Below are 56699 nucleotides of genomic sequence, written 5' to 3'. Positions count from 1 at the left end.
AGGCAGCGATGAGCCCGTCGGAACGCCCGTCGGAAACGAGCCCGTCGGAATCGCTCACCCCTGCGGGGCGTCGGGTGCTCGGCGTCGCCTCAGGGCTCTTCTACAGCGAGGGCATCCACGCCGTAGGGGTCGAGGCGATCGCCGCCGCGGCCGGTGTCACGAAGAAGACGCTCTACGCCTGCTTCGGCTCCAAGGACCGGCTCGTGGCCGCCTACCTGCGGGAGAGGGATCTCCGCTGGCGCGGCTGGCTGACCGAATGGGTCGACGGGCATGCCGAGTCGCCTCGGGACCGGCTGCTGGCCACCTTCGACGCCATGGGTGAGTGGATCGAGCGGGAGGACCCGCGCGGCTGCGGTTTCGTCAATGCCCTCGCCGAACTCCCCGCGGCCGAACATCCCGGGCACGCCATCGTCGTCGAGCAGAAGACGTGGCTTCTCGGCTACCTCACCGACCTGGCCACCGCGACGGGCGCCCCGGAGCCGCAGCACCTCGGCAGGACGCTGATGCTGCTCCACGAGGGAGTCGCCGTCTCCGCCGCCACCCGCTGCATACCGGAAGCCGCCCGCCAGGCCCGCCGCGCCGCCGCCGCGCTCGTCCCGGCTGCTGCTTAGCTTTCCTGGTTGCGTCAGACGTCCTCGTCCGCGAGGAGCGCGCTCGCGTCCACGATGCGGTACGCGTACCCCTGCTCGGCCAGGAACCGCTGGCGGTGGGCCGCGAAGTCCTGGTCGATGGTGTCGCGCGCGACCACCGAGTAGAAGACCGCCGGATGGCCGTCGGCCTTCGGGCGCAGCACCCGGCCGAGGCGCTGGGCCTCCTCCTGGCGGGAGCCGAAGGTGCCGGAGACCTGGATGGCGACGGTGGCCTCGGGGAGGTCGATGGAGAAGTTGGCGACCTTCGAGACGACGAGGACGGACAGCTCGCCCTCCCGGAAGGCGTTGAACAGCTTCTCGCGCTGCGCGTTCGTCGTCTCGCCCTTGATGACGGGCGCGTCCAGATGGTCGCCCAGTTCGTCGAGCTGGTCGATGTACTGGCCGATGACCAGCGTCTGCTGCCCCTTGTGCTTGGCCACCAGCGCCTCGGTGATCCGCTGCTTGGACGCGGTGGTGGCGCAGTAGCGGTACTTCTCCTCGGTCTCGGCGGTCGCGTACGCCAGCCGCTCGGTCTCGGTGAGGTTGACGCGGACCTCGACGCAGTCGGCGGGCGCGATGTAGCCCTGCGCCTCGATCTCCTTCCAGGGCGCGTCGAAGCGCTTGGGGCCGATGAGCGAGAAGACGTCGGACTCGCGGCCGTCCTCCCGTACGAGCGTGGCGGTCAGGCCGAGGCGGCGCCGCGCCTGGAGGTCGGCCGTGAACTTGAAGACCGGCGCGGGCAGCAGATGCACCTCGTCGTAGATGATCAGCCCCCAGTCGCGGGAGTCGAACAGCTCCAGATGCGGGTAGATGCCCTTCCGCTTGGTGGTGAGCACCTGGTACGTGGCGATGGTGACCGGGCGGATCTCCTTGCGCGTACCGCTGTACTCGCCGATCTCCTCCTCGGTGAGGGAGGTGCGGCGCACCAGCTCGTGCTTCCACTGGCGGGCCGAGACGGTGTTGGTGACCAGGATCAGCGTGGTCGACTTGGCGGTGGCCATCGCACCCGCCCCGACCAGCGTCTTTCCGGCGCCGCAGGGCAGGACGACGACGCCCGAGCCGCCGTGCCAGAACCCCTCGACGGCCTGTTGCTGGTACGGGCGCAGCGCCCAGCCGTCCTCGTGGAGGTCGATGGCGTGCGCCTCGCCGTCCACGTAACCGGCCAGGTCCTCGGCGGGCCAGCCCAGCTTGAGCAGCGTCTGCTTGATCTGACCGCGCTCGGAGGGGTGGACGACGACCGTGTCCGGGTCGATACGGGCCCCGACCAGCGGCTGGACCCGCTTCGATCGCAGGATCTCCTCCAGCACCGGGCGGTCGCTGGTCTCCAGGACCAGGCCGTGGGTGGGGTGCTTGAGGAGGCGCAGCCGCCCGTAGCGGGCCATCGTCTCGGCGACGTCGACGAGCAGGGCGTGCGGTACGGGGTAGCGGGAGTACTCCACGAGCGCGTTCACGACCTGCTCGGCGTCGTGCCCGGCAGCGCGGGCGTTCCACAGGCCGAGCGGGGTCAGCCGATAGGTGTGGATGTGCTCCGGCGCGCGCTCCAGCTCGGCGAACGGCGCGATGGCGCGGCGGCACGCTTGTGCCTGCTCGTGGTCGACCTCCAGCAGGAGCGTCTTGTCGCTCTGGACGATGAGCGGTCCGTTCACGCGCCTGAGTCCTTCCGTGTCGCCGGGGGCCACTGGTGCTGCCGGTGAACCGGCCGCCGGGGGCCAAAGCCCCAGTGTCCCTCATCGGCCGGGCCGGGCGGAGGGTCACAGGGATACTCCGCATGGCTAGGGGCAACCGCGTGCACAGGAGGGCCAGAACGACAGTGGGAGGTCGGTCCCTGTGGTCAGCGTCGCTTGGTGGGAGAGCTGGCGGAGTGCGACGGGTGTGAAGCCGAAGAGTGCGGCGAAGCCGAAGAGCGCGGCGCCGAAGGGGGCAGGGAAGGGCGGGGCGAAGAGTACGGCCAAGCCCAAGGCCATGGCTAAGCCCAAGGCCACGGCTAAGCCCAAGGCCACGGCTAAGCCCAAGCCCAAGGCCGTCCCGAAGGGCGGGGCCAAGGGCGGGGCGAAGAGCGTCCCCCGCAAGAAGGTGCCCAAGGCGCCCGCGGCGCCGTTGCAGCGTGATTCGTTCGGGTCCCGTGTGGCCCGCACGCTGGTGATGTTGCTGGCGTTCGTCTGCATGGTCGGGTTCGCGGCGGCGCTCGCCAAGGCCACGCTCGTGCCGTCGCCGGGGTCCAGCGACCTCGTGCACACCAATCTGCGGCCGGGCGATTCGCTGCGTGCCTACCTCGACCAGCCCGCCATCCGGGACACGGTGAAGCAGATCGGCGGCAACGTGCTGCTCGGCGCGCCCTTCGGCGTGCTGCTGCCGATGCTCGTGCCGAAGGCGCGGGGCGCGGTGCGGGTGGTGCTGGTGACGTCGCTGGTGATGGTGCTGGTCGAGATCGCTCAGGGCGCGATCGTCGAGGGCCGGGCCTTCGACATCGACGACGTCATCCTGAACACGTCGGGCGCGCTGCTCGGCTACTTCCTGATCGGCCGCCGCCTCGGTCACGCCCTCCACCCGCGCCGCCGCCACTGGTGGCAGCGGGGGCGCTCTGCCTAGCTTGGTTCGTCGGCCAGTTCCGCGACGCCCGTGATGCGGTGGAGGGGGTACGTACGGACCTCGTCGGCGGTGTGGTCGTACGCGGTGACGTAGCCGCCCTCGACCCGGACCGGGGCGATGACGCGCTGGCTGGCGGCGCCGTCCGCGTTGACGTAGCCGATCCAGACGGCGGAGCCGGTGAGGGCCGCGGCCTGCATGGTGGCGAGGGTGTCGGCGGAGGTGGTGCGGGGGAGGCGGCCGGACGTTTCTTCGGCAGCGGTGACCGGGGGCTTGTGGGGTGCGGTCGCGGCGAGGTCTCCGGCGCGGATGGCGCGTACCGCCGCGCCCAGCAGGGTGGTGTCGGGGACGGGCGGACCGTCCGGCACCGGGGCGGGGGCCGTGCGGGGCGGGGTGCGCTGGGCCTCGGCGCGGGTGACCAGGACGTCGCCCTCGGCGGATTCGGCGGCCGGTGCGTAGCCCATGGCGCGCAGGCCCTCCAGCAGCGCGTCCGGCGGCGCCTGGGCGGCCAGCACGGTGGGGGCGAGACGGCGCAGCCGCAGGCCTGCGGAGCGGCGGTCGGCGAGGATCTCGGCGAGCAGCGCCTCGTCGTCGCAGCGCAGATAGGCGGAGGCCGCGCCGATGCGGAGGTGGCCGTGCTTACGGGCGACGTCGTCGATCAGGTACGAGAGGGGCTGCGGCACCGGGGTGCGGGAGTGCGCGGCGAGGAAGGTGTGCAGGTCGTCGGCGGCCTGCCCGGCGTCGAGCGCGCGGCGTACGGAGGCGGGGGTGAACCGGTAGACGGTCGCGCCGCCCTTGGACTCGACCTCGGCGAGGATGCCGAGCGCGTCGGCGAGCGGCCGCTCCAGCGGGCCGGGCGCGACGGCGGTCAGGTCGGCCTGGAGGAGTACGTGGTCGAGGGGCTCGGGGAGGAGCGGGGCGAGCAGCCGGGCCGCCTGGGCGGCGAGTGCGGCGGCCTCGGCGGGGGTGGTGGCGGGTGCCCCGGGGGTGGCGTCGGCGGGTGGCTCCGCGCTGAGGGCCCCGGGCGCGGTGGCCCCGGCGGTGGGCGTGGCGGGCGGCCCGGTGGGCGCTTCGGCGGCCGGGCCCAGGAGCGCGCGGCCGTGGGCCGAGAGCGCGGCGCGGCCCGTGACGCCGAGCATCTCGGCCTCGCTGAGGGTCCAGCGGGCCAGCCGCGACCGTAGATCGTCCCGGGTGGTGGGGGAGGGGGCGGCCGGTTCTGCCGCTCCGGCGGCGCTCCAGCTCCCGGCGCTCCAGGTCCCGGCGCTCCAGGTCCCGGTGGCTCCCGTAACCCCGGCGCCCCTGGCGCCCGCAGAGCCCGCAGCAGTTCCCGTGGTGACGGAGGCCGTTCCGGCGGCCCCGGCGGCCCCGGCGGCCCAGGTCCCGGTGGCTCCCGTAACCCCGTCGGCTGCGGCACCCGATCCGGCGCGCCCCGCAGCTCCCGCGCCCCTGGCGCCCGCAGAGCCCGTTGCCCCCGTACCCCCGGCGGGCCTGGCCCCCGCCGGGCTCGCCGCGCCCACTGGGCCTCGGTGGGCCGGGCGTTCCCACCGCAGGCGGGTCAGCAGCGCGTCCGGGTCGGGGGCGGCGCCGGGCGGGAGGGCGGCGAGGAGTCCGAGGACCCGGCGGCGGACCTCGGGGGCCGGGGAACGGTCCAGGTCGGCGCCGAGGGCGGAGAGCGTACGGCCTCTGGCGTCACGGCCGCCGACCAGGCCCGGCGTACGGGTCGCGGCGAGCCAGGCGGTGGCGAGGGCGGCCCAGCGTTCCTCGGCGGGCAGCCGCAGCCAGTCGTCGTACGCGGGGGTGGGCGCGTACCGCTCGTCGGTCTCGCCGTCCGAGGCCAGCAGCCCGGCCGCGTACGCCAGCTCGATCCAGAAGGCGGCCACCGGCTCGGAGACGTCGAGCGCGACGGCGGTCCGCTTGAGTTCGCGCACGCTCAGCCCGCCCGCGCGCAGCACGGGCGGACCGGCGCTCTCCCATTCGCCGAGCAGCTCCTCGATGGTGGCCAGGGCGGTGAACGCCTGACCCGCCGCGGCTTTGTCCACAGCCTGTGGATCGTGCTGCGCGGCGGACGCCAGCGGCGGGGCCACCGGCTCGGGCGCGCGGTGGGCGCGGCCGCCGCGCAGATGCAGGGCGACCTCGCGGGGGAGGACGACGTTGCGCGGCCCGGACGGGAGCAGCAGCCCGCGATCCAGCAGCCAGGCGACGGGCGGCGTGGGGGAGGCGACGGACACCTCGCCGTACGGAGGGCCCCAGGTCAGCTTGGCGAGCACGGCGGCCGCGTCGTCGGGTGCCCCGGCGAGCAGGGCGGCCATCCGGTCGCGGTCGTTGAACAGCTCGGTCAACGCGGCGACGGCCGTCACCGGATCGTGGGTGGCCGCCAGCCCGGCCGCCGCGAGCAGCTCCTGCAACCGTCCCGGCGACATCCCCGCCGTGGCCTCGTGCACGGTGGGCCCGAGCCCGGTCGGCGACGGCGAGGCGGGCGAGGGCGCCAGCAGCTCCCGCGCGGTACGGACGAGCCGCAACCGGTCGTCCCCACCCCAGACCAGCGCCTGCGCCCGCAACGTGGCGACGGCCCGCGGCAGCTCGGCGGCGATGCGGTCGCGGAGCGCGGCGGCGGTGTCCTCGCGCTCCGGGGTGGGGTCGCCCGTCATCAGGGCGTGCAGGGTTTCGTACGGGCAGGGGTCCGGGGCTACGGCCAGGGCCTCGGCTGTCTGGAGGGCGAAGCGGTCGAGGCGTTCCACCGCTCGTACGACCGAGGCGCGGGTGCCCGCTCGGGTGGCGAGTTGGGTGAGGTCGCCCGGGACCGGGGACAGCAGGTCGGGGCGGGCGCGCAGCAGGGCGGCCAGCGCCTCGTCGGGGCGCGTGCGCAGCTCCTCGGCCAGGGTGCGGGGCGCCGCGCGGCCGCTGGCGTCTGGGCCGGTCCCTGCGGTCACGCATGCCTCCCGATTACGCGAGCTGCTCATTCGATCCACAGTACCCGGGGGGTGCCGGGCGTCGGGGGTGCGGCGGAATCCAGCCTCCGCACGGTACCGTCGGAGCCGTCTGGCAGGCCGACCGTGCGCATTCTCAGGGGTCTTGGTGGGGATCGAGAGCGAAAAGCTCGTCTACGACTATCTGAGCCGTGTCGGGGACCTGGCTCAGCAGCAGGGGCTGCCGTCCGGTGAACGGATGCGGCTGGTCTCCGGGCTGCGGGCCGATATCGATCACCGGCGGTCGACGGGCGGTTCGGACAGCGCGGCCGGGGTGAAGCGGATTCTGTCCAAGCTGGGCACGCCCGCCGAGGTGGTCGCCGCCGCGGGCGGGCGGCCGTCCGGCGGGGAGGGTGCCAGCGGTGCCCCGGGCGGGGACGGCGGCGAATCGGTCGGCGGAGGTACGCGTACCTCGGGCGCGGCGCGGGCCGCCCGCGACAAGCTGGCCGGGCTCGCCGAGCGCACCGGGCTCAGCAACAAGGTCCCCTCGCCGCGCGAGCCGAACCGCTCGGACGGTACGCAGGACACTCCTGTTTCCTTCGCCAAGCACACGCCCGTCACGCCCGTCACGCCCGACACCCCCGAAGCGCCCCCGGCCCCCCGCCGTTGGTCCGGGCCCCACCTGGCGGGCCAGGACGAGTTGGGCCCGCGCGAGTCCAACCCCGACTGGTGGCACGTGGAGCCGGGTCCGTTCGCCCAGCCCGAGCATCAGGACGGCCAGTTCGGCTTCGTCGAGGGCTTCGTCGGCGGCATCGAGCTGCCCGAACTGCTCGGCAACGGCAAGACGGTCGAGCAGGAGCAGCAGGAACAGCGGGAGAAGAGGGAGAAGGAGGAGGCCGAGAAGCGGGCGGCGGAGGAGGAGGCGGCCGAGGCGGAAGAGGCCGCCGAAGCGGAGAAGGGGAAGGGGAAGGGGCCTCGGCGGCGCGGACTGATGCGTCGCGCCCTGCTCGGCCCCGGCAAGTCCGCCGCCGCTGAGGGCGACACCGGCAAGGCGGCCCGGGCCGGTTGGGCGGCGGGGCTCAGCCCGGTGCTGCTGCTCGCGATCGTGCTGCTCATCGCGGGTGCCGTGATGGGCAACGTCGTCGTGCTCGCCTTCGGCTGGGTGCTCACGTACGCCACCGGCAAGCTGTCCCGCGCCGAGGCCAAGTGGGCGGTGATGGGCATGCCCGGCCTGGTGGCGGCCGGGGCGATGGTCTGGCTGTGGGGCCGGGCCAGCGGCAAGTGGGGCGACCGGATCCCGGAGGACGGGATGAAGGACGTGCTCACCGAGACGTGGCCGGTGGTCGTGCGCGGCGCGGCTGTCGCCACGGTGCTGTTCCTGGTGTGGCGGGCCCGCCGTAGAGGCTGAGCGGTCAGCCGGTCCGGCGGTCAGCCCGCCCGCGAGCCCGCGAGTCCGGCGGTCAGCCTGGTCACCCGGCCGCCAGCGCCTGCCTGCCAGCGCGGTCGTCAGCCTGGCCGCCTGGGGCTGTCAGCGCGGCCGTGAGCCCGTCAGCCTGGCCGTGAGTCCGCCCGCCCGGCCGTGAGCCCGGCCGTCCGGCCGTGAGCCCGGCCGTGAGCCCGCCTGCCTGCCAGCCCGGTCGCCAGCTTGGCCGCCTGGGGCTGTCAGCGCGTCCGTGAGCCCGCCCGCCCGGCCGTGAGCCCGGCCGTCCGGCCGCCAGCCCGGTGGCCAGCCCGTGAGTCCGGCGGTCGGCCTGGCTGTGAGCCCGCCCGCCCGGCCGTGAGCCCGGCCGTCCGGCCGCCAGCCCGGCTGTGAGCCCGCCCGCCCGGTCGTGAGCCCGCCCGGCCGCGAGCCCGGCCTCCCAGCTCGCCCGCCCGGCCGCGAGCCCGGCCGTCAGCCTGTGAGACCGTCCGCGAGACCGCCAGACCGCCCGCCCTGCCGTCAGCCGTGTTCCGCCTTGGTCGGCGCGTCCGCCACGGCGTCATCCGCCGCCCGCCATGGTGCGCCCGGGACGACCAGGGGGCTGCCCGTCACCGGGTCCGGTACGACGACCGACTCCAGCCCGAACACCTCCCGCACCAGCTCCGCCGTGACCACCTCCGACGGGCGCCCGCGCGCGACGACGCGCCCCGCCTTCATCGCGATCAGGTGGTCCGCGTACCGCGCCGCCTGGTTGAGGTCGTGCAGTACGGCCACCACCGTGCGGCCACGCTCGTGGTTGAGCTGGCGGACCAGGTCCAGCACCTCCACCTGGTGGGAGATGTCCAGGTACGTCGTCGGCTCGTCCAGCAGCAGCAGACCCGTCTCCTGCGCGAGCGCCATCGCGATCCAGACGCGCTGCCGCTGGCCGCCGGACAGCTCGTCCACCAGCCGGTCGGCGAGCGCCGCCACGTCCGTACGCTCCATCGCGTCGCCGACCGCGCGCTCGTCCTCGTCCGACCACTGCTGCCACCAGTGCTGATGCGGCTGGCGGCCGCGTGAGACGAGGTCGGCGACGGTGATCGCGTCGGGTGCGACCGGGGTCTGCGGGAGGAGCCCCACGGACTGGGCGATCTTCTTGGTGGGGATGCGGGCGAGGTCCGTCCCGTCGAGGAGCACGGCGCCGCCGCGCGGCTTGAGGAGGCGGCCGAGGGCGCGCAGCAGGGTGGACTTGCCGCAGGCGTTGGGGCCGACGATGACCGTGACCTCGCCGTCGGGTATCACCAGGTCGAGGCCGTCCACGACGGTCCGGTCCTCGTAGGCGAGGGTCAGTTCGCGGGCGGCGAGCCTGCCGGACGCGAAGGGTGTTGCGGTCATGCCGTGGTGCCTCCGTTGCGGCCGCTGCGGCGCCGTCCGCCGGACGTCAGCAGCAGGTAGATCAGATACGGGGCGCCGACCGCGGCGGTCAGCACCCCCACCGGCAGTTCGGTCGGCGCGAACGCCTTGCGCGCCAGCAGATCGGCGGCGACGACGATGAACGCGCCGGTCAGCGCCGAGCAGAGCAGCGGGATCTGCGCGGTACGGGTCATCCGGCGGGCGATCTGCGGGGCGAGCAGCGCCACGAAGTCGACCGGGCCCGCCGCGCCCGTCGCCATCGCGGCGAGGACGATGCCGAGGGTGGCGAGCCCGAGCCGGACCCGCCCGAGCCGTACGCCCAGCGCGGTCGCCGTGTCGTCGTCCATCGAGACGGTGCGCTGCGCACGCGCCGCCCACAGGACGGCGGGCAGCAGGAACAGCAGCGCCCAGCCCAGCGGGGTGGCCACGTCCCAGCCGCGCCCGTTGAGGGAACCGGTCATCCACACCTTGGCCTGCTGCGCGACGAGATAGTCGCCCTTGGTGAGGAACAGCTGCGTGATGGAGCGGAGCGCGACGGCGACGCCGATGCCGATGAGGACGAAGCGGGTGGCCTGGAGGCCGCCGCGCCAGGCGAAGACGTAGACGAGGGCGGCGGCGGCCAGGCCGCCCGCGACGGAGACGTACGGCAGCACGCCGAAGGCGGTCACCCCGTACGTCATCGCCCCGACCGTGACCGCGCTCGCGCCCTGCGTGACGCCGATGATGTCGGGGCTGGCGAGCGGGTTGCGGGCCACGGTCTGGATGAGCGCGCCCGCGATGCCGAAGGCCGCGCCGACCAGCAGGCCGAGGGTCATACGGGGGAGGCGGAGGGTGCCGACGACGAGGTCGTTCGGGGTGGGCTGGCCGATGCCGTACTGGGTGTGCAGGACGGCCCGCACGGCGTCGCCGGGGGCGATGAAGCTCTCGCCGAGGCACAGGTACGCGACGCATACGGCCGCCGTGGCGGCGGCCAGCGCGAGCGCGACGACGGCCGCGCGGCGGTGCAGCAGGAACGAGGCGCGGGGGCCGGTGCGGAGGAGGCCGTAGCCGGGGGGACGGGTGCTGGTGCTCTCAGCCGCGCTCATGCCGTCACCGTCCTGCGCCGCACCAGCGTGACCAGGAACGGGACGCCGATCAGGGCCGTCATCACACCCGCCGGGACCTCGCTGGGCGGGAAGACGAGCCGCCCCACCACGTCCGATATCAGCAGCATCACCGGGCCGATCAGGGCCGCCATCGGCAGCACCCAGCGGTGGTCCGTCCCCACCATCGCGCGCGCGATGTGCGGTACGGCGAGGCCGACGAAGGCGATCGGGCCCGCGGCGGCGACGCCGACGCCGGTGAGGACCGTCGCGCCGAGGGCCGCGAGGACGCGGACGACCGCGATGTTCTGGCCGAGCCCCTTCGCCACGTCCTCGCCGAGCGCGAGCGCGTCCAGGCCGCGGGCGACCGAGGCCACCAGCACCGTGCCCACCAGCAGGAACGGCCAGATCTGGCCGAGAATGTCGGCGTCGCGCCCGGCGAGGGAGCCGATCTGCCAGAACCGGAACTCGTCCAGCGCTGCCGCCTTCGTCGTCAGCACGCCCGAGGTGACGGACACCAGCAAGGCATTCACGGCGGCCCCGGCCAGCGCGAGCTTGACCGGGCTCGCGCCGCCCCGCCCGCCCGCGGCGATGGCGTAGACGGCGACGGAGGCGAGGCCCGCGCCCGCGAAGGCGAACCACACGTACCCGGAGAGCGTGTGCACCCCCGCGAAGGCGATCGCCAGCACGACCCCCACCGACGCGCCCTGGCTGGTGCCGAGCACGCCGGGGTCGGCGATCGGGTTGCGGGTGACGCCCTGCATCACGGTGCCCGCCATGGCGAGGGCGGCGCCGACCATCAGGCCGACGACGGTACGGGGCAGCCGCAGCGACCGGACGATGTCGGCGGCGTCGCTCGTACCCCCGTGCAGCAGCGCGTCCACGACCTGGCTCGGCGCGATCGGGCGGCTGCCGAGCGCGAGGCTGAGCAGCACCGCGAAGAGGAGGGCGACGACGGCCGCGGCAGTCCAGCCGACGCGGCGCCGGACCAACGCGGCTCGGGGACTTCGGCTGCTGGCCCGGTCGGCAGACATCGGTTCCGTTCGGTCCGTTCGTTCGCTAGTTCGTTCGTTCGGTTCTCACGCGTGAGATCGGCGCAGGTAAGGCGACGCTTAGTGTATGCAAGGGGCAGGCACAATGACGGGCATGGCTGTATCGAGCACTCCCGCCCCGACCGCCCTGACCGTCGGCTTCGACCTCGACATGACGCTCATCGACTCGCGCCCCGGCATCAAGGCCGCCTACGAGGAACTGTCCGCCCGGACCGGGACCTACATCGACGCCGACCTCACGATCACCCGGCTCGGCCCGCCGCTGGAACAGGAGCTGGCGCACTGGTTCCCGGACGAGCGGATCGAGGAGATGGGCGAGCTGTACCGGTCGCTCTACCCGGACTTCGCGATCGCCCCGACCCTCGCCATGCGCGGCGCCCGCGAGGCGATAGCGGCGGTGCAGGAGGCGGGCGGGCGCGCCATCGTCGTCACGGCGAAGCACGAGCCGAACGCCAAGCTGCACCTGACCCACCTGGGCATCGAGGCGGACGCGGTCGTCGGCTGGCTGTGGGCGGAGGCCAAGGCGGAGGCGCTGCGCGAGTACGGGGCGTCGGTGTACGTCGGGGACCACACCGGTGACGTACGGGGCGCGCGGACGGCGGAGGCGCTGTCGGTGGCGGTCGCCACGGGGCCGTGCGCCGCGGCGGAACTGCGCGCGGCGGGGGCGGACGTCGTGCTCGACGACCTGACCGCGTTCCCGGCGTGGCTGGCGGGCCACACCGCGAAGTAGTACCTCTGACTACTGCTGGGCCGCGCGGTTGACCCGTGCGGACTCCCGCCGCTGCGCCGCGATCGACTTCAGCATCCCGGCCGCCGCGAGGGCGAAGCCGACGCCCATCAGCATGCAGACGAAGTACGCCACCGACGGCAGCGGATCGGCGCCCAGGAACAGGGGCGCGACGGTCGCGAGGGTGGCGATCGCGCCGATGGCGAAGACGATCACGCCGATGCGGACGAGCCGGTCGCCGGGGGCATTGTCGGTGGTTCCGGGGCGCGGGGTTTCGTTGCTCACCGCACCAGGGTAGATCGGTGCCAGAGCGCGCATACCAACTACCCGGAACCACCCGGGTACGTCTTGTCACCAGGCTCGGGACCATTAGCCTTGGTGGTGGCGGGTCTTACGACCCGCTGTAGTGCTATCCAGAGCTGTTTTCCGTGTTTTCCGACGAGCGACGAGGACGAGGACAGACGTGCCTACCGGCAAGGTCAAGTGGTTCAACAGTGAGAAGGGCTTTGGCTTTCTCTCCCGCGATGACGGCGGCGACGTCTTCGTGCACTCGTCGGTGCTTCCGGAAGGCGTGGAAGCGCTGAAGCCGGGGCAGCGCGTTGAATTCGGTGTTGTCGCGGGAAACCGCGGTGACCAGGCGCTTTCGGTAACGCTTCTCGATCCGACACCGTCCGTCGCGGCCGCCCAGCGGCGCAAGCCGGATGAGCTGGCGTCGATCGTCCAGGATTTGACCACGCTGCTGGAGAACGTGACGCAGCAACTGGAGCGCGGCCGTTATCCCGACAAGACACACGGCCACAAGATCGCGGGGATGCTGCGGGCGGTGGCGGACCAGCTCGACGTATGAGGCGTATGAGCCGTAAGCGTCACCGCATCCGCTGAGCGACGTAAAAACGAACGTAGAAGCGAACGCGGCGGCGAGCGTAGCGGCGAACGGAATTACGCGAATTCCAGCGCGTCCGGGCCGAGGGGCGGTACGAGTCCCTCGGCCGCCGCGCGGGTGAGCAGTCCGCGCACCGCCGCGTAGCCGTCCTCGCCGAGGTCCGCGGTGAACTCGTTCACGTACAGCCCGATGTGCTGGTCCGCGACGGCCGGGTCCATCTCCTGGGCGTGCTCCAGGACATACGGACGCGACGCCTCCGGGTCGTCCCAGGCCATCCGGACCGAGGTACGGATCGTCTCGGCCAGCTCCCGCAGCCGCTCCGCGCCCAGCGAGCGCTTGGCGATGATCGCGCCGAGCGGGATGGGCAGCCCGGTGGTCAGCTCCCAGTGCTCGCCCATGTCGGCGAGGCGGTGCAGACCGTAGTTCTGATAGGTGAACCGGGCTTCGTGGATGACGAGTCCGGCGTCGACCAGACCGTCCCGTACCGCGGGCATGATCTCGTGGAACGGCAGCACCCGGATCTCCCCGACCCCGCCCGGCACCTCGGCGGCGGCCCACAGCCGGAAGAGCAGATACGCGGTCGAGCGCTCGCTCGGCACGGCGACCGTCTTCCCCGCGAGGTCCTTCGCCGCACCCGGTTCCCGGGTGAGCACCAGCGGACCGCAGCCGCGCCCGAGCGCGCCGCCGCACGGCAGCAGCGCGTACTCGTCCAGCACCCAGGGGAGCACCGCGTACGACACCTTCAGCAGGTCGGACTCGCCGCGCTCGGCCATCCCGTTGGTGATGTCGATGTCGGCGAACGTGACGTCCGGCGAGGGCGCGCCCGGGACGCGGCCGTGGGCCCAGGCGTCGAAGACGAACGTGTCGTTCGGGCAGGGCGAGTAGGCGATCGAGAGCGGTTGTGCTGCCGACTGGGGGGTCACTGCTGGGTTCCTTCCACGTGCGACGGGGTGCGGAGGGCGGTGGCGAGCGCGGGTACGGCACGCGTGAACGTCTCCGCCAGGGCGTCGAGCGCGTCGCCGATGCGCCAGGCCGCCCGGTCGCGCGGGCCGACCGCGTTGGAGACGGCCCGTACCTCCAGTACGGGGACGGACTGGGCGGCGGCCGCCTCGGCCACCCCGAAGCCCTCCATCGCCTCGGCGGCGGCGAGCGGATGGCGCCGCAGCAGCGCGGCGGCGCGCTCGGCGGTGCCGGTCACGGTCGAGACGGTGAGCACGGTGCCGCGTACGGCTCCGGCCCCGGCCCCGGTCGCTGTGGCGACGGCGGCGACGAGCGCGGGCGGTGGCCGGTGTTCGACGGCCCCGAAGCCCAGGTCGGTGACGGCGGCGAAGCCGTCGGGGGTCTCGGCCCCCAGGTCGGCGGCGACGATGGCGTCGGCGACCACGACCGAGCCCAGCGGGGCGTGGGGCGCGAAGCCGCCGCCGATACCGGCCGATACGGCGAGGTCGTACGGCGTCCCCTGGACGGCCGCGACGGTCAGCGCGGTGGCGGTCCCCGCCGCCGAGGCGGCCGGGCCGACCCCGGCGGCCAGCACGTCGACGGTGAGCGGCGGCCCGCCGGGGCCGCCCGCCCGCAGCCGGTGCAGCACCCCGCCGGGCACGGGTGCTTCAGCCGCTTCGGCCGCTTCAGCCGCCTGGTCCGCCGCACCGCATCCGCGCACCACGGCGTCCCGTTCGGCGGGGACGGCGGTGACGATCAGTACGCGCATCAGCGCCTCCCGGCTGTCGTGCCGATGCCGCGGAGACCTCAGCTGTCCCGTTCGAGCTTGAAGCGCCAGATGCCCTTCACGCTCTGGCTGCCGCCGCCGAGCTGGGCGACCGTGATGGTCACGCTCTTCGACATGGTGGTCTGCCCGGTCTGCGGGTTCTGCTGCGCGAAGAGCTGGTCGCTGTCGAAGCTGCGGTACGTCTCCTTGCTCGCCTCGGCCATGACCGGGCTGTTGGCGATCAGACCCCAGCTGGATTCGGCGATCTCCGGGTCCACCCCGAGCCGCACCTTGTCCCCGGCGCCCACCTTGACGGTGTGGGCGGGCTTGGCGGTCAGGCACTTCTTGAACGTGGCCTGAGAGAGGTTCTCGCCGTCGCCGAAGCAGCCCTTGCTGGCCTCCGCCGTCACGGTGCTGGAACCGACCGTCACCGTCGCCAGCGGCGTCGGCTTGTCGCAGGCGGAGAGGGCGATGAGCCCGAGGGCAACGGCGCAGGCGGCGGTGGTGGCCCGGCGGCCCTTGCCCCTGGAAAACAGCGCAGCGGTCATGCGGGCAGGTTATCGGGCCCGCCCGGCCGCGCGGCGCCGGGGTGGCGGATCGGCGGCGTAGGCCCACCCCGCCCCGGGGCGTCATGCCACCCGGGGGTGCGCGGTGGTGTGCCGGGCGGCGGACAGCAGTCCCCGGACGCTCAGAGCGACGCCCAGGGCGATCATCGTCGCGGCCGCCGCCATGCCCACCACCCCGCTCAGCGGCAGCGAGATGCCCACCGCGCCCCCGGCCACCCACGCCATCTGCAGGGTGGTCTCGGAGCGGGAGAACGCCGACGTACGGACCTCCTCGGGGACGTCCCGCTGGATCAGCGCGTCCAGCGACAGCTTGCCCAGCGCCATCGAGACGCCCGCGGTGGCGGCCACCGCGGTGACCGTCACCACGCCGTACAGCACGGCCGAGAAGATGATCACGAGGAGGGCCGAGGTCAGCACCACCGCGATGATCCGCTCGGGGCCGCGCTCCCGCAGCCAGGCGCCGATCACCGTGCCCAGCGCGTTGCCGCCGCCCGCCGCGACGACGACCAGGCCGAGCGAGAACTCGGGGGACAGCCCGCCCACCGGATGCTCGCGGAGCAGGAAGGCGAGGAAGAGGGTGAGGAATCCGGACAGCGCCTTGAGCGAGGCGCAGGCCTGGAGGGCGTGCAGGACGGACGGGCCGACGGTCCGGAGCCCCGGCTTCCGGGCGCCGCGCCCGCCGAACGCCCCGCTGAACCACCGGCTGAACCGCCCCCTGTCCTCACCTGGATTCGGGTTCGGGTTCGGGGCGGCGACCGTCACCACGCCGGGCACCGGTTTCGGCCGCGCCGCCCGGTGCCCGCCCGCCCGGTGCCCGCCCCCTCGGTGTCCGAAGTGGTGGTGCTCGCCCGAGGTCAGCCGCGCCTTGGCCTCGCCCTTCGACGAATCCACCTTGTGCGGCAGCGTGAACGACAGGAACGCCCCGCCCATGAAGACCACGAACGCCCCGTACAGCGGCCAGCCCGGCCCCAGCTGATGCAGCCCGGCGCCCACCGGGGCCGCCACGCCGGTCGCCAGCAGCCCGGCCAGGGTCACCCGGGAGTTCGCCTTGACCAGCGAGAAGCGGGGTGGCAGCAGTCGCGGTACGACGGCCGATCTGACGACCCCGTACGCCTTGGACGCCACCAGCACGCCCAGCGCCGCCGGATACAGTTCCAGGTCGCCGTCCGCCACCGCGCCCGCCATGGTCAGCGCCAGCAGCGCGCGGGTCAGCATCGAGCCCGCCATCGCCGCGCGGCGGCCGTGCGGGACGCGGTCCAGCAGCGGGCCGACCACGGGCGCGAGGACGGCGAACGGGGCGAGGGTGATCGCCAGGTAGAGGGCGACCCGGCCGCGTGCCTCGTCCGTCGGGACGGAGAAGAAGACCGTCGAGGCGAGGGCGACCGTGATCATCATGTCACCGGCCGAGTTGACCGCGTGCAGCTCGATCAGCTTGCCGAGCCCGGACTCGCCCGCGCCGTGCGCGTGCGTCGCCCGCCGGATGCCGCGGCCGGTCGCGGTGAACGGCAAGTGGAGCGCGCGGCCGAGCAGGCGGCCCGATCGTCTGATCGGACCGCCATCGTGGAACCGCGTTCCTGCCACCCGACCATGGTGCCGCCAAGCTGCCCGCAACGTGAGACCTACGACGGCTTTCCGGCCAAGGCGTCCTCTTCTCTCACCCGCGCATCCCCCTTCTGGCCAGCGAAAACGACCTTCAGGCGGGTGTTTCCACGAACGCCGGACATGAGACGGGGGTGGGGGCGGCGCGGCCGGACAAGGTAGCGTGCTTTACGCGCCACCCACGGTCGTTCCTGGCCATGCGCCGAGTCGCTGTCCCGCAGAATGGGACGTACAAGGTGCGCCCGAGGCCGGATCGGGTGTGGACGTCGACGCGGTCCTACGGTCCGCTCCGTCCGCAGTCCCGCCGTCCGGCCGTACGGCTGGCGCACTCGTCAAACGACGGCTGAGACGGCGTGGAAGAGAGAATCGATCCTGTGAGTGCTGCGATGCGGAGCCGTACCCCCGACCGCCTGTGCGCCGAGGCGGTCGAACTCGCCCGCGAGGCGGCGGCGGAAGCGGCCCACCCCGGAACGGTCGGCGCGTACGTGGAGGCGGTCGCCGAGGGCGACCGCGTCGTCACGCATTTCTTCGAGAGCGCCGAACCCGGCTATCGCGGCTGGCGCTGGGCGGTCACCGTCACCCGCGCCTCCCGCGCGAAGATCGTCACCCTGGCCGAGACGGTGCTGCTGCCCGGCTCCGACGCGCTGCTCGCCCCGGAGTGGGTGCCGTGGAGCGAGCGGCTCCGCCCCGGCGACATGGGCCCCGGCGATCTGCTCCCCACCGAGGCCGAGGATCTGCGCCTGGAGCCCGGCTACACGGGCGAGGACACCCCGCCGCCCAACTCCGCCGTCTCCGAGGAGATGCAGCAGCTCGCGGCGGTGGAGGAGGCCGACGTGACGGCCGGTCCGCCGTCCGCCGAACCGGCCGCGCCCGTCACCGGCACCATCGCGGCCCTCGCCGAGGAGCTGGGCATGCGCCGCGCCCGGGTGCTCTCCCGCTACGGCCTGCACGTCGCCGCCGACCGCTGGGACGAGGCGTACGGCGCCAAGGCCCCGATGGCGCAGGCAGCCCCCGGCACGTGCGTGACCTGCGGCTTCCTGATGCCGCTCGCGGGCTCGCTGCGGCAGGCGTTCGGCGTGTGCGCCAACGAGTTCAGCCCGGCGGACGGCCGGGTGGTCTCCCTGGCCTACGGCTGCGGCGCCCACTCCGAGGCGGCCGTCATGCCCAAGCCCCCGCGCCCGGCCGAGCCGGTGATCGACGAGACCCTGGTCGAGCCCATGCCCCTCCACCCGGACCGCACAGGCGGCTCGGTGGAACCGGACGCCCCGGCGGAGGAACTGGGCCACTCCTGAGCCCCGGACCCGGCGCCCTCCGGGCCGCCCGGGCACCTCGCCTCCCGCGTCTCCCGGGCGCCCGGTTTCCCGGCCCGGGGCCGCCTCGGCCTCTCTCGGCCGCCTGACTCCCGGAGTTCCTGGTCGGCCCCGGCTCCCCGGCTCCCCGGCCCCCGGCGAGCCGGTCGCGTAGCCCGTACCGCGGTGCCCATCGGCCCGCTGCGGGCGCGGGGCAACGGGCATAGTGGCGCCCACGCCCGCCGTCCCGTTGGCGTCCCGCCGCGCTGAGCCCCCGGCCGACCCGGCCGACCCGGCCGACCCGGCTGCCCACCGGCCCCGTGACGCCCGGCGCCCGCGCCCGCCCCGGGTGCGGGGCAGCGGACGTAGCGCCGTCCGCGTCCACCGTGCTGAGCCCTCGGCCGACCCGGCCATGCCCGGTTACCGGCGCGCCGCCGCGAACCGCCCCAGCGTGTCCGCAAGGCGCGCGCGCCCCGCGCCCGGGGCGCGCGCTTGCCGTGGGGCCGGGGCCCAACCGCCGTCCCGCCGCGCTGAGCCCCCGGCCGACCCGGCCGACCCGGCCGCCCACCGGCCCCGTGACGCCCGGCGCCCGCGCCCGCCCCGGGCGCGGGGCAGCGGACGTAGCGCCGTCCGCGTCCACCGCGCTGAGCCCCCGGCCGACCCGGCCGACCACCGGCTTGCCGCCTGCCCCGGCGCGTGCCCGGGGGCCGCAACTGCCGGGCTGCTCGCGTCCGCTGGGCCGGGGGCTCGGCCGTCCCGGTGGCGTCTGCCCCACGGCGTACCCGCCAGCGCCCGCCGCGCGGGGTCGTGGACCAGCACTCGGCGCGTGTCCGGAGAGTGGCGCCCGGCCGAGCCCGGGGGCGCGGCCGTCGCGCGTGTGCCCGCCCTCCCGGGGAGGGCGGGACGCGTGCGGGGGGTGGATGGGGGTACGTTCGCGGTCTAGCAATGTGGAATGTGGCGGCACCCACAGGACCCGGAGGCGATACGTGAGCAGCACGGCGATGGTGCGGGGCGCGACCGAGGACGCGGATCCCTTCGGGACCGCGCGGCTGCGGCGCGGCGTGCTGGACGCCTGGGCCGCGTCGCCCGCCCGGTTCCGGGAGGACGCCAACGCCGAGGAGGACCTGGCGCTCGGCGGGCACCGGGACCGGCTGGTCGTGGAGCTGGCGCAGAACGCGGCCGACGCCGCCGCCCGGCTCGGCGTGCCCGGGCGGCTGCGGCTGACGCTGCGTCCGGCGACCGACGGGGAACCGGCCGTGCTGGTCGCCGCCAACACCGGGGCCCCGCTGGACGCCGCCGGGGCCGAGTCGCTGTCCACGCTGCGCGCGTCGGCCAAGCGGGACGAGGACCCCGGGCGGGCCGTGGGCCGGTTCGGCGTCGGGTTCGCGGCGGTGCTCGCGGTGAGCGACGAGCCCGCGGTGGTGGGCCGTTCCGGCGGGGTGCGCTGGTCGCTGGCGGAGGCCCGCGAGCTGGCCCACAAGGCGGCGCTGCGCAGCCCCGGCCTCGCCGATGAGCTGCGCCGCCGCGATGGTCACGTACCGCTGCTGCGGCTGCCGCTGCCCGCCGAGGGCTCCGCGCCGGAGGGGTACGACACGGTCGTGGTGCTGCCGCTGCGCGACGGCGCCGCGCTGGACGTGGCGGAACGGCTGCTGGCGGCGGTCGACGACGCGCTGCTGCTGACCCTGCCGGGGCTGGCGGAGGTCGTGGTCGAGACGGTCGAGGGCGTACGGACGCTGCGGCGCGGCGAGGAGGGCCCGTACGCGGTCATTGAGGATCAGAACGGCACGGAGCGGCGTACTACGCGCTGGCGCACCGAGCGCGCCAGCGGGCAGCTCGACCCGGAACTGCTCGCCGACCGCCCGGTGGAGGAGCGGCTGCGCCCGGTGTGGTCGGTGACCTGGGCGGTGCCGGTGGACGCCGAGGGCGCGCCGGTGCGGCCCGCGACCGCCCCGGTCGTGCACGCGCCGACGCCGACCGACGAGCCGCTGGGGCTGCCCGCGCTGCTGATCGCCTCGTTCCCGCTGGAGCCCACCCGCCGTCACACCGCGCCCGGTCCGCTCACCGCGTTCCTGGTGGAGCGCGCGGCCGAGGCGTACGCGACGCTGCTGCGCGACTGGCATCCGGTGGGGACGGGCACGATCGGCCTGGTCCCGGGCCCGCTGGGCAAGGGCGAGCTGGACGGGGAGCTGCGGGCGCGGGTGCTGGAGCGGCTGCCGAGGGTGCCGTTCCTGCCGAGCGCGGCCGCGCCGGACACCCTGGAACCGGAGTCCCCGGCGGCCGAGGCGGACGCGGGCTTCGGCTGGGACGACGCGATCCTCGCGCGCGGCACCTTCGAGGGCGAGCCGTACGCGCTGCGCCCGCGCGACGCGGAGATCGTGGAGGGCGCGGGCGCGGAGACCGTGGAGGTGCTGGCCGAGCTGTTCCCGACGCTCCTGCCCGCCGGGCTTGAGCGGCGCCAGGAGCTGCGGGCGCTGGACGTGGCCCGGGTGCCGCTGGGCGAGGTGATCGACCGGCTGGCGGGCGTCGAGCGCGCCCCGGTCTGGTGGCGGCGGCTGTACGACGCGCTGGCCGGGACCGACCCGGACCGGCTGAGCGGGCTGCCGGTGCCGCTGGCGGACGGCCGGACGACGATCGGGCCCCGGCAGGTGCTGCTTCCGCTGCCCGGAGACGTCGACAGCGAGACCGAAGGCGCGGGCGACGGCTCGGCGGGCGAGACCCACCGCACGCTGGCCCGCCTCGGCCTCAAGGTCGCGCATCCGGAGGCCGCGCATCCGCTGCTGGAGAAGCTGGGCGCGACCCCCGCCACCCCGCGCGCCGTGCTGCGGACCCCGCAGGTGCGGGCCGCCGTCGCGCATTCGCTGGAGGCGGAGGACGAGTACGACCCGTTCGCGGAGGAGGGCGGGGCGCCCGGCGCCGCGCTGGACCCGGACACCCTGGCCGACACCGTCCTCGGCCTCGTCCAGCAGGCCCGGCTGGCGCCCGGCGACGAGCCGTGGCTGGCCGCGCTCGCCCTGCCGGACGAGGACGGGGAGCTGGCGCCCGCCGGTGAACTGGTCCTCCCCGGCGGCGCCTTCGAGCAGGTGATGCGGGAGGGCGAGCTGGCCGCGTGCGACGCGGACCTCGCCGAGCGCTGGGGCGAGCAGCCGCTGTCCGCGGTCGGCGTGCTGGCCGGTTTCACCCTGGTCCGGGCCACCGATGTGGTGCTGGACCCGGACGAACTGGAGCCGCGCGAGGGCGACTTCGCCGAGCCGGACGACGTCGGCGTGCTGGAGGCCGTGGACGTGTGGTGCGAGGACGCGCTGGACCGGCTGCCGGAGACCCCGGTTCCGCCGGTGGCCACCGAGATCGTCGCCGTGCGCGACCTGGACCTGGTGGACGACGACGCCTGGCCGCGCGCCCTGGCCATGCTCGCCCAGCCGCCGCTGCGCGACGCCCTGACCCAGCGGGTGCGGGTGCTGCTGCCGGACGGCACGACGGAGTCGGTGCGCTCGTACACCGCGTGGTGGCTGCGCGGCCACCCGGTGCTGGACGGCCGCCGCCCCGCCGGGCTGCGCGCCGCCGGGGGCGACCCGCTGCTGGCGGGGCTGTACGAGCCGGTGGACGCGGCCGGGTTTGAGGACGAGCAGGTGCTGCGGGCGCTCGGCGTACGGACGTCCGTGGCGGCGCTGCTGGACGAACCGGGCGGCGCGGCCGAACTGCTGGCGCGGCTGGCCGACCCGGACCGCCCGGTGACCCCGGCCCAGCTGCACGCGCTCTACGGCTACCTGGCCGACCTCGACCCCGAGCAGGTCACGCTGCCGGACGAGCTGCGCGCCGTGGTGGACGGCGAGCCACGGGTGGTCGACGCGGACGGGGTGCTGGTCGCCGACGCGCCGGACCTGATGCCGCTGGCCGAGGCGGAGGGCCGCGCCCTGCTGCCGGTGCGCCCGGCGCGGGCGGCGGACCTGGCGGAGCTGTTCCAGGTGCGGCGGCTGAGCGAGGCGTACCCGGCCCGGGTGACCTCGCAGGGCGAGACGTACGAGGTCCCGGCGGCGGTCCGCGAACTGCTGCCGGACGCGCCGCTGTCGTACGTCGAGCACGAGGAGCTGCTGATCGAGGGCGGCACCGAACTGGACTGGCGGTATGTGAGCGGACCCGATGCCGTCCTGCACGCCTCGACGGTGGAGGGCGTGGCGGCGGGCCTGTCCTGGGCGGCGGGCCACTGGTCCCGCCGCTTCGAGGTGGCCGCGCTGCTGGAGGACCTGAGCCGTACGGAGGAGCTGGCCCGGGCCCGCTGGTTCGACTGACTCTTAGGGCTACCAGGCTCGTATCGAGGAGCTGGCTGGCCCGGGCCCGCTGGTTCGACTAGAGCTAGAGCTACGACGAGCCTTACGGCTTGCGTGCCACGCCCGCGTAGATCCACAGGTCCAGGGCCTCTGCCGAGGCCCTGGACCGCTCGTTCTCCGGGCGCCAGCGGTGCGGCATCACCACGCCGGGTTCGACCAGCTCCAGGCCGTCGAAGAACGGCAGGATCTCCTCGTAGGTGCGCCCCTGGACGTGGATGCCGCTGGCCCGGTAGAGCCGGGTGACCGCGTCGGAGACCCCGCCCCGGGGGTCGAGCGAGCCGTGCGAGAGGACCAGATAGCTGCCGGGGGCCAGCGCCTCGGCCAGCTGCCGCACGATGTCGTACGGCTTCTGCTCGTTCGCGATGAAGTGCAGCACCGCGTTGAGCGACAGCGCGACCGGCTGGCTCATGTCGAGCGTGTCGTGCAGCTCTTCGGCGGCCAGGATGCCGGACGGGTCGGTGATGTCGGCGTGCATGTACGCGGTGCGGCCCTCGGCGGAGGAGAGCAGCAGGGCCTGGGCGTAGGCCAGCACGATGGGGTCGTTGTCCGCGTAGAGGATCCGCGCGTCCGGGGCCGCCTGCTGGGCTATCTGGTGGAGGTTGGGCTCGGTGGGGATGCCGGTGCCGACGTCGAGGAACTGCCGGATGCCCGCCTCGGCGGCCAGCCAGTGCGTCGCCCGGTGCATGAACGACCGGTTGGCACGGGTCCACGGCTTGACGGCGGGCCAGACGGCCTCGACCTGCCGGGCGGCCTCGGTATCGGCGGCGTAGTGGGTCTTGCCGCCCAGGAAGTAGTCGTACATGCGGGCCGAGTGCGGCTTGCTGGTGTCGATTTCGGCGGAGCGAAAACGGTGACCGGTCATACCGCGCAATGTTACTGAGCGGTTGGGCGGCGTAGCTGACGTTCCCTCAACTTCAAGCCTCTGTGGAGCTCCGATGATGTTGTGAACACCAGGTGAAAATCGTACAGTTGCGCCACACTCGGCTCCAAGTTCGCGTCGGTGTCCATCTCGACGCAGGTCAACGCGGCGGAGCCGCTTCATCTTGTGGGGGATACAGATGCGCAATCGCATGACCTTCGCCGTGCTCGCCACCGCGACCGCGGCCGCTCTCGGGGGGCTCGCCGCGCCGGCGGCACAGGCGGCCGGTTCCGGCGACACGACGATCACCAAGGTGTCGGTGGGCAACGCCGTCCTCGGCACCACGGGCGCCAAGACCTTCACCGTCTCGGTGACGGCCAAGGATGACTCGGGCATCCAGGGCGCCGACCTGTACCTGGAGGGCCCGTCGTACGGGTACGCGACCCCGACCGGCGCCGTGAAGTGCGCCGCCGTGGCCGGTGACCCGACCACCTCGACCTGCAAGGCGACCTTCATCCTGGACCCGCAGGTCGACTTCATCGACAACAGCGTGGCGGGCCGGTGGTACGCCGCCGTGTGGGTCGACGCCAAGGACGGCGACTACGTGACCTCCGACAAGGCCGGGTCCTTCGCGGTGCAGCGCGCCGCGAAGCTGACCGTCAACGCCGCGCCGGAGCCGGTCAAGAAGGGGAAGACCATCACGGTCACCGGCGCCCTGACCCGCGCCAACTGGGAGACCGGAAAGTACGGCGGCTACACCGTCCAGCAGGTGAAGCTTGAGTTCCGGAAGGCGAACAGCTCCACGTACACCGCCGTGAAGACGGTGAAGTCCGGCAGCGGCGGTGCGCTCAAGACGACCGTCAAGGCGGCCCAGGACGGCTGGTTCCGCTGGAACTTCGCGGGCACCAGCACCACCCCGCCGGTGAAGGCGGGTGGCGACTACGTGGATGTGAAGTAACACACGCGACGAGCGCGCGGGGCGCGGGTCAGTCGGCGCCGTTCTCCGAGGTGCGCCGGATCGCCGCGTCCCGCGCCCGTACGTACCAGATGCCGATCAGTCCGAGTCCGGCCCCGGCCAGGCAGGTCCACAGCCACCACAGATGGCCGTGGTCGGCGTACCAGCCGTAGAACGGGAGCTGGACGAGGAAGAGGACGAACCACACGATGGTGCCGCCGATGATGGTGGCGACGACATTGCCCTCCAGGGGTGCAGGCGCTTCGTGCCGGGGTGTCCACTTCGTCATGTGGCCAGCTTACGGGGGCGCTGTTCGGGGCCTTCGGGCCGACGGGGGCGGGTGCGCGGTTTGGCGTTCCGCGATTCATATATTCATACTGAACCGTTCTGGGTCTGGGTGGAATGTCCTGTGCGATCCTCCAAGAGGCCCGCGTCCCGAAGTTCACCACCTCTGGGGTCCCTCCATGTCTCCCTCGGCCAGCGAGCCGGTCGATGCCGCACAGCAGGCACCGACACCTCCCATGAACCGCCTTGCCTTCTTCGACAGGTACTTCAAGATCAGCGAGCGCGGCTCCTCCCCGTCCCGGGAGATCCGCGGTGGCCTGGCCACCTTCTTTGCGATGGCGTACATCATCGTGCTGAACCCGATCATCCTCGGATCGGGTCAGGACATGTACGGGCACCATCTGGACAACGGCCAGCTGGTCACCGCGACCGCCCTGATGGCGGGCCTGTCCACGCTGCTCATGGGCGTCATCGGCAACGTCCCGATCGCCCTCGCCGCGGGCCTCGGCATCAACGCGGTCGTCTCGCTCCAGCTCGCCCCCAAGATGAGCTGGCCGGACGCGATGGGCATGGTCGTCCTCGCCGGTGTGGTGCTGATGATCCTGGTCGCCTCCGGCCTGCGGCAGCGCGTGATGGACGCGATCCCCGGCGGGCTGCGGCGCGCGATCGCGATCGGTATCGGCCTGTTCATCGCCCTGATCGGACTGGTCGACTCCGGCTTCGTCACCCGTAACCCGGACGCGGCGCACACCACCGTTCCGCTGGGCCTCGGCATCGAGGGCAAGCTGCAGGGCTGGCCGGTGCTGATCTTCGTGGCCGGTCTGGCGCTCACGTTCGTGCTGGTCGTCCGCAAGACCCGGGGCGCGATCCTCATCGGCATCGTGGTCATGACGCTGGCCGCGATCGCGATCAACGCCGTCACCAAGACCCCGGACGCCAGCTGGGGCCTGACCGTGCCCAATGTCCCGGACACGCTGGTGTCGACCCCGGACTTCGGGCTCGTCGGCCAGGTCAGCCTGTTCGGCGGATTCGAGAAGGTCGGCGTCCTGACCGGCTGCCTCTTCGTCTTCACCGTCCTGCTGTCCGGCTTCTTCGACGCGATGGGGACGATCATCGGCGTCGGCGAGGAGGCCGGGCTCACGGACGAGCGCGGCCAGCTGCCCGGCATGGGCCGGATCCTGATGGTGGACGGCGTCGCGGTCGCGGGCGGCGGCTTCGGCTCGGCCTCCGCCAACACCTGCTTCGTGGAGTCCACGGCGGGCGTCGGGGAGGGTGCGCGCACCGGTCTCGCCAACGTGGTGACGGGCGGGCTCTTCCTGCTCGCACTGGTCTTCACCCCGCTCGCCAAGGTCGTCCCCTCGCAGGCCGCGACCCCCGCGCTGGTGGTCGTCGGCTTCATGATCATGGCGGCGAACGTCAAGGAGATCGACTGGAGCGACTCCACGATCGCGGTCCCGGCCTTCCTGACCATGATCTCGATGCCGTTCACGTACAGCATCACCAACGGCATCGGCCTCGGCGTGCTGTCGTACCTGCTGCTGCGCGTCGCGACCCGGCGGGTCCGGGACATCCCGTGGCTGCTGGCCGCCGTGGGGTTCTGCTTCCTGGTCTACTTCCTGCTGCACCCGATCGAGCAGGCGCTCGGCGTGGTGTGATCCGGTGTGATCCGGGTGTGTCCCGCCGTTCACCCATCACTCGCATGGGTGAGTGGCCCAGGACACCCGTATCGGGGTTTTCATTAGACGAGGTAATGAGTTATGCTAAAGACCATGCCGGATCCGTCCCGCCTTCCGTCGTCCGCGACGGAAGCGCCCCTCGATGACGCGGCCGCGGTGAGCGCTCTGCGGTCGGCCGTGATGCGTCTGTCACGACGGCTGAAGCATCAGCGCGTCGACGAGTCGCTGAGCCCCACGGAGATGTCGGTGCTGGGCACCCTCGCCGGGTGCGGCTCCGCCACCCCCGGCGAGCTGGCGCGGAAAGAGCATGTCCAGCCGCCGTCGATGACGCGCATCGTGGCGCTGCTGGAGGCCAAGGGACTGGTCAGGCTGGAGCCGCACCGGGAGGACCGGCGGCAGAAGGTCGTGTCGCCGACCGAGCGGGCCGAGGTCATGCTCGAAGAGAGCCGGCGCAAGCGCAATGCCTGGCTGAGCGACATGGTCGGGCAGCTGTCCGAGGACGAGTGGGAGACGCTGCGCGCCGCCGCGCCCGTCCTGGAGAAGCTCGCGCATATGTAAGAGCAGGTCGAGCAGCCAGGAGGCGAACGAAACTTGAGTACGGGACCCGGAGCAGACTCCGCACCCGCACCGAACACCGACTCACCTTCCGCCGGAACCACGGCGGGCCCCGCCAAGGGCGGAATGTTCCGTTCACTCAGGGTCCGCAACTACCGGCTCTTCGCGACCGGTGCCGTGATCTCCAACACCGGCACCTGGATGTCGCGGATCGCCCAGGACTGGCTGGTTCTGAGCCTCACCGGCTCCTCCACCGCGGTCGGCATCACCACCGCGCTGCAGTTCCTGCCGATGCTGCTCTTCGGGCTGTACGGCGGCGTGATCGCCGACCGGTACCCCCGGCGGAAGCTGCTGCTCTTCACGCAGGCCGCGCTGGGCCTGTGCGGTCTGGCGCTCGCCGCCCTCACCCTGAGCGGCCACGTCCAGGTGTGGCACGTCTACCTGATCGCGTTCCTGCTCGGCCTGGTCACCGTCGTCGACAACCCGACCCGCCAGGTCTTCGTCAACGAGATGGTCGGCCCCCGCGACCTGCGCAACGCGGTCAGCCTCAACTCCGCGAACTTCCAGTCCGCCCGGCTGATCGGCCCCGCCGTCGCCGGTGTCCTGATCACCGCCGTCGGCAGCGGCTGGGCCTTCCTCATCAACGGCCTCTCCTTCGGTGCCCCGCTCATCGGCCTGCTGCTGATGCGCACCGGTGAAATGCACCCGGTCAAGCGCGCGCCGCGCGGCAAGGGCCAGCTGCGCGAGGGTCTGGCATACGTCGGCAGCCGCCCCGATCTGCTGTGGCCGATCGTCCTCGTCGGCTTCATCGGCACGTTCGGCTTCAACTTCCCGATCTGGCTCAGCGCCTTCGCCGACGATGTCTTCCACGCCGGGCCCGGTACGTACGGCCTGCTCAACACCCTGATCGCGGCCGGTTCTGTCACCGGCGCCCTGCTCGCCGCGCGCCGCGTCACCACCCGGCGCAGGCTGCTGGTCGGCGCCGCGCTGCTGTTCGGCGTGCTGGAGATGGCCGCTGCGGTGACCCCGTTCTTCTGGCTCTTCGCCGCGCTGATGGTGCCGGTCGGGATCTTCAGCCTGACCTTCAACGTCACGGCCAACTCCAGCGTCCAGCTCGCCACCGACCCCGAGATGCGCGGCCGGGTGATGAGCCTGTTCATGATGGTCTTCGTGGGCGGCACCCCCATCGGCGGCCCGCTGATCGGCTGGGTCACCGACACCTGGGGCGCCCGGGTCGGCTTCGCCGTCGGCGGCCTGATCTCCGCCATCGCGGCGGTCGTGGTGGGCCTCGCCCTGGCCCGCGCGGGCGGTCTGCGGCTCAAGGTGGACCTGCGCCGGGGGCATCCGCATCTGAGCTTCGTGCCCAGGGTGCAGGAGGAACAGCTGGCTCCGGCGGCGTGACACCGATGAGACTCTTCGCCGCCGTGCTGCCGCCCGAACCGGCCCTGGCCGAGCTGGGGACGTACGTCGACGCACTGCACCGGCTGCCCGGTGCCGACACCCTCCGCTGGACCGAGCGCCCCGGCTGGCATCTGACCCTCGCCTTCTTCGGCGAGGTCACCGACGACGTCCGCCCCGAGCTGGACACCCGGCTGGCCCGCGCCGCCCACCGCCATCACCCCCACGAGGTGCGGCTGGCGGGCGGCGGCCGGTTCGCCGACCGGGCCCTCTGGGCGGGGGTGGCGGGCGATCACACCGCGCTGCGGCGGCTCGCCGACTCCGTCGCCGCGGGGGCCCGGCGGTCCGGGATCGCCACGAACCGGGACCGCCCGTACCACCCGCATCTCACCATTGCGCGCAACCGCTCCGGCGCCTCCGCCACCCGCCTCGCGCCCTTCGCCGAGGGCCTCACCGGCTTCGAGGGCCGCGGCTGGACGGTGGGGGAGCTGAGCCTCGTGCGCAGCCATCCGCCGACCCCCGGGGTGCCCGGGGCGCAGCCCCGGTACGAGGTGGTGGCGGCCTGGCCGCTGGGCGGCTGAGCGGTCCGGCTAACCTCGGAGTGTGAATCCGAAGACCCGAAACATGATCATGAGTGGTGCCCTGGTGATGATCCTCGTCGTGGTGGCCGTCGCGGCCGCCTTCGGAGGATGAGCCGCAGGGGCGGCCCGAACCGTCAGGGGGTGTGACCGCACACGGTCACACCCCCTGCGTACTGCCTGCCGGTGCCTGGCAGGACTACCAGGGCGCGGTGGGACTACCAGGCGAACGCCTCGGGCGACGGCCCCGGGCCCGGGAAGATCTCGTCCAGCCCGGCCAGCACCTCGTCGCTCAGCGTCAGCTCGGACGCCCGTACCGCCGAGGCCAGCTGCTCGGCCGTGCGCGGACCCACGATGGGCCCGGTGACCCCGGGCCGGCTCAGCAGCCAGGCCAGGGCCACCTCGCCGGGCTCCAGGCCGTGCTTGTCGAGCAGGTCCTCGTAGGCCTGGATCTGCTCGCGCACCGCCGGGTTCTTCAGCGCGTCGGCGGCCCGTCCGCCCGAGGTGCGGGCACCGGCGCCGCCCGCCTGCTCCTTGCGGATCGCGCCGCCGAGCAGCCCGCCGTGCAGCGGGGACCAGGGGATGACGCCGAGGCCGTACTCCCGGGCGGCCGGGATGACCTCCATCTCGGCGCGCCGCTCGGCCAGGTTGTACAGGCACTGCTCGCTGACCAGGCCGTACGAAGTGCGGCGCCGGGCCGTCTCGTTGGCCTGGGCGATGTGCCAGCCCGCGTGGTTGGAGGACCCGGCGTAGAGGATCTTGCCCTGCTGGACGAGGACGTCGATGGCCTGCCAGATCTCGTCCCACGGCGTCGCGCGGTCGACGTGGTGGAACTGGTAGAGGTCGATGTGATCGGTGCCCAGCCGCTTGAGGCTGGCGTCCACGGCCCGGCGGATGTTGAGCGCCGAGAGCTTGTCGGTGTTGGGCCAGGGCCCCTCGCCGTCGGCGGCCATGTTGCCGTACACCTTGGTGGCGATGACGGTCTTCTCGCGCCGTCCGCCGCCCTTGCCGAACCAGCTGCCGACGATCTCCTCGGTGCGGCCCTTGTTCTCGCCCCAGCCGTACACATTGGCGGTGTCGAAGAAGTTGATGCCCGCGTCGAGCGCGGCATCCATGATCGCGTGGCTGTCCGCCTCATCGGTCTGCGGGCCGAAGTTCATGGTGCCGAGGACCAGTCGGCTGACCTTGAGACCAGTACGTCCGAGCTGCGTGTACTCCATGAGACCCAGCCAATCCCTTGGAGTGCGCTCTAATCAAGTGCCCTTCCGGGTTCCGGAAAAACCGGAGGCCCGCTTTTTGGCCCCCCGTCGCGGTCAAAAAGCGGGCTACCGGAATCTCCGGAATGTGGATTGAATTACCGTCCGGAGCGGGTCTTCAGGAATCCGAGGATGCCGAAGACGAGAATCATCAGCGCACCGATCAGGGCGATGTAGATTCCGGGTCCGGGCGTGAGGTCGTACAGCTTGGCCGCCTGCTCGGCCGCCTTTTCGGCGACGCTCGCGGAAACCCCTTCGTCATCCTGGAGCTTCTGGGCGAGCAGCCGCTCGGGAGATGCCATGTTGATGGCGAGGATGATCGCCGTGGCAAGCCCGGTGGCCGCGCCGATCAGATAGACGACCCCCTTCTTGGTGGCCATGGCGGCGAGCATCAGCACCGCCCCGACAGCGGCGATGATCAGCGTGATCACACCGTCGCCGTCGATGCCCTTGACGCCTCCGTCGGCGCTGTCGGAGGTGGACACGACCCAGTTGACGCAGGAGCCCGCCAGTGCGATGACCGCACCGACTGCCCCCAGCACCGCGAACTTCTTCGGCGGTGCGGCCGCCGCGCCTCCGCCCGGGTTTCCGGCGGAATGCATCGGCGGTGGCGCGGTTTGCGCAGAAGAGGAATGGCTGTATTCGCTCATGGGTAGAGACGTTAGAGGTGGCCATTCTTGAAAGCAATGGCGCCGCCCGCTTTGCCGTCAATGCCCGATAAATTTCTGTCGCACGTAATCCCGGGATGGATTCAAATAATCCGCGGGTTATTTACGCGCTCCGACCGCCACGAATTATTTACGTACGTGATCCGTCCGTAATTCACGAGGGGGCGTGCCGGACCGTGGCAACGCGCCCCGGGCGGCCGTAACGCGCTGTCGGCGCCCCGCCGGGATGGCAGGCTTGGGCCCATGCGTCCGTTTCCGTACGTCCTCGGTGCCGCCGTGCTGGCGGCTCTGCCCGTCGCCCTTCCCGCTCCCGCGGCGGCCGACGACTCGTCCCCGTCCTCGTTCACCATCGAGGACCCCCGCATCACCGAGTCCAGCGGGCTCGCCGCGAGCCGGGCCCATCCCGGCGTCTACTGGACGCACAACGACAGCTCGGACGGGGCGTTCGTCTACGCCGTCGACAGCAAGACCGGGAAGACGGTCGCCCGGGTCGAACTGCGCGGCATAGGCCGCCCCCGGGACGTGGAGGCGATCTCGATAGGCCCCGACGGCAATGTGTACGTCGGCGACATCGGCGACAACCTCGGCGGCACCTGGCCGCACGTATGGATCTACCGCTTCCCCGAGCCCAAGGTCCTGAAGGACACCACGGTCACCGCCACCCAGTTCACCGTGAAATACGAGGGCGGGGCGCGGAACGCCGAGGCGATGATGGTCCACCCGAAGACCGGGCGGGTCTACATCGCCAGCAAGAGCGACGAGGACCCCGGGCTGTACGAGGCGCCCGCCACGCTCTCCCCGCAGGGCACCAATGTCTTCCGCCGGGTCGCCGACCTCGACATGGAGGTCACCGACGGCGCGTTCGCCCCGGACGGCAGCCGCCTGGTGCTGCGCGGCTACTTCGCGGCCTCCGAGTACCGCTGGACGAACGGCAAGCCGCAGGAGCTGAAGGAGCTGAAGGACGAGCCGGGGCTGCCGATCCAGCGCCAGGGCGAGTCGGTGACCTTCACCCCGGACGGCGGCACGCTCATGTACGGCACGGAGGGCCCGGGCAGCAAGGTCACCGCGGTGGACCTGGGCGGGGAGCTGCTGCCGGACGCGACGGCGAAGAAGCAGAAGAAGGACGGGGAGTACTCCTCGCGCCCCGACGGCAAGGACCAGGGCTCCGAGGACGAGAAGAACAGCACCCTGCTGAAGGGGGCGCTCACCTTCGGCGCCGCGATGGCGCTGTTCCTGGGGCTGAAGCGGCTGGTCCGCCGCCGCCCGAAGTAGGCGTAGGGAAAGGGCCCGAGGCGAACGCCCGGGCCCTCTTCGGCTACGTACGCCTCACAGGTGCTCGATGACGTAGTCCACGCAGGCGGTCAGCGCCTCGACGTCGGCCGGGTCGACGGCCGGGAACATCGCCACCCGCAGCTGGTTGCGGCCCAGCTTCCGGTACGGGTCGGTGTCCACGATGCCGTTGGCGCGCAGCACCTTGGCGATCGCGGCGGCGTCGATCTCCTCGCTGAAGTCGATCGTGCCGATGACCTGCGACCGCTTGGCCGGGTCGGTGACGAACGGGGTGGCGTGCTTGGACTCCTCGGCCCAGCCGTACAGGGTGCGCGAGGAGGTGGCGGTGCGCCGCACGGCCCAGTCCAGGCCGCCCTGCCCGTTCATCCACTCCAGCTGGTCGTTGAGGAGGAAGAGCGTCGAGAGCGCCGGGGTGTTGTACGTCTGGTTCTTCAGCGAGTTGTCGATCGCGGTCGGCAGCGAGAAGAACTCCGGGACGTGGCGGCCGGACCCGTGGATCCGGGCGGCGCGCTCCAGCGCGGCCGGGGAGAAGATCCCGATCCACAGCCCGCCGTCCGAGGCGAAGGACTTCTGCGGCGCGAAGTAGTAGACGTCCGTCTCGGCGATGTCGACGGGCAGACCGCCCGCGCCGGACGTCGCGTCGACCAGCACCAGCGACCCCTCGTCGGCCCCGGCCACCCGCTGGATGGGCATCGCGACACCGGTCGAGGTCTCGTTGTGGGTCAGGGCGTAGACGTCCGCACCCGCCTCGGCCCGCGGCTCCGGGTGGGTGCCGGGGTCGGAGGAGATCACGGTCGGCTCGGCCAGCCACGGCGCGAGCTTGGCCGCCTTCGCGAACTTCGACGAGAACTCGCCGAAGGACAGGTGCTGGGACTTGTTGTCGATCAGGCCGTGGGTCGCCACGTCCCAGAAGGCGGTGGAGCCGCCGTTGCCGAGGACGACCTCGTAGCCCTCGGGGAGCTGGAACAGTTCGCGCACGCCGTCGCGCACCTGGCCGACCAGGTTCTTGACCGGGGCCTGCCGGTGGGAGGTGCCCAGCAGCGAGCTGCCGGTCGCGGCGAGGGCGCTGAGCGCCTCGGTGCGTACCTTGGAGGGGCCCGCGCCGAAGCGACCGTCGGCGGGCTTGATGTCTTCGGGAATCCGGATCTCAGCCACGACCGAAGCCTAATCCGTCGGAACCCGGCATTCAGCGGAGGGTCCATTCGCTGAGACGAACCGTCCACGGATGGGGACAGTGAGCGCTCTCATGTTGACGCGGCGGCCGTCATCGGGTCCGTGCAAAGTGATCCGTGATCACGTCCGGGAAACACAGATTGGACGTTCTCTTGGGGAACCTCGCCGGGGAACATGGGATGTATGGCTGAGCACGAGGCACAGGCGGACGAGGCACAGGCACACGAGGCACAGGCAGGCGAGCTGGAGCGGGCGCTGCGCCGGGCCGTCCACGGGGACGTCTCCTTCGACGCGGCGAGCCGGGCCCTGATGACCATGGACGCGTCGAACTACCGGCGCGTGCCGACCGGTGTCGTCGCGCCGCGCGACGCGGACGACGTGGCGGCGGCGCTGGCCGTCTGCCGGGAGCACGGCGTGCCGGTGGTGGCGCGCGGCGCCGGGACGTCCATCGCCGGGCAGGCGACCGGACTCGGGGTCGTCCTCGACTTCACCCGCCACATGCGGGCCATTCGGTCCCTGGACCCGGAGCAGCGGACCGCCGTCGTCCAGCCCGGCGTCATCCTGGACGACCTGCGGTCCGCCGCGGGCGCCCACGGCCTGACCTTCGGCCCCGACCCGTCGACCCACAGCCGCTGCACCCTCGGCGGCATGATCGGCAACAACTCGTGCGGCTCCCACTCGGTGGCCTGGGGCACCACCGCCGACAACGTCCACGCGCTGGACGTCGTGACGTACGGCGGCGAGCGCGTCCGCGCCGCGCAGGGCCTCGACGCGCTCCCCGCCCGGCTCCGCGACGGCATGCGCTCCCTCGCCGGGGAGCACCTGGCGCTGCTGCGCACCGGCTTCCCCGAGCTGCCCCGCCGCATCTCCGGCTACGCGCTGGACGAGCTGCTGCCCGAGAAGAACGCCGACGTCGCCCGCGCCCTCACCGGCAGCGAGGGCACGCTCGGTGTGCTCACCGAGGCGACCGTACGGCTCGTCGAGGCGCCCGCCGCCCGGGCGCTGGCCGTGCTCGGCTACCCCGACGAGTCCGCCGCGGCCGAGGCCGCTCACACACTGCTGCCGTACGGGCCGCTCACCGTCGAGGGCATGGCCGCCGACCTGGTCGCGGGCGCGTCGGGGCTGCCCAAGGGCGGCGCCTGGCTGTTCGTGGAGGTCGGCGGTTCGGGGCGCGAGGAGGCGTACGCCCGCGCGGAGGAGATAGCGCGCGCCGCCGCGCACGCCACCACCGACCACACCGTGGTCGCCGACCCGGCCGGGCAGCGCGCGCTGTGGCGGGTCCGCGAGGACGCCTCCGGCACTGCCACCCGCATGCCGGACGGCAGCGAGGCCTGGCCCGGCTGGGAGGACTGCGCGGTGCCGCCCGCCCGGCTCGGCGCGTACCTCCGCGACTTCCGCGCCCTGCTCGGCCAGCACGGGCTGCGCGGCACGCCGTACGGGCACTTCGGTGACGGCTGCATCCACGTCCGCATCGACTTCGACCTGATGCGCGAGGCCGGGGTGCGGGTCTTCCGCGACTTCTCCACCGACCTCGCCGACCTCGTCGTCACCCACGGCGGCTCGCTCTCCGGCGAACACGGCGACGGCCTGGCCCGCGCCGAGCTGCTGCCCCGCATGTACGGGGACGAGATGGTCGGCCTCTTCCACCGCTTCAAGGACCTGTGGGACCCGGCGAACGGCCTCAACCCCGGCGTCCTCGCCCGCCCCCGCCGCCTCGACCAGGACCTGCGCTTCGACGTCCTGCCGAGGCGCCCCGTCGACGTCGAGTTCGGCTACCCGCACGACGGCGGCGACTTCTCGGCCGCGGTGCGGCGCTGCGTCGGCGTCGCCAAGTGCCGCAACGAGTCGGTGTCCGGGGCCTCCGTCATGTGCCCCTCGTACCGCGCGACCGGCGAGGAACAGCACTCCACCCGCGGCCGCGCCCGCCTGCTCCACGAAATGCTCGCGGGCGAGGTGGTCCGCGACGGCTGGCGCTCGGAGGAGGTCCGGGACGCGCTCGACCTGTGCCTGTCCTGCAAGGGCTGCCGCAGCGACTGCCCGGTCGGGGTGGACATGGCCACGTACAAGGCCGAGTTCCTGCACCACCACTACGAGGGCCGGGTGCGCCCGGCGGGCCACTACTCGATGGGCTGGCTCCCGGTATGGCTCCGGGCGGCCGCCTCCCTCCGGGCGGCCCCGGTGGCCAACGCCGCGTCCGGCGTCGCCTTCCTCTCCTCCCTGGCGAAGCGGATGGGCGGCATCGCCCCGGAGCGCGACATCCCGGAGCTGGCCCGCGAGCCGTTCACGAGGTGGTGGCGCGGCCACGCCCGCACGGCGCCCCGCGCCCCGGAGCCGGCCCGTACCGTCGTCCTCTGGCCCGACACCTTCACCAACTACCTCTCCCCGTCGGTCGGCCGCTCCGCCGTCGCGGTACTGGAGGCGGCGGGCCTCCGGGTCGTCGTACCCCCCAAACCGGTCTGCTGCGGCCTGACCTGGGTCTCCACCGGCCAACTCGACCGCGCCCGCGCGGTCATGCGGCGCACCCTGGACGTCATGGCCCCGGCCCTCGACGCCGGTCTGCCCATCGTCGGCCTCGAACCCAGCTGCACGGCCGCCCTCCGCACCGACCTCCCCGAACTCCTCGGCGCCACCGACCCGCGCGCCGCCCGCCTGGCCGACTCGGTCACCACCTTCGCCGGAGCGCTGGAAGACCACGCCCCCGACTGGCAGCCCCCGAAGGTCGACCGCCCGGTCGTCGGCCAGACCCACTGCCACCAGCACGCCGTCCTCGGCGACGCCGCCGACCGCCGCCTCCGCGAACGCGCGGGCCTGACCGGCGAACTGAGCGGCGGCTGCTGTGGCCTGGCGGGCAACTTCGGCTTCGAGGCGGGCCATTACGACGTCTCGGTGGCCTGCGCGGAGGACCAGCTGCTCCCCTCCGTACGCAACGCCGAACCGAACGCCGAAGTCCTGGCCGACGGCTTCTCCTGCCGCACCCAGCTCGACCAGCTCGACGGCGGCCGCCCGGCCCGCCACCTCGCCGAAATCCTGGCGGAGCGGCTGTCCTGACCGGCTGTGCCATGCGCCGCGACGCTCGTATGGGTGAACGATGAGCTGACGTACGGCCCGCGGTAGGTCGTCCTCGCTAGTGTCCGAGGCTCGGCCTACCGTGGGGGTGAACAGGCGCTATGTTCGGATACGGCCAGCAACGGGAGGGCATCGGCGATGGTGGATCGCTTCAGCGACGCGCTTCTGAGCGTCCAGGACACCGCCCGGCACCTGGACATTCCCGACCGTACGCTCCAGCGCTGGCTGCACCACGAGAGCGCCGCTGGATCCCCGCTGGTGCACGGCGTCCAGCCGGTGAAGCGCGGCTGGCCCTCGATCCCGTTCGTAGCGATCGTCGAGGCGTATGTGCTGCGGTCGCTACGCGGGTACCTGAGCATGCCCAAGATCCGCGAGGCGGCCGAAGCGGTGCGCTTGGCGTTCGGCGACGAGTACGGGCTGGCCACCCGCCGGATCGCCACCGATGGAGTGGACATCTTCGTCGAGTACGCGGACGGCGACTTGGCTCGTGCCCGGGATGGTCAGCGCCCCATCAGGGAAGTCATCACCGGCTATTTGCGCTACATCGCCTGGGAGACGGGCGATCAATATCCCTACCGGCTCCGCCTGCGGCAATACCCGGACGTCGCCCCCGTGATCATCGATCCCCGCTTCGGCTGGGGCGCACCGGTCGTCGCGGAGAACAAGGTCCAGGTGGACGCGATCGTCTCCCTGTGGGAGGCCGGGGAGCCGTTGGAGGCGGTCGCGGACGAGTACGGGCTGACACGTGACCAGGTCGAATCGATCTGCCGGACCGCCCGCCGACGAGCCGCCTGAGTTCCTCGCCGACCGTTCCTTGGGCCGCCGTACGGTCGCACTGTTACGGGAGGCCGGATGGCTGGTCCGCCACCTCAGCGAGGTCTACGCCGATGACGGGCAGCACATTCCGGATGAGGAGTGGATCGCTCACGGACTGGCCCAGGGGTGGGCTCTGCTGACCCAGGACGAGCGCATCCGCTACCGCGCACATGAGCGTGGGGCTCTCGCCGACGGCGACAAGCCGCTGTTCTATCTGAGCAAGAAGGATCTGCTGATCGCGGACAAGGCGCGGCGCTTCCACAGCCAACAGGCGGCCATTTACCGTGCTGCGACACGTGGCGAGGCGGCGATCTATGCCGTCTATGAGGACCGCATTGAGAAAAAGTGGCCGTAGGGAGCACCTGCGGCGGCGGAGCCGCCTGAGGCAGCTCCGCCGTCGCAGTGGGGTGGGCGTTTACGCGTGGGAGCTGATCACGCCGCCGGAGCTGAGCACGATGGAGCTGCCGTTGGCGTCGAGACCGGCGTCCTTCTGGTTGGCCTCGATCGTGGCGGCCTCGCCGTCGTGGCCGATGATCTTCGCACGGTAGTGGAGTTCGCCGACCTTCGTGACCTTGGCCGTCCAGCCGCCCGCGAGCTTGAACGTGCCCGGGCCCTGGTGTTCGCCGCCCATCCAGGAGCGGACCTCGCCGCCCGCCGTGAGTACGACGTACATGCCGTTGGCGTCGAGCCCGGCGTCGCCCTCCTTCGCCTCCATCGTGGCCAGCTCGGCACCGTCGTTGACGATCTCGACGCGGTAGTGCAGGTCGCCGAGCTTGTAGATCTTGGCCGTGCTGCCGTCCACCAGCTTCTGGGTGCGGGACGGCGAGGCCGCCTTGTTCGCGGTGCCCGCCTTGTTCTCGACCTTGGCGTCGGTGCCCTGCGCCCCGGCGGAGGACTCGGCGGCCGCGGGCTTCGGGTCGGTGTCCGAGCCGGAGCAGGCGGTCAGGCTGAGACCGGCGGCGGCGATCAGGGCCGCGGCGGCGACGCGCAGGGTGCGGCTACGAGCGGTGCGGGCAGTGGTGTTGGAGCGCATTTCGGGTCCCCCCGGGCAGTCGGTGTCGTTGTCTCTTCGGTACGTCCACCCACTCTGGTCGGGGCCGCTACCGAAGGGCTGCCGTCCCGCTAACCTCCGGCTAACGCGGGTGTGGGCGCTCATGACGACTCCGCCGCCTCCGAGGGCGCAGGATGGCCACCTGGTTCGGTGTCGTCGCCGTCGTCGTACGCGGGTAGGCGCTCGCCCCGGCTCTCGGCAACTCGTAGGACATCGCGTAGGGCCTCGGTCAGCCGGGCGGCCAGGAAGCGCAGTTCCCCGGCGCTCGCCTTTCCGTCGTCGAGTAAAGCGCACGCATGGGCGAGGAGCTGAGCGCCCATGCTCAGCTGTAGGGCCTCGACTTCGTCGGCCCGCCGACTCAGAGGGCTGTAGCCGTCGCCCGGTGCCAGATAGCACGGCTTGCCGTCCGGACCAGACCACGGCAGCAGGCGCAGGGCAGTCCCCGCCGGGGTTCCGGATGACTTGGTGAACACGTCACGGCTCCTTCGGTGATATTCAGTCCCGTGTCGTGACGTTAGGATCGCTCTGAGTAGCCGATCAATGGCACTCTCGCTTGCGGTTTCGCGGAAGTACCACCCGGCGTCACACCGGTAGCCCGAGCGCGTCCGCCATGCTCTGCATCTCTGGGGTCACTGTCCTCCGCTTGGCGATGATGTCGCCGAGGATGTCCCGCGCGTAGTGCTGGTTGGGCAGCCATTCCGGGGCATCGGCCCAGACGCCCTGCAGTACCCCGAAGGCCTCGGTGTGCCGCCGCTTCATCACGTGAGCCCTGGCCACGTCCAGCAGATGACGGTTCCGGTTGTTGGACGTCGGACGCAGACCTCCGGCGGGGATGCGGGCTGCCAAGCTCAGGACGCGATCGGGCTCCTCCGCGATCATCGCGTTCTCCGCCCGTTTGAGGGCGACGGTGACAGGGCCGAAAGCTCGGAGGAAGTCGCCGTCAGGGGCGAACTCGCGGCCCATCGCGACGGCGGCCGAGTGAGCGAGCCGCAGAGTGTCTGTCGCGATGTCGGGCTCGTTGTCCCGCACCGCGGCTGCGGACGCGCGCAGGAGAAGCCATCCCCATGCGCTCAGCTCAGCGGGCGTGGCACGGGACAAGCGCGGCTCCGCGTCGTCCGCCTCGCGCTCCGCCACGGCGCGAGCCTGAGCGAGCTGCCCTCGGCGCAGCAGCAGCCAGCAGCGCGTGCTCGCGATGGCGGCACCGTCGAGGCGGTCCACAGCGTCGTCCGTCGCTCTGGTGAGGGCCGCTTCGGCAGCGTCGAACTGGCGCGTCTGCACCATGAGCCATCCGGTGAGCTGCAGTAACCGCCCCCGCAGATGCCGACCGCGTGGATTGAGACGGGCAAGCGCGTCAGCGTCGCGCAGGAGCGCGGGGAGGACGGGACGCAGGTCGGTGAACCGGTCGCCGGAGAAGAGAGGGAGTGCGGCCGTGAGCGCTGCGCTGATCCCCTCCACGGTGGGGGCCTGGTCGGCACCGCGATCGGGTACCGGAGCGGTCAGTGCGTGGCGTACTGGTTCCCAGCGTTCGATCGTGGCTTCGTCGGCCTCGTCTTCGAGGTGTCCGGCGATGAGCCGCGTGGTGGACACGCCCAGCGCCGCAGCGAGCTTCCGAGCCGTTTCAAGGCGCGTGTCCTGCTGCTCGCCCTGTTCCAGCTTCCTGATCCAGGAGACGGAGACCCCAGAGGCCTCCGACAAGCCGTGCTGCGTCAGCCGTCGACGTTTCCGGATGTCGCGTAGCCGCTCTCCGATGTGGTCTGGGCCGTTGTCGGCCATCCTCAACTCCCTTCTTGCCTTGACACGGTGACGTGTACCCCTGGTCAAACGCGGCGAAGTGTCGGCCAGTCACCATGGGTGCCGCGCAACCGGTCGTGCGGACGTCGTCCCGGACGGAGATCCGGAAAGGGATCGTCGAACCGGGGCGCGCCGTGGCAGGCTCGCGGGGTGCCCCGCTATGACCGCTTCGTCGAGGAGCTGCTCGATTTCCTGCTGACGCGGGTGGACGAGGACGGCCTCGCGCGCCTGGTCGCGCATGAACCACGGCGGATGCATGCCGCGTATTTCGAAGGGGGTGGCGGGCGTGCGGAGACGCGGGGGATGTCCTTCACTGGCTGCACTGCGTGCTCGCGGATTCCGCCGTACACGCTCTTTCTGGACTACGGCCGCATCGACGTCCCCGCGTGGCCCTGCGAGCCCGTCCGGGAACTGGCCCTGCGCTTCGCCGATGCCCCTGACTACCGCACCGGCTGGCGGCCCGAGGGTGCTGTCTTCGCGTCCGGGAGGCTCATCCACGAGGCTCGCTTCTGATAAACCCCCAGCCCGTCAAAAATCATGCAAGCATGCTTGATTGTTTTGTGCGGGACTGCCACGCTCACTCCCGACGCTCCGCACCGCCGCATCACGACCGGGAGTCCCGCGTGTCCGATACGGAAGCTCTGCTCGGCGATCTGCGTGCCGAGGGCGAGGAGTTGGACGGTCTGGTGGCCGGGCTGCCAGCCGAGGCGTGGCGTACGCCGACACCGGCGGCCGGGTGGAGCATCGCGCACCAGATCGCCCACCTCGCCTGGACCGACGCGCGGGCCGTGCAGGCGGCCGAGGACCCCGAGGGGTTCGCCGACGAGGTGCGGAAGGCCTTTGCCGCGCCGGAGCGGTTCGTGGACGAGGGCGCCGAGCGCGGCGCGGCCGATGCGCCCGATGCGCTGCTGGGGCGGTGGCGGGAGGGGCGGGAGCGGCTGACGCGGGTGCTCGCCGCGCAGCCGCCGGGCGCCCGGCTCCCGTGGTACGGGCCGCCGATGAGCGTCATGTCGATGATCACCGCCCGGCTGATGGAGACCTGGGCGCACGGCCAGGACGTCGCCGACGCGCTGGGCGTACGCCGCACCCCCACCGCCCGCCTGCGCCACGTGGCCCGCATCGGCGTACGGGCCCGGGGGTACGCCTATGCGGCGCACGGCCTGGAGCCGCCCGCCGAGGAGTTCCGCGTCGAACTCACCGCGCCGGGCGGCGAGGTGTGGACGTACGGCCCCGAGGACGCGCCCCAACGCGTCACGGGCCCGGCGCTCGACTTCTGCCTGCTGGTGACCCAGCGCGTACACCGTGACGACGTGGCGGTACGGGCCGAGGGCGCGGAGGCGGACCACTGGCTGGACATCGCCCAGGCCTTCGCGGGCCCGCCGGGACGCGGGCGGCGGCCGGGCGGGGGTCCCGCGTGACTGGGCCAGGGGTGCTTCGGGTCGGTAATGCTTCCGGGTTCTACGGGGACCGATTCGACGCCGTGCGCGAGATGTTGGTCGACGGGCCACTCGACGTGCTGACCGGGGACTATCTCGCCGAGTTGACCATGCTCATCCTCGGCCGGGACCGGGCCAAGGATCCGGCGCGGGGCTATGCCACCACCTTCCTGCGGCAGTTGGAGGACACCCTCGGGCTCGCCGTCGAGCGCGGGGTGCGGATCGTCGTCAACGCGGGTGGGCTCAACCCGGGCGGGCTGGCCGACGCCATCCGGGGGCTCGCGGAGCGGGTCGGGGTCGGGTGCCGGGTCGCGCATGTGGAGGGGGACGATCTGCTGGGGGCGCGGGACTGGGGGCCCGGGGTGGTCAGCGCCAATGCCTACCTCGGGGGCGGCGGGATCGCCGCGTGCCTACGAGGCGGGGCGGACGTCGTCGTCACCGGGCGGGTCACCGACGCCGCGCTCGTCACCGGGCCCGCCGCCGCGCACTTCGGGTGGGCGGCGGACGACTGGGACGCGCTGGCCGGGGCCGTGATCGCCGGGCATGTGCTGGAGTGCGGGACGCAGGCGACCGGCGGGAATTATGCGTTCTTTAATGAGATTGGCGATCTGCGCCGCCCGGGGTTTCCGCTCGCGGAGATCCATCCGGACGGGTCGGCCGTGATCACCAAGCATCCCGGCACCGGTGGCGCCGTCACCGTCGGCACCGTGACCGCCCAGCTGCTGTACGAGACGGCGGGCGCCCGTTACCCCGGGCCGGACGTCACAGCCCGCCTGGACTCCGTACGGCTCACCCCGGACGGCCCCGACCGGGTGCGGATCGACGGCGTACGGGGTGAGGCGCCGCCGCCGACCCTCAAGGCCGGGCTGACGCGGCTCGGCGGGCACCGCAACGAGGTGGTGTTCGTCCTGACCGGGCTCGATATCGACGCCAAGGCCGCGCTCGTACAACAACAGATGGAGGCGGCGCTCGCCAAGCGCCGCCCCGCCGAGGTGCGGTGGGAACTCGCCCGTACCGATCACGCCGACGCGGCCGTGCAGGAGGAGGCGAGCGCCCTGCTGCGGCTCGTCGTGCGGGACCGCGACCCCGACACCGTGGGGCGGGCGGTCAGCGGCGCGGCCGTGGAGCTGGCGCTGGCCAGCATCCCCGGCTTCCACGTCACCGCCCCGCCCGGGAGGGGCACCCCGTACGGGGTGTTCGAGGCGGCGTATGTCCCACAGGCCGCAGTGCCGCACATCGCCGTCCTGCCGGACGGCACCCGCACCGCGATCCCCCCGGCCCCGGAGACCCGGCACCTCATGCCCACCGACGAACCCCCGCTGCCGCCACCCCTCAGCGGCCCCACCCGCCGTGCTCCGCTCGGCGCCGTCGCCGGGGCGCGCAGCGGCGACAAGGGCGGTAGCGCGAACGTCGGCGTGTGGGTGCGGAGTGACGAGGCGTGGCGCTGGCTGGTGCACACCCTCACCGTCCATCGGCTCCGGGAACTCCTCCCGGAAACACAAGAATTGCGCATCACCCGCCACCAACTCCCGCACCTGCGCGCCCTCAACTTCACCCTCGACGGCCTGCTCGGCGAGGGCGTCGCCGCGCAGGCCCGCTTCGACCCCCAGGCGAAGGCCGTCGGCGAATGGCTGCGCTCGCGCCACCTCGACATACCGGAGGTATTGCTGTGACCGTGCTCGCGTCCGCGCTCGACCCCGCAGGCGCCGACTACACGGCCCACCGCGAGGCGATGCTCGCCAAGCTCACCGCGCTGGAGGCCGAACACGCCAAGGCGCTGGCGGGCGGCGGTGAGAAGTACACCGCGCGGCACCGCAAGCGCGGCAAGCTGCTCGTCCGGGAGCGCGTCGAACTCCTCCTGGACCCCGATACGCCCTTCCTGGAGCTGTCCCCGCTCGCCGCCTGGGGGAGCGACTACCCGGTCGGCGCCTCCGTCGTGACCGGCATCGGGGTGATCTCCGGCGTCGAGTGTCTGATCAGCGCCAACGACCCGACCGTACGGGGCGGTGCCAGCAACCCCTGGACGCTGAAGAAGATCCTCCGTGCCCATGAGATCGCGCGTACGAACCGCCTCCCCGTCGTCAGTCTCGTCGAGTCCGGCGGTGCCGATCTCCCCTCCCAGAAGGAGATCTTCATCCCCGGCGGTGCCATCTTCCGCGACCTGACCCGGCTGTCCGCCGACGGAGTCCCCACCGTGGCCGTGGTCTTCGGCAACTCCACCGCCGGAGGCGCGTACATCCCGGGGATGTCCGACCACGTGATCATGGTCAAGGAGCGGTCGAAGGTCTTCCTCGGCGGCCCGCCGCTGGTCAAGATGGCCACCGGTGAGGAGAGCGACGACGAATCCCTCGGCGGCGCCGAGTTGCACGCCCGCACCTCCGGGCTCGCCGACTACTTCGCGACCGACGAGCCCGACGCCCTCCACCAGGCGCGCCGCGTCGTCGCCCGCCTCAACTGGCGCAAGGCGCACCCCGACCCCGGCCCGGCCGAGCCGCCGAAGTACGACGCCGATGAGCTGCTCGGCATCGTCCCCGGCGACCTGAAGGTGCCCTTCGATCCGCGCGAGGTGATCGCCCGGATTGTCGACGGGTCCGACTTCGACGAGTTCAAGCCGCTGTACGGGGCGAGCCTGGCCACCGGCTGGGCCACGCTCCACGGCTATCCGGTCGGCATCCTGGCCAACGCCCAGGGGGTGCTGTTCAGCGAGGAGTCGCAGAAGGCCGCGCAGTTCATCCAGCTCGCCAACCAGCGCGACATCCCCCTCCTCTTCCTCCACAACACCACCGGCTACATGGTCGGCCGCGCCTACGAACAGGGCGGGATCATCAAGCATGGCGCCATGATGATCAACGCGGTCTCCAACTCGCGGGTCCCGCACCTCTCCGTCCTCATCGGGGCCTCCTACGGCGCGGGCCACTACGGGATGTGCGGCCGCGCGTACGACCCCCGCTTCCTCTTCGCGTGGCCCAGCGCCAAGTCCGCCGTCATGGGCCCGCAGCAGTTGGCCGGGGTGCTGTCGATCGTCGCCCGCCAGTCCGCCGCCGCGAAGGGGCAGCCGTACGACGACGACGGCGACGCCGCCCTGCGCGCCATGGTGGAGCAGCAGATCGAGTCCGAGTCGCTGCCGCACTTCCTCTCCGGGCGGCTGTACGACGACGGCGTCATCGACCCGCGCGACACCCGCACCGTCCTCGGCCTCTGTCTCTCCGCCCTCCACACCGCGCCCGTCGAGGGGGCGCGCGGTGGCTTCGGCGTCTTCCGGATGTGAGTGAGGAACCCGTGATTCGATCGCTCCTCGTCGCCAACCGCGGCGAGATCGCCCGCCGCGTCATCCGCAGCTGCCGCGAACTCGGCATCGCTACGGTCGCCGTCCACTCCGACGCGGACGCCGACGCCCCGCACGTACGGGAGGCCGACACCGCCGTACGGCTGCCGGGCGACGCCCCCGCCGATACGTATCTCCGTGGCGACCTGCTGACCAAGGCCGCCCTGGCGGCGGGCGCCGACGCCGTCCACCCCGGCTACGGCTTCCTCTCCGAGGACGCCGCCTTCGCCCAGGCCGTCCGCGACGCCGGGCTGCTGTGGGTCGGGCCGCCGCCCGCGGCGATGCAGGCCATGGCCTCCAAGACCCGCGCCAAGCGGCTGCTGCGCGACGCGGGCGTGCCGCTCCTCGACTCCCTCGACCCCGCCGAGGTCACCGCCGACGACCTGCCCGTCCTCATCAAGGCCGCGGCGGGCGGCGGCGGGCGCGGCATGCGCGTCGTACGGGACCTGGAAGCGCTCGCCGCCGAACTGACCTCCGCCCGCGCGGAGGCGGCATCGGCCTTCGGGGACGGCGAGGTGTTCGTCGAGCCGTACGTCGAGGGCGTCCGGCACGTCGAGGTCCAGGTGCTGGCCGACACCCACGGCACCGTCTGGTCCCTCGGCACCCGCGACTGCTCGCTCCAGCGCCGCCACCAGAAGGTCGTCGAGGAGGCCCCGGCGCCGGGGCTCGGCGACGAACTGCGGCGGCTGCTGGAGGAGTCGGCGGTGAGCGCGGCGCGGGCCATCGGGTACGAGGGCGCGGGCACCGTGGAGTTCCTGGTCTCGTCGGCGGGCCGGGCGTACTTCCTGGAGATGAACACCCGCCTCCAGGTCGAGCACCCGGTGACGGAAGAGGTGTACGGGCTGGACCTGGTGGCGCTGCAACTGCGGGTTGCGGAGGGGCAGCCCCTGGCCGCCGAGCCTCCATCCCCGCGCGGCCACGCGGTCGAGGCGCGGCTCTACGCGGAGGACCCGGGCCGAGGCTGGCAGCCGCAGGCGGGCGTGATGCACCGCCTTGATGTCAGTGGCCCGCGCGTGGACTCGGGCATCGCGGACGGGGACGTGATCGGCGTCCACTACGACCCCCTGCTGGCCAAGGTCATCGCCTGGGCGCCCACCCGCGCCGAGGCGCTGCGGCGGCTGGCCCACGGGCTGGAGCGCGCCCGGATCCACGGCCCGGCCACCAACCGTGAGCTGCTGGTACGGGCCCTGCGGCACCCGGAGTTCGAGGCCGGACGCATGGACACCGGCTTCCTCGAACGCCACCTCGGCGCGCTCACCCAGGACACCGGGGAGGGCCTGGCCCTGGCCGCCCTCGCCGCTGCGCTGGCCGACGCATCGGATCGGCCCGCGACGGTGGCGGGGCGGCTCGGCGGCTGGCGGAACGTACCGTCGCAGCCGCAGATCAAGACGTACCGCGCGGCGGACGGCACCGAGCACGAGGTCCGCTACCGGCTCACCCGCGACGGCCTCGCCGCGGAGGGCTTCCCGGACCTGCGGCTGCTGAAGGCGACCCCGAGTCACGTCGTCCTCGAAGCAGACGGAATGCGGCGGCAATTCGACGTTTCGCGGCACGACGACCGTATATATGTCGACGCGACGATCGGCTCGCACGCCCTCACCCCTCTGTCCCGCTTCCCCGACCCCACCGCGCGCACCGCGCCGGGCTCCCTGCTGGCGCCCATGCCCGGCACGGTGGTGCGGATCGCCGACGTCGCCGTGGGCGACCACGTACAGGCGGGCCAGCCGCTGCTGTGGCTGGAGGCGATGAAGATGGAGCACCGCGTGACGGCCCCCACCGCCGGGGTGCTCACCGCGCTGCACGCCGCCGAGGGCCGTCAGGTCGAGGTCGGGGCGCTGCTCGCGGTCGTCGCGGCGGAGGAGGAAGAACCCACCACCACGAACCCCGGACGGAGCCGCACATGAGCCAGGCCCAGGCGCACACTCCCGTCGACACCCCGGAGCAGGCCGACCTCCGCGCCGCCGTGGCGGCCTTCGGCAGGGACAACCTCGACACTCCCACCCCCGACCTGTGGACCAGGGCGGGCAAGCTCGGCTACCTCGGCGTCAACCTCCCGGAGGCGTACGGGGGCGGTGGGGGCGGCATAGCCGAGCTGTCCATCGTGCTCGAAGAGCTGGGCGCGGCAGGCTGTCCGCTGCTCATGCTGGTCGTGTCGCCCGCGATCTGCGGCACGGTGATCGCCCGGTACGGCACGGAGGCGCAGAAGTCGCGCTGGCTGCCGGGGCTGGCGGACGGCAGCGTGACGATGGCGTTCGGCATCACGGAGCCGGACGCCGGGTCGAACTCGCACCGGATCACCACCACCGCCCGCCGCGAAGGCGCCGAGTGGGTGCTGAGCGGCCGTAAGGTCTTCATCTCCGGCGTGGACATCGCCGACGCGACCCTGATCGTCGGCCGCACCGAGGACGCGCGCACCGGGAAGCTCAAGCCGTGCCTGTTCATCGTCCCGCGCGACACCCCCGGCTTCTCGTACCGCCATATCCCCATGGAACTGGCCGCGAACGAGAAGCAGTTCGAGGTCGTCATGGACGACGTACGGCTCCCGGCGGACGCACTCGTCGGTGACGAGGACGCGGGTCTTGCGCAGCTGTTCGCGGGGCTCAACCCGGAGCGCGTCATGACGGCGGCGTTCGCCCTCGGGATGGGACGCCACGCGCTGGCGAAGGCCGTGGACTACGCGCGGACCCGGCAGGTGTGGAAGGAGCCGATCGGCGCGCACCAGGCGATCGCGCATCCGCTCGCGCAGGCGCACATCGAGGTGGAGCTGGCCCGGCTGATGATGGCGAAGGCGGCGTACCTGTACGACGCGGGCGACGACGCGGCCGCCGGGGAGGCGGCCAACATGGCGAAGTACGCGGCCGGGGAGGCGGCCGTGAAGGCCGTGGACCAGGCGGTGCACACGCTGGGCGGGAACGGCCTGACGGAGGAGTACGGGCTCGCGAAGCTGATCACGGCGGCGCGGGTGGCGCGGATCGCGCCGGTCAGCCGGGAGATGATCCTCAACTTCGTCTCCCACCAGACGCTGGGGCTGCCCAAGTCGTACTGATCGATGTCGTACTGATCGACAGGGCGGGGCAGAACGGACGGGTAGGCAACGGAGAGGCACAGCGACCCGAGGGGAGCGGCCATGGTGCTGCGCAGCGAGTTTCCCGATGTCCCGCCCGTCGATCTGCCCATTCACGACGCGGTCCTGGGGCGCGCGGTGCGGGAGTTCGGGGACCGTACGGCGCTGATCGACGGGGTGACGGGGGAGAGCGTCAGCTACGCGGCGCTGGACCACGCCACGCGCCGGATCGCCGCCGAACTGGCGGCGGCGGGAGTGCGCAAGGGCGAGGTGGTGGCGCTGCACAGCCCCAACTCGGTGATGTATCCGATGGCGTTCTACGGGGTGACCCGCACGGGCGCGGCGGTGACCACGGTGCATCCGCTGGCGACGGCGGAGGAGTTCGCGGGGCAGCTGCGGGACTCGGCGGCGACATGGATCGTCACGGTCACGCCGCTGCTGGGGGTGGCCCGGGTGGCGGCGGAGCAGGCGGGCGGGGTCCGCGAGATCTTCGTATGCGACACGGCGGGCGAGGCGGGCGGCCACCGTTCGCTGCGCGACATGCTGGCGGGCACGGCGCCGGAGCCGGTGGTGGAGATCGACCCGGCGGAGGACGTGGCCGTGCTGCCGTACTCGTCGGGGACGACGGGCAGCCCGAAGGGCGTGATGCTGACCCACCGCAGCGTGGCGACCAACCTGGCGCAGGTGGAGGCGATGGTTCCGACGCGGCCGGGCGAACGGGTGCTCGCGGTGCTGCCGTTCTTCCACGTCTACGGGCTGACGGCGCTCATGAACGCCCCGCTGCGGGCCGGGAGCACGGTGATCGTGCTGCCGCGCTTCGATCTGGACCAGTTCCTGACGGCGATCGAGCGGTACGAGGCGCAGGCGCTGTACGTGGCGCCGCCGATCGTGCTGGCGCTCGCCAAGCATCCGGCGGTGGCGCGGCACGACCTGTCGTCCGTGCGGTACGTGCTGTGCTCGGCGGCGCCGCTGGACGCGCGGCTGGCGGAGGCGTGCGCACGGCGGCTGGGCGTGCCGCCGCTGCTGCAGGCGTTCGGGATGACGGAGCTGTCGCCCGGCTGCCATCTGGTGCCGAGAGAAGCGGAGAACGTACCCCCGGGGACGGTCGGGAAGCTGCTGCCGGGCACCGAGATGCGCATCGTGGGGATGAACGGCGGCTCTCATGACGGCCGGGACGTGGCGACGGGGGAGGACGGGGAGATCCTGATCCGGGGCCCGCAGGTGATGAAGGGCTATCTGGGGCGGCCCGCCGACACGGCGGCCATGATCGACGCGGACGGCTGGCTGCACACCGGCGACGTCGGCCATGTGGACGCGGACGGCTGGCTGTTCGTGGTGGACCGAGTGAAGGAGCTGATCAAGTACAAGGGCTACCAGGTCGCCCCGGCCGATCTGGAGGCCGTGCTGATCGCGCACGAGGCCGTCGCCGACGCCGCCGTGATCGGCGTGCCGGACGGGGACGGCAACGAGATCCCGAAGGCGTACGTGGTGCGCGGGCCCGGCGCCCGGATCTCGGAGGACGAGCTGATCGCGTACGTTGCCGGGAAGGTGGCCCCGTACAAGAAGGTGCGGCGCGTCGAGTTCACGGACATCGTGCCGCGGTCGGCCGCCGGAAAGATCCTGCGGCGCGAACTGCGCGCCAGGGAGAGGAGTTCGACCACCCCATGACCGACCCCATGACCGACGCTGAAGCCGCTCTGGTGCGCTCGTCCGACGACCACGGCATCCGGACGCTCACGCTCGACTCGCCGCACAACCGCAACGCGCTCTCCGCCCGCCTGGTCGCCGAGCTGCGCGCCGGGCTGGCGGCGGCCGGGGCGGACCCGGAGGTCCGGGCGGTGCTGCTCACGCACACCGGCAACACGTTCTGCGCGGGCGCGGATCTGCGCGAACCCCCGGCGGTCGCCGGTGCGTCGGGGCTGGTCGCGCTGTTGCGCGCGATCGTGGAGCTGCCCAAGCCGGTGGTCGCGCGGGTCGACGGGCATGTGCGGGCCGGTGGTCTCGGACTGCTCGGGGCGTGCGACATCTCGGCGGCGGGGAGCGGCGCGAGCTTCGCGTTCACCGAGGCGCGGCTCGGGCTGGCCCCGGCCGTCATATCGATGCCGCTGCTGCCCCGCCTGGACGCCCGCGCGGCGGCCCGCTACTACCTCACGGGGGAGCGGTTCGACGCCGCCGAGGCGGCCCGGATCGGCCTGGTGACGGTGGCCGACCCGGAGGGCGACGCGGACGGGGCGCTCGCGCCCGTGCTGGACGGGCTGCGCCGGGGCTCCCCGCAGGGCCTGGCGGAGTCCAAGCGGCTGGTGACGGCGGAGGTGCGGCGGGCGTTCGACCGGGACGGGGAGGAGCTGGCGGAGCTGTCGGCGCGGCTGTTCGCGTCGGCGGAGGCGCGGGAGGGGATGACGGCGTTCCGGGAGCGCCGGGACCCGGCGTGGGTGACGGGGGCCGGAGTGGGCACCGGGGCGGAGGCCGGGAAGTGAGCCCCGGTACGTCCGGACCGGTGAGCCCCGGTACGTCCCCCCGTACGCCGTCCCGTACGCCCCCGCGTGACCCCAAGCAGGACCGCAGCCGCGCGACCCGGCAGCGGCTGCTGGAGGCCGCGGTGGCGTGCCTCGCCGCGCACGGCTGGGCCGGGTCGACGGTGTCGGTGGTCGCGGAGCGCGCCGGGGTGTCCCGGGGCGCGGCCCAGCACCACTTCCCGACCCGTGAGGACCTGTTCACGGCCGCGGTCGAGCATGTCTCGGAGCAGCGTTCGGCGGAGCTGCGTGCCCACGCCCCGGCGGGCGGGGGCACGGCCCGTACGCACGCGGTCGTCACCGAACTCGTCGACCTCTACACCGGCCCGCTGTTCCGGGCCGCGTTGCAGCTGTGGGTCGCGGCGTCGTACGAGGCCCAGCTGGGCGCCCGGGTCACCGTCCTGGAGGCCCGTATCGGCCGCGAGACCCACCGGGCGGCGGTGGAGCTGCTGGGCGCCGACGAGACGGTCCCGGGGGTCCGGGAGGCCGTGCAGGGCCTGCTCGACATGGCCCGCGGCCTCGGCCTCGCCAATCTGCTGACGGACGACAGCGCGCGCCGGGAGCGGGTGGTGGCGCAGTGGTCGCGGATCCTGGACGAGGTAGTGGGCGACGAGGCACCGGGCACGGCTGACCGCTAGCGCGAAATATCCCCGTACCCGTCGATGTCGTGCGGGCTGCGCGTCCCCGGCCCGATGTACCGCGCCGAGGGGCGCACGAGGCGGCCGGTCCGCTTCTGCTCCAGGATGTGCGCGCTCCAGCCCGCCGTGCGCGCACAGGTGAACATCGACGTGAACATGGGCGCCGGGACCTCCGCGAAGTCCAGCGTGATCGCCGCCCAGAACTCGACGTTGGTGGCCAGCACCCGGTCCGGCCGCCGGTTGTGCAGCTCGTCCAGGGCGGCCCGCTCCAGCGCCTCGGCGACCTCGTAGCGCGGCGCGCCCAGCTCCTTGGCGGTGCGCCGCAGCACCCGCGCCCGCGGGTCCTCGGCGCGGTAGACCCGGTGCCCGAAGCCCATCAGCCGCTCGCCCCGGTCGAGCGCCTTCTTGACGTACGCGGTGGCGTCCCCGGTGCGCTCGATCTCCTCGATCATCCCGAGCACCCGCGAGGGCGCGCCCCCGTGCAGCGGCCCGGACATGGCCCCGACCGCGCCGGAGAGCGCGGCGGCGACGTCGGCGCCGGTGGAGGCGATGACGCGGGCGGTGAAGGTGGAGGCGTTCATGCCGTGCTCGGCGGCGGAGGTCCAGTACGCGTCGACGGCGGCGACGTGCTTGGGGTCGGGCTCGCCGCGCCAGCGGCGCATGAAGCGTTCGACGATGGTCTCGGCCTTGTCGATCTCCCGCTGCGGCACCATCGGCAGGCCCTGCCCGCGCGCCGACTGGGCGACGTACGACAGCGCCATGACGGCCGCGCGGGCGAGGTCGTCGCGGGCCCGGTCCTCGTCGATGTCGAGGAGCGGTTTGAGGCCCCAGACGGGCGCGAGCATGGCCAGCGCGGACTGCACGTCGACCCGGACGTCGCCGGAGTGCACCGGGATGGGGAAGGGCTCGGCGGCGGGCAGCCCGGGGTTGAAGGCGCCGTCGACCAGCAGGCCCCAGACGTTCCCGAAGGACACATGGCCCACCAGGTCCTCGATGTCGACGCCGCGGTAGCGGAGCGCGCCGCCCTCCTTGTCGGGTTCGGCGATCTCCGTCTCGAACGCGACGACTCCCTCGAGTCCGGGTACGAAGTCGGACATCGGGCGGCTCCTCATGACGTGGACGGCGGGTCCGGCCCCGGGACGGCTCCGCGGCCGGTGGCTCGCGGTCCGTACCGGATACCCGGTGATGTGCCCCGTGCGCGCGGTGGTCACCCAGCAGGGGCGTAAACCGGCGCCGGGGCACCGCGCTGACAGGCGCATGGTCGGCCACGGCGCGGTGGACGCGCCAGTCACGGGGGCGCGTGAGAAGTGGCACACCGCTTGTGCGGCGGGCGGAGGGTTATGGATCCCCGGTGCGGGGGAGAGGGGGGATCGCTCTTTCGGGGTACCCCGTGCGGTGGACCGGTGATGTTGCAAGATATGCGCGTGTCCCACGTTGACCCGGAGCCCCCGGCTTCCCCCTCGGCTTACTCCGCACGCACGTACGACCCGGCCGCCATGCGCGAGCACTATCGCGCGGCGGGCGTGGACGAGACACGCCTCGGGGGCACCCCGTTCGAACAGTTCACCCGGTGGTTCGAGGAGGCGGTGGGCAGCGGTCTCTACGAGCCCAACGCGATGATCGTCTCCACGGCGGACGCGGCCGGGCGGCCCAGCTCCCGTACGGTCCTGATGAAGAGCTTCGACGAGCGCGGCTTCGTCTTCTACACCAACTACGCGTCGCGCAAGGGCCGCGAACTGGCCGGGAACCCCCAGGTCTCGCTGCTCTTCCCGTGGCATCCGATCGCCCGCCAGGTGATCGTGACGGGCCTCGCGCAGCGCACCGGGCGGGACGAGACGGCCGCGTACTTCCGGACCCGTCCGCACGGCTCGCAGCTGGGCGCGTGGGCCAGCGCGCAGTCCTCGGTGGTCGGCTCGCGGGAGGAGCTGGAGCGGGCGTACACGGAGCTGGCGGACCGCTATCCGCCGGGCGAGCAGGTGCCGGTGCCGCCGGAGTGGGGCGGGTTCCGGGTGGTGCCGGAGGCGGTGGAGTTCTGGCAGGGCCGGGAGAACCGGCTGCACGACCGGCTGCGGTACGTACGGACGGCGCCGGGCGAGGAGAACTGGCGGATCGAGCGCCTGTCGCCGTAAACGTGCGGGGCATCGTAAACGTGCGGGACACCGTAAACGTGCGGGACATCCGGCGGCCCCTCGGCGCCGGGGCCCGGCCCGGCGCGGGCACAGCCCACTCGGGGGCCTCGGCACACAGCCGGAAACGCAGACGACCCGTGGGTCTCTCCCCTGGCGCCGGTGAGGGCGCCTGGGGGCCGGTCGGACGTACCGGCGACCCACGGGCCGGGTGACTGCTTGGGATTGGCCGGCTGCGCACATCGTTCGTGCGCCGGTCCGGCGAATGCGCTGAGCGCGACGACGGACTGCTAGCCCGCAGTCACCTCACGCGTCCGGATTTGATACATCGGCCGAACCACCTCCCTTCTCGTGTGCTCACCACCTTAGGAACGCCCTCGCGGAGCAGACAAGCGAATTTCCGGGAGGCAACGATTTCGCGGAATCAGGTGTGGCGCGCGTCACGTTCGAGTTCAATGTTCCGACGTGCACCATCACAGGCAGCCACGCCCACCACGTCCCGCAGGGGGTGTCCGGTGACCGCTCCGCAGCGCTCCGAACCCGCACGTCCCGCGCGTCCCGTACCGGCGCAGTCCGCGTCGGCGGCCGCGCCCGCGCCCGTGCCCGCGACCGGCCCCGGCCGGGACGACTCCGATCTGCTCGCCGCGCTCCTCGACGGCATGGACGCCGCGCTGTGCGCGTTCGGCGCCGACGGCACCGTCACCCACTGGAACCGCGAGGCCGAGCGCATCCTCGGCTGGACCACGGCCGAGGCCGTGGGGCGCAAGGGGCTGGCGGGGTGGGCGGTCCGTTCCGAGGACGCGCGGGACATCGAGGCCCGGCTGATGGAGGCGCTGGACGCCACCGGCCGCCGGGTGCACGAGTTCGCCCTGCTGACCAAGGACGGCGGCCGGGTCCTGGTCCGTACCCAGTCGTCGGCGGTGCCGGGCGCGGACGGCCGCCCGGCCGGGGTGTACTGCGCGTTCAGCGAGGTGCACGCGCAGCTGGACCTGGAGCGGTCGATCGCGCTGAGCGAGGCGCTGCTGGAGGACGCGTCCTGGTCCGTCGTCCTCGTCGACGCCGACCTGCGGGTGGCCGTCCTCAACGGCAGCGCGGCGGTCGCGCTGCGCACGGGGCGTACGGCCGCGCTGGGGCGGCCGCTGGGCGAGTTCCTGGACCAGGGCGTGGAGGAGGCGGAGAACGCCCTCCAGCACGTCCTCGCCGAGGGCGCGCCCCAAGCGCCCACCGAGCTGTGGGTGACGCTGCGCGAGGCGGCCGACGAGTCCCCGCAGGACGCGCCCCCGGCGCGGCGCTGCTGGCGCAGCGGCTTCCTGCGGCTGGCCTCGCCGCTGACCGAGGAGCCGGTGCCGCTCGGGGTGGCGTGGATCTTCCAGGACGTGACGGAGGCGAAGCAGCACGAGCAGGAGAGCACGCGGCTGCGCTTCCGGGGCAACCAGCTGCACCGGGCGGCGCGGGCGGCGGCCGAGTGCGAGGACCCGATGGAGGCGGCGGCGGTCCACCTGGACTTCGCGCTCGCGGGCTTCGCCGACCACGCCGTGATCGACCTGGTCCTGGACCGTCCGGCGGCAGTGCCGCCGAGCGCCCTGCCGCCCGGCGAGGGCGAGCGGATCCGTCTCGTCCGGGCGGCGGCCACGCCGTGCGGCACCTCGGGCCCGTGCTCCCCGATCGCCCCGGGCGGCATCCCGGTGGCGTACCTGGAGGGCCATCCGGCGCTCCAGGCGGCCGAGCGCTGCGGTTCGGTACGGGCGAGCGCGACGCGCACGGACGAGGCGGCGGCGGCCCGGTGGGCGGCGGCCCGCAAGTGGCCGGAGGGGTCGGTGCACGCCCTGTGCGCGGTGCTGCGCAGCCGGGGCCGCACCCTGGGCGTGCTGACGTTCCTCCGCGGCCCGGCCCGCCGCCCCTTCGACCGCCCCGACACGGCGTACGCGGAGGATGTGGCGGCCCGGGTGGCGGCGGCGGTGGACCTGGCCCGCTAGAACAACTGGCCCGCTAGAACAACCTGAGAGCTACTGCCGGTAGAAGATCCGGTCCGCGTACTCCGCCATCACCTGCTGGTTCCACTCATGGCCGCCGTCCACGTTGCCCGAGCGCAGCAGGGGCGGCCGCACGCCGCGCGCGACCAGCTCCTCCACCCCGGCCGCCACCACGGCCTGCATCAGCGCGCTCGTCACGACGGTCGACGCGGGGGCGAACGGCGCCCCGACGCCCTCCGCCGTGACCTCCGCGTCGCCGACCGGGATCTTGCTGTCGAGGACCAGGTCGCAGTGGTCCTTGAGGAAGCCGCCGGTGGCGTTGCGGGACGTGGTCCCCGTCGCGTACGCCAAGGACGTCACGCCGACCACCGTGACCCCGCGCTCCCGCGCGCCGGTCGCCATCTCCACCGGCAGCGTGTTCCGCCCGGACAGCGAGATGATGAACAGCAGGTCCCCTGGGCGCAGCGGCCCGGTCTCCAGGACGGCCGTGGCGAACCCGTCGACCCGTTCCAGCGCGCTGCCGAGGGGCGCGGGCATGACGTCCACCCCGGTCACCCCCGGCACCGGGAGCAGGTTCATCAGGGCCAGCCCGCCCGCGCGGTAGACGACGTCCTGGGCGGGCAGGGACGAGTGGCCCGCGCCGAAGACGAAGATCCGCCCGTTGCCGGTGATCGCGTCGGCGATCAGGCCGCCCGCCGAGGCGATGCTTTCGGCCTCCTCGTCCCGCACTCTGTGCAGCAGCCCGATGGCGGCATCGATAAAGCGCCCTGTCGGCTTGCTCTGGCTCATCGCCGAGGCCCTTCGTGTCGGTGTTAACTTGGGTCCACATCCCCGTGGCGCGGATCACGTTGCGATGTGGATCATGAAGCTGTCAATACCACCTCCTTCCTCCCTCGTTACGGCAGTGGCCGATCCGGCTCCGTTGTCGGTGGGATGCGTCAGAATTGGGTTCAGGGCCACCGCACGACACATCAAGGGGCACGCATGTCCGGACTGATCGACACCACGGAGATGTATCTCCGCACCATCCTCGAACTCGAGGAGGAGGGCGTGGTCCCCATGCGCGCCCGGATCGCGGAGCGGCTCGATCAGAGCGGCCCCACCGTCAGTCAGACGGTGGCGCGCATGGAGCGTGACGGGCTGCTCATGGTCGCGGGCGACCGTCATCTGGAGCTGACGGAGGAGGGCCGCCGCCTGGCCACGCGCGTGATGCGCAAGCACCGGCTCGCGGAATGCCTGCTGGTCGACGTGATCGGCCTGGAGTGGGAGCAGGTCCACGCGGAGGCGTGCCGCTGGGAGCACGTGATGAGCGAGGCGGTGGAGCGCCGGGTCCTGGAGCTGCTGCGCCACCCCACCGAGTCTCCGTACGGCAACCCGATCCCGGGTCTGGAGGAGCTGGGCGAGAAGGGCGAGGCCGACCCGTTCCTGGACGACAGCATGGTGAGCCTGCGCGAGCTGGCCCCCGGCACCGAGGGCAAGACGGTGGTCGTCCGCCGCATCGGCGAGCCGATCCAGATGGACGCCCAGCTGATGTACACGCTGCGCAGGGCCGGGGTTCAGCCGGGCTCGGTGGTGAGCGTGACGGAGTCCCCGGGCGGAGTCCTGGTGGGCAGCAGCGGCGAGGCCGCCGAGCTGGAGGCGGACATCGCCTCGCATGTCTTTGTGGCCAAGCGCTGATTCGTAGCCGAGCGCTGACTCCATCCCCGACCCCCGTTGGGCGCGTGACCTGCGGGGACGGTTTTTGTCTGGACCGGAGTTCGGGGAAATCGAGCGGTCGGGGGCGACCCGTGCAACCCTGTCGCTGACGCATATGCACAAGCGTGCTCGCGGTCAGGGGAGGGGGCTCCTATGGGCCCGACGTGCGGCAGCGATGCCGAGCGGGCGTTCGAACGCGAGGGCCCCGGTGCCGTGAGGCGCCGGGGCCCCGCTTCCCCATGTCCCCCCGGTGGGCCCCGGGCCGTGCGGTACCCGCGAACCCGGGCCACACGGCCCCGGGCCGTAGCGACCCCCAGCCCCGAGCTCCCCGGGGCCTACCCCCCGGCCGTG

At 72.9% G+C, this 56699-nt stretch carries 48 protein-coding genes; 28 read left to right on the top strand and 20 right to left on the bottom strand.

Going from position 1 to position 56699, the window contains the following annotated elements; all coding sequences use genetic code 11:
* The first annotated feature begins 8 nt into the window (after positions 1–8).
* Complete coding sequence (locus ACFV9T_RS32745) at positions 9–611, top strand: TetR/AcrR family transcriptional regulator (protein ID WP_385446122.1); 603 nt, start codon at positions 9–11, stop codon at positions 609–611.
* Positions 612–625: 14 nt separating this feature from the next.
* On the opposite strand, the gene ACFV9T_RS32740 is transcribed toward ACFV9T_RS32745, so the two are convergent.
* Positions 626–2275, bottom strand: coding sequence for a DNA repair helicase XPB (locus ACFV9T_RS32740; protein ID WP_385446121.1), 1650 nt, complete (start codon positions 2273–2275; stop codon positions 626–628).
* Positions 2276–2591: 316 nt separating this feature from the next.
* Between ACFV9T_RS32740 and ACFV9T_RS32735 the strand changes: the two genes are divergently transcribed.
* Positions 2592–3218: a VanZ family protein gene (locus ACFV9T_RS32735; protein WP_385446120.1), complete on the top strand. Its 627-nt coding sequence runs from the start codon at positions 2592–2594 to the stop codon at positions 3216–3218.
* Here ACFV9T_RS32735 and ACFV9T_RS32730 read toward each other — a convergent pair.
* A complete protein-coding gene (locus tag ACFV9T_RS32730) occupies positions 3215–6175 on the bottom strand; it encodes a helicase C-terminal domain-containing protein (RefSeq protein ID WP_385446119.1) in 2961 nt (986 codons plus the stop codon). The genes ACFV9T_RS32735 and ACFV9T_RS32730 overlap by 4 nt on opposite strands.
* A gap of 115 nt (positions 6176–6290) precedes the next feature.
* On the opposite strand from ACFV9T_RS32730, the gene ACFV9T_RS32725 reads away from it, so the two are divergent.
* Positions 6291–7529, top strand: coding sequence for a hypothetical protein (locus ACFV9T_RS32725; RefSeq protein ID WP_385446118.1), 1239 nt, complete (start codon positions 6291–6293; stop codon positions 7527–7529).
* A 531-nt stretch (positions 7530–8060) separates the two neighbouring features.
* Here ACFV9T_RS32725 and ACFV9T_RS32720 read toward each other — a convergent pair.
* The 3 genes from ACFV9T_RS32720 to ACFV9T_RS32710 are packed head-to-tail and all read right to left on the bottom strand — an operon-like array spanning position 8061 to position 11049.
* Complete coding sequence (locus tag ACFV9T_RS32720) at positions 8061–8915, bottom strand: ABC transporter ATP-binding protein (protein ID WP_385446117.1); 855 nt, start codon at positions 8913–8915, stop codon at positions 8061–8063.
* Positions 8912–10018, bottom strand: a complete 1107-nt coding sequence (locus ACFV9T_RS32715) for a FecCD family ABC transporter permease (protein WP_385446116.1) — start codon at positions 10016–10018, stop codon at positions 8912–8914. The genes ACFV9T_RS32720 and ACFV9T_RS32715 overlap by 4 nt, the downstream gene beginning before the upstream one ends.
* Complete coding sequence (locus ACFV9T_RS32710; RefSeq protein ID WP_385446115.1) at positions 10015–11049, bottom strand: FecCD family ABC transporter permease; 1035 nt, start codon at positions 11047–11049, stop codon at positions 10015–10017. Before ACFV9T_RS32710 ends, ACFV9T_RS32715 begins: the two co-directional genes overlap by 4 nt.
* Positions 11050–11152: 103 nt before the next feature.
* Between ACFV9T_RS32710 and ACFV9T_RS32705 the strand changes: the two genes are divergently transcribed.
* Entirely contained in the window at positions 11153–11797 is a 645-nt protein-coding gene (locus ACFV9T_RS32705; protein WP_385446114.1) for an HAD family hydrolase, read from the top strand.
* 9 nt (positions 11798–11806) lie between these two features.
* Here the strand turns inward: ACFV9T_RS32705 and ACFV9T_RS32700 are convergent, their stop codons facing one another.
* Positions 11807–12079, bottom strand: coding sequence for a hypothetical protein (locus tag ACFV9T_RS32700; protein WP_385446113.1), 273 nt, complete (start codon positions 12077–12079; stop codon positions 11807–11809).
* 178 nt (positions 12080–12257) lie between these two features.
* Between ACFV9T_RS32700 and ACFV9T_RS32695 the strand changes: the two genes are divergently transcribed.
* Positions 12258–12641: a cold-shock protein gene (locus ACFV9T_RS32695; RefSeq protein WP_385446112.1), complete on the top strand. Its 384-nt coding sequence runs from the start codon at positions 12258–12260 to the stop codon at positions 12639–12641.
* Between the two features lie 92 nt (positions 12642–12733).
* Here ACFV9T_RS32695 and ACFV9T_RS32690 read toward each other — a convergent pair whose 3' ends face one another.
* The 4 genes from ACFV9T_RS32690 to ACFV9T_RS32675 form a co-directional block, all read right to left on the bottom strand.
* Positions 12734–13600 carry a 1,4-dihydroxy-6-naphthoate synthase gene (locus ACFV9T_RS32690; protein ID WP_385446111.1) on the bottom strand — a complete coding sequence of 289 codons (867 nt, stop codon included), beginning with the start codon at positions 13598–13600 and terminating at the stop codon, positions 12734–12736.
* Positions 13597–14385, bottom strand: a complete 789-nt coding sequence (locus ACFV9T_RS32685; RefSeq protein ID WP_385446110.1) for a futalosine hydrolase — start codon at positions 14383–14385, stop codon at positions 13597–13599. The genes ACFV9T_RS32690 and ACFV9T_RS32685 overlap by 4 nt, the downstream gene beginning before the upstream one ends.
* A gap of 38 nt (positions 14386–14423) precedes the next feature.
* Positions 14424–14930: a hypothetical protein gene (locus ACFV9T_RS32680; RefSeq protein ID WP_385446109.1), complete on the bottom strand. Its 507-nt coding sequence runs from the start codon at positions 14928–14930 to the stop codon at positions 14424–14426.
* Between the two features lie 81 nt (positions 14931–15011).
* The gene (locus tag ACFV9T_RS32675) at positions 15012–16529 is read right to left on the bottom strand and encodes an MFS transporter (protein ID WP_385446108.1); all 1518 of its coding nucleotides are present in this window, start codon (positions 16527–16529) and stop codon (positions 15012–15014) included.
* 392 nt (positions 16530–16921) lie between these two features.
* Here ACFV9T_RS32675 and ACFV9T_RS32670 point away from each other — a divergent pair, with 392 nt between their 5' ends.
* Both ACFV9T_RS32670 and ACFV9T_RS32665 read left to right on the top strand, forming a co-directional pair.
* Entirely contained in the window at positions 16922–17839 is a 918-nt protein-coding gene (locus tag ACFV9T_RS32670; protein WP_385446107.1) for a DUF3027 domain-containing protein, read from the top strand.
* A 998-nt stretch (positions 17840–18837) separates the two neighbouring features.
* Positions 18838–22122 (top strand): sacsin N-terminal ATP-binding-like domain-containing protein, encoded by a 3285-nt coding sequence (locus ACFV9T_RS32665; protein WP_385446144.1) that lies wholly within the window; start codon positions 18838–18840, stop codon positions 22120–22122.
* Between the two features lie 82 nt (positions 22123–22204).
* Here ACFV9T_RS32665 and ACFV9T_RS32660 read toward each other — a convergent pair whose 3' ends face one another.
* Positions 22205–23023, bottom strand: a complete 819-nt coding sequence (locus ACFV9T_RS32660) for an SAM-dependent methyltransferase (RefSeq protein WP_385446106.1) — start codon at positions 23021–23023, stop codon at positions 22205–22207.
* Between the two features lie 196 nt (positions 23024–23219).
* Here ACFV9T_RS32660 and ACFV9T_RS32655 point away from each other — a divergent pair, with 196 nt between their 5' ends.
* Positions 23220–23978, top strand: a complete 759-nt coding sequence (locus ACFV9T_RS32655; RefSeq protein WP_385446105.1) for a calcium-binding protein — start codon at positions 23220–23222, stop codon at positions 23976–23978.
* A gap of 28 nt (positions 23979–24006) precedes the next feature.
* Here ACFV9T_RS32655 and ACFV9T_RS32650 read toward each other — a convergent pair whose 3' ends face one another.
* A complete protein-coding gene (locus ACFV9T_RS32650) occupies positions 24007–24264 on the bottom strand; it encodes a DUF2530 domain-containing protein (RefSeq protein ID WP_385446104.1) in 258 nt (85 codons plus the stop codon).
* A 175-nt stretch (positions 24265–24439) separates the two neighbouring features.
* On the opposite strand from ACFV9T_RS32650, the gene ACFV9T_RS32645 reads away from it, so the two are divergent.
* The 4 genes from ACFV9T_RS32645 (at position 24440) to thpR (ending at position 28470) form a co-directional block, all read left to right on the top strand.
* Positions 24440–25915, top strand: a complete 1476-nt coding sequence (locus ACFV9T_RS32645) for an NCS2 family permease (RefSeq protein ID WP_385446103.1) — start codon at positions 24440–24442, stop codon at positions 25913–25915.
* A 114-nt stretch (positions 25916–26029) separates the two neighbouring features.
* Positions 26030–26494: a MarR family winged helix-turn-helix transcriptional regulator gene (locus tag ACFV9T_RS32640; RefSeq protein ID WP_385446102.1), complete on the top strand. Its 465-nt coding sequence runs from the start codon at positions 26030–26032 to the stop codon at positions 26492–26494.
* Between the two features lie 33 nt (positions 26495–26527).
* On the top strand, positions 26528–27892 hold the full coding sequence (locus tag ACFV9T_RS32635) for an MFS transporter (protein WP_385446101.1): 1365 nt from the start codon (positions 26528–26530) through the stop codon (positions 27890–27892).
* A 5-nt stretch (positions 27893–27897) separates the two neighbouring features.
* Complete coding sequence (gene thpR / locus ACFV9T_RS32630) at positions 27898–28470, top strand: RNA 2',3'-cyclic phosphodiesterase (protein ID WP_385446100.1); 573 nt, start codon at positions 27898–27900, stop codon at positions 28468–28470.
* Positions 28471–28685: 215 nt separating this feature from the next.
* On the opposite strand, the gene ACFV9T_RS32625 is transcribed toward thpR, so the two are convergent.
* Positions 28686–29687, bottom strand: coding sequence for an aldo/keto reductase (locus ACFV9T_RS32625; RefSeq protein ID WP_385446099.1), 1002 nt, complete (start codon positions 29685–29687; stop codon positions 28686–28688).
* A gap of 134 nt (positions 29688–29821) precedes the next feature.
* On the bottom strand, positions 29822–30325 hold the full coding sequence (locus ACFV9T_RS32620; protein WP_385446098.1) for a hypothetical protein: 504 nt from the start codon (positions 30323–30325) through the stop codon (positions 29822–29824).
* A 309-nt stretch (positions 30326–30634) separates the two neighbouring features.
* On the opposite strand from ACFV9T_RS32620, the gene ACFV9T_RS32615 reads away from it, so the two are divergent.
* A complete protein-coding gene (locus ACFV9T_RS32615) occupies positions 30635–31663 on the top strand; it encodes a hypothetical protein (RefSeq protein WP_385446097.1) in 1029 nt (342 codons plus the stop codon).
* A 54-nt stretch (positions 31664–31717) separates the two neighbouring features.
* Here the strand turns inward: ACFV9T_RS32615 and serC are convergent, their stop codons facing one another.
* Positions 31718–32836, bottom strand: coding sequence for a phosphoserine transaminase (serC, locus tag ACFV9T_RS32610; RefSeq protein WP_385446096.1), 1119 nt, complete (start codon positions 32834–32836; stop codon positions 31718–31720).
* Positions 32837–33037: 201 nt separating this feature from the next.
* Between serC and ACFV9T_RS32605 the strand changes: the two genes are divergently transcribed.
* The 3 genes from ACFV9T_RS32605 to ACFV9T_RS32595 all read left to right on the top strand — a co-directional run bounded on the left by ACFV9T_RS32605 (position 33038) and on the right by ACFV9T_RS32595 (position 37091).
* The gene (locus ACFV9T_RS32605; RefSeq protein ID WP_385446094.1) at positions 33038–35902 is read left to right on the top strand and encodes an FAD-binding and (Fe-S)-binding domain-containing protein; all 2865 of its coding nucleotides are present in this window, start codon (positions 33038–33040) and stop codon (positions 35900–35902) included.
* 156 nt (positions 35903–36058) lie between these two features.
* Positions 36059–36715, top strand: a complete 657-nt coding sequence (locus ACFV9T_RS32600; protein ID WP_385446093.1) for a DUF433 domain-containing protein — start codon at positions 36059–36061, stop codon at positions 36713–36715.
* Positions 36666–37091 carry a toxin-antitoxin system, toxin component, PIN family protein gene (locus ACFV9T_RS32595; RefSeq protein WP_385446091.1) on the top strand — a complete coding sequence of 142 codons (426 nt, stop codon included), beginning with the start codon at positions 36666–36668 and terminating at the stop codon, positions 37089–37091. Before ACFV9T_RS32600 ends, ACFV9T_RS32595 begins: the two co-directional genes overlap by 50 nt.
* A 60-nt stretch (positions 37092–37151) precedes the next feature.
* Here ACFV9T_RS32595 and ACFV9T_RS32590 read toward each other — a convergent pair whose 3' ends face one another.
* The 3 genes from ACFV9T_RS32590 to ACFV9T_RS32580 form a co-directional block, all read right to left on the bottom strand.
* Complete coding sequence (locus ACFV9T_RS32590) at positions 37152–37769, bottom strand: hypothetical protein (RefSeq protein ID WP_385446089.1); 618 nt, start codon at positions 37767–37769, stop codon at positions 37152–37154.
* Positions 37770–37888: 119 nt separating this feature from the next.
* Positions 37889–38260 carry a hypothetical protein gene (locus ACFV9T_RS32585; protein WP_385446088.1) on the bottom strand — a complete coding sequence of 124 codons (372 nt, stop codon included), beginning with the start codon at positions 38258–38260 and terminating at the stop codon, positions 37889–37891.
* 109 nt (positions 38261–38369) lie between these two features.
* Positions 38370–39560, bottom strand: a complete 1191-nt coding sequence (locus ACFV9T_RS32580) for a helix-turn-helix domain-containing protein (protein WP_385446086.1) — start codon at positions 39558–39560, stop codon at positions 38370–38372.
* 168 nt (positions 39561–39728) lie between these two features.
* Here ACFV9T_RS32580 and ACFV9T_RS32575 point away from each other — a divergent pair, with 168 nt between their 5' ends.
* The 9 genes from ACFV9T_RS32575 (at position 39729) to ACFV9T_RS32535 (ending at position 50554) form a co-directional block, all read left to right on the top strand.
* Positions 39729–40091, top strand: a complete 363-nt coding sequence (locus ACFV9T_RS32575) for a hypothetical protein (protein WP_385446085.1) — start codon at positions 39729–39731, stop codon at positions 40089–40091.
* A gap of 110 nt (positions 40092–40201) precedes the next feature.
* Positions 40202–40996 (top strand): TIGR03084 family metal-binding protein, encoded by a 795-nt coding sequence (locus tag ACFV9T_RS32570; protein WP_385446083.1) that lies wholly within the window; start codon positions 40202–40204, stop codon positions 40994–40996.
* The gene (locus ACFV9T_RS32565) at positions 40993–42687 is read left to right on the top strand and encodes an acyclic terpene utilization AtuA family protein (RefSeq protein WP_385446082.1); all 1695 of its coding nucleotides are present in this window, start codon (positions 40993–40995) and stop codon (positions 42685–42687) included. The genes ACFV9T_RS32570 and ACFV9T_RS32565 overlap by 4 nt, the downstream gene beginning before the upstream one ends.
* Entirely contained in the window at positions 42684–44282 is a 1599-nt protein-coding gene (locus tag ACFV9T_RS32560) for an acyl-CoA carboxylase subunit beta (protein WP_385446081.1), read from the top strand. The genes ACFV9T_RS32565 and ACFV9T_RS32560 overlap by 4 nt, the downstream gene beginning before the upstream one ends.
* An 11-nt stretch (positions 44283–44293) precedes the next feature.
* Positions 44294–46243 carry an acetyl/propionyl/methylcrotonyl-CoA carboxylase subunit alpha gene (locus tag ACFV9T_RS32555; protein WP_385446079.1) on the top strand — a complete coding sequence of 650 codons (1950 nt, stop codon included), beginning with the start codon at positions 44294–44296 and terminating at the stop codon, positions 46241–46243.
* Entirely contained in the window at positions 46240–47385 is a 1146-nt protein-coding gene (locus tag ACFV9T_RS32550; RefSeq protein ID WP_385446078.1) for an acyl-CoA dehydrogenase family protein, read from the top strand. The genes ACFV9T_RS32555 and ACFV9T_RS32550 overlap by 4 nt, the downstream gene beginning before the upstream one ends.
* An 81-nt stretch (positions 47386–47466) precedes the next feature.
* Positions 47467–49071, top strand: coding sequence for a 4-coumarate--CoA ligase family protein (locus ACFV9T_RS32545; protein WP_385446077.1), 1605 nt, complete (start codon positions 47467–47469; stop codon positions 49069–49071).
* A gap of 8 nt (positions 49072–49079) precedes the next feature.
* Positions 49080–49880: an enoyl-CoA hydratase family protein gene (locus ACFV9T_RS32540; protein WP_385446075.1), complete on the top strand. Its 801-nt coding sequence runs from the start codon at positions 49080–49082 to the stop codon at positions 49878–49880.
* 20 nt (positions 49881–49900) lie between these two features.
* Positions 49901–50554 carry a TetR/AcrR family transcriptional regulator gene (locus ACFV9T_RS32535; protein ID WP_385446143.1) on the top strand — a complete coding sequence of 218 codons (654 nt, stop codon included), beginning with the start codon at positions 49901–49903 and terminating at the stop codon, positions 50552–50554.
* On the opposite strand, the gene ACFV9T_RS32530 is transcribed toward ACFV9T_RS32535, so the two are convergent.
* On the bottom strand, positions 50551–51651 hold the full coding sequence (locus tag ACFV9T_RS32530; RefSeq protein WP_385446074.1) for a citrate synthase 2: 1101 nt from the start codon (positions 51649–51651) through the stop codon (positions 50551–50553). The genes ACFV9T_RS32535 and ACFV9T_RS32530 overlap by 4 nt on opposite strands.
* A gap of 399 nt (positions 51652–52050) precedes the next feature.
* Between ACFV9T_RS32530 and pdxH the strand changes: the two genes are divergently transcribed.
* On the top strand, positions 52051–52683 hold the full coding sequence (gene pdxH / locus ACFV9T_RS32525; RefSeq protein WP_385446142.1) for a pyridoxamine 5'-phosphate oxidase: 633 nt from the start codon (positions 52051–52053) through the stop codon (positions 52681–52683).
* 512 nt (positions 52684–53195) lie between these two features.
* Positions 53196–54656, top strand: coding sequence for a PAS domain-containing protein (locus ACFV9T_RS32520; RefSeq protein WP_385446073.1), 1461 nt, complete (start codon positions 53196–53198; stop codon positions 54654–54656).
* 30 nt (positions 54657–54686) lie between these two features.
* Here ACFV9T_RS32520 and ACFV9T_RS32515 read toward each other — a convergent pair whose 3' ends face one another.
* Entirely contained in the window at positions 54687–55442 is a 756-nt protein-coding gene (locus ACFV9T_RS32515) for an SIS domain-containing protein (protein ID WP_385446072.1), read from the bottom strand.
* Between the two features lie 195 nt (positions 55443–55637).
* On the opposite strand from ACFV9T_RS32515, the gene ACFV9T_RS32510 reads away from it, so the two are divergent.
* The gene (locus ACFV9T_RS32510; protein WP_385446071.1) at positions 55638–56330 is read left to right on the top strand and encodes a metal-dependent transcriptional regulator; all 693 of its coding nucleotides are present in this window, start codon (positions 55638–55640) and stop codon (positions 56328–56330) included.
* Positions 56331–56699: the final 369 nt, after the last annotated feature.

This window comes from Streptomyces sp. NPDC059850 (assembly GCF_042731515.1).
Lineage (GTDB): Bacteria > Actinomycetota > Actinomycetes > Streptomycetales > Streptomycetaceae > Streptomyces.
Note: the sequence above shows the minus strand (reverse complement) of the source record. Positions and strands in the feature narration are given on the sequence as shown.

What these genes read in the sequence shown, in the direction of transcription:
- ACFV9T_RS32545 (WP_385446077.1), top strand. Translation starts at nt 47,467, where the DNA reads ATGGTGCTGCGCAGCGAGTTTCCCGATGTCCCGCCCGTCGATCTGCCC.
- ACFV9T_RS32510 (WP_385446071.1), top strand. Translation starts at nt 55,638, where the DNA reads ATGTCCGGACTGATCGACACCACGGAGATGTATCTCCGCACCATCCTC.
- ACFV9T_RS32605 (WP_385446094.1), top strand. Translation starts at nt 33,038, where the DNA reads ATGGCTGAGCACGAGGCACAGGCGGACGAGGCACAGGCACACGAGGCA.
- ACFV9T_RS32645 (WP_385446103.1), top strand. Translation starts at nt 24,440, where the DNA reads ATGTCTCCCTCGGCCAGCGAGCCGGTCGATGCCGCACAGCAGGCACCG.
- ACFV9T_RS32625 (WP_385446099.1), bottom strand. Translation starts at nt 29,687, where the DNA reads ATGGAGTACACGCAGCTCGGACGTACTGGTCTCAAGGTCAGCCGACTG.
- ACFV9T_RS32590 (WP_385446089.1), bottom strand. Translation starts at nt 37,769, where the DNA reads ATGCGCTCCAACACCACTGCCCGCACCGCTCGTAGCCGCACCCTGCGC.
- ACFV9T_RS32640 (WP_385446102.1), top strand. Translation starts at nt 26,030, where the DNA reads ATGCCGGATCCGTCCCGCCTTCCGTCGTCCGCGACGGAAGCGCCCCTC.
- ACFV9T_RS32615 (WP_385446097.1), top strand. Translation starts at nt 30,635, where the DNA reads ATGCGTCCGTTTCCGTACGTCCTCGGTGCCGCCGTGCTGGCGGCTCTG.
- ACFV9T_RS32710 (WP_385446115.1), bottom strand. Translation starts at nt 11,049, where the DNA reads ATGTCTGCCGACCGGGCCAGCAGCCGAAGTCCCCGAGCCGCGTTGGTC.
- ACFV9T_RS32665 (WP_385446144.1), top strand. Translation starts at nt 18,838, where the DNA reads ATGGTGCGGGGCGCGACCGAGGACGCGGATCCCTTCGGGACCGCGCGG.
- ACFV9T_RS32550 (WP_385446078.1), top strand. Translation starts at nt 46,240, where the DNA reads ATGAGCCAGGCCCAGGCGCACACTCCCGTCGACACCCCGGAGCAGGCC.
- ACFV9T_RS32540 (WP_385446075.1), top strand. Translation starts at nt 49,080, where the DNA reads ATGACCGACGCTGAAGCCGCTCTGGTGCGCTCGTCCGACGACCACGGC.
- ACFV9T_RS32515 (WP_385446072.1), bottom strand. Translation starts at nt 55,442, where the DNA reads ATGAGCCAGAGCAAGCCGACAGGGCGCTTTATCGATGCCGCCATCGGG.
- ACFV9T_RS32735 (WP_385446120.1), top strand. Translation starts at nt 2,592, where the DNA reads ATGGCTAAGCCCAAGGCCACGGCTAAGCCCAAGGCCACGGCTAAGCCC.
- ACFV9T_RS32620 (WP_385446098.1), bottom strand. Translation starts at nt 30,325, where the DNA reads ATGCATTCCGCCGGAAACCCGGGCGGAGGCGCGGCGGCCGCACCGCCG.
- ACFV9T_RS32655 (WP_385446105.1), top strand. Translation starts at nt 23,220, where the DNA reads ATGCGCAATCGCATGACCTTCGCCGTGCTCGCCACCGCGACCGCGGCC.
- ACFV9T_RS32600 (WP_385446093.1), top strand. Translation starts at nt 36,059, where the DNA reads ATGGTGGATCGCTTCAGCGACGCGCTTCTGAGCGTCCAGGACACCGCC.
- ACFV9T_RS32715 (WP_385446116.1), bottom strand. Translation starts at nt 10,018, where the DNA reads ATGAGCGCGGCTGAGAGCACCAGCACCCGTCCCCCCGGCTACGGCCTC.
- ACFV9T_RS32680 (WP_385446109.1), bottom strand. Translation starts at nt 14,930, where the DNA reads ATGACCGCTGCGCTGTTTTCCAGGGGCAAGGGCCGCCGGGCCACCACC.
- ACFV9T_RS32720 (WP_385446117.1), bottom strand. Translation starts at nt 8,915, where the DNA reads ATGACCGCAACACCCTTCGCGTCCGGCAGGCTCGCCGCCCGCGAACTG.
- ACFV9T_RS32685 (WP_385446110.1), bottom strand. Translation starts at nt 14,385, where the DNA reads ATGCGCGTACTGATCGTCACCGCCGTCCCCGCCGAACGGGACGCCGTG.
- ACFV9T_RS32730 (WP_385446119.1), bottom strand. Translation starts at nt 6,175, where the DNA reads ATGAGCAGCTCGCGTAATCGGGAGGCATGCGTGACCGCAGGGACCGGC.
- thpR (WP_385446100.1), top strand. Translation starts at nt 27,898, where the DNA reads ATGAGACTCTTCGCCGCCGTGCTGCCGCCCGAACCGGCCCTGGCCGAG.
- ACFV9T_RS32650 (WP_385446104.1), bottom strand. Translation starts at nt 24,264, where the DNA reads ATGACGAAGTGGACACCCCGGCACGAAGCGCCTGCACCCCTGGAGGGC.
- ACFV9T_RS32580 (WP_385446086.1), bottom strand. Translation starts at nt 39,560, where the DNA reads ATGGCCGACAACGGCCCAGACCACATCGGAGAGCGGCTACGCGACATC.
- ACFV9T_RS32745 (WP_385446122.1), top strand. Translation starts at nt 9, where the DNA reads ATGAGCCCGTCGGAACGCCCGTCGGAAACGAGCCCGTCGGAATCGCTC.
- ACFV9T_RS32660 (WP_385446106.1), bottom strand. Translation starts at nt 23,023, where the DNA reads ATGACCGGTCACCGTTTTCGCTCCGCCGAAATCGACACCAGCAAGCCG.
- ACFV9T_RS32530 (WP_385446074.1), bottom strand. Translation starts at nt 51,651, where the DNA reads ATGTCCGACTTCGTACCCGGACTCGAGGGAGTCGTCGCGTTCGAGACG.
- ACFV9T_RS32705 (WP_385446114.1), top strand. Translation starts at nt 11,153, where the DNA reads ATGACGGGCATGGCTGTATCGAGCACTCCCGCCCCGACCGCCCTGACC.
- pdxH (WP_385446142.1), top strand. Translation starts at nt 52,051, where the DNA reads ATGCGCGAGCACTATCGCGCGGCGGGCGTGGACGAGACACGCCTCGGG.